At 68.3% G+C, this 54,777-nt stretch carries 43 protein-coding genes, 1 tRNA gene and 1 pseudogene (1 of these 45 cut by a window edge); 21 read left to right on the top strand and 24 right to left on the bottom strand.

The window, feature by feature from the left end:
* Positions 1-712: pseudogene (locus MB1_RS19545) on the bottom strand (hypothetical protein); the annotation flags it as partial.
* Positions 713-835: 123 nt separating this feature from the next.
* On the opposite strand from MB1_RS19545, the gene MB1_RS19540 reads away from it, so the two are divergent.
* A complete protein-coding gene (locus tag MB1_RS19540) occupies positions 836-1,252 on the top strand; it encodes a DUF3151 domain-containing protein (protein ID WP_066911337.1) in 417 nt (138 codons plus the stop codon).
* A gap of 115 nt (positions 1,253-1,367) precedes the next feature.
* A complete protein-coding gene (locus MB1_RS19535; RefSeq protein ID WP_066911334.1) occupies positions 1,368-2,285 on the top strand; it encodes a cation diffusion facilitator family transporter in 918 nt (305 codons plus the stop codon).
* An 83-nt stretch (positions 2,286-2,368) separates the two neighbouring features.
* Here MB1_RS19535 and MB1_RS19530 read toward each other — a convergent pair whose 3' ends face one another.
* Complete coding sequence (locus MB1_RS19530) at positions 2,369-3,076, bottom strand: hypothetical protein (RefSeq protein WP_066911331.1); 708 nt, start codon at positions 3,074-3,076, stop codon at positions 2,369-2,371.
* 357 nt (positions 3,077-3,433) lie between these two features.
* On the opposite strand from MB1_RS19530, the gene MB1_RS19525 reads away from it, so the two are divergent.
* Complete coding sequence (locus tag MB1_RS19525; protein ID WP_066911404.1) at positions 3,434-4,723, top strand: adenylosuccinate synthase; 1,290 nt, start codon at positions 3,434-3,436, stop codon at positions 4,721-4,723.
* Positions 4,724-4,852: 129 nt separating this feature from the next.
* On the opposite strand, the gene MB1_RS25760 is transcribed toward MB1_RS19525, so the two are convergent.
* A complete protein-coding gene (locus MB1_RS25760; protein ID WP_157084171.1) occupies positions 4,853-5,008 on the bottom strand; it encodes a hypothetical protein in 156 nt (51 codons plus the stop codon).
* A 738-nt stretch (positions 5,009-5,746) separates the two neighbouring features.
* Here MB1_RS25760 and MB1_RS19520 point away from each other — a divergent pair.
* The gene (locus MB1_RS19520; RefSeq protein ID WP_066911401.1) at positions 5,747-8,014 is read left to right on the top strand and encodes a carbon starvation CstA family protein; all 2,268 of its coding nucleotides are present in this window, start codon (positions 5,747-5,749) and stop codon (positions 8,012-8,014) included.
* Complete coding sequence (locus MB1_RS19515) at positions 8,011-8,202, top strand: YbdD/YjiX family protein (protein ID WP_066911328.1); 192 nt, start codon at positions 8,011-8,013, stop codon at positions 8,200-8,202. The genes MB1_RS19520 and MB1_RS19515 overlap by 4 nt, the downstream gene beginning before the upstream one ends.
* A 61-nt stretch (positions 8,203-8,263) precedes the next feature.
* On the opposite strand, the gene MB1_RS26650 is transcribed toward MB1_RS19515, so the two are convergent.
* Positions 8,264-8,731 (bottom strand): PASTA domain-containing protein, encoded by a 468-nt coding sequence (locus tag MB1_RS26650; RefSeq protein ID WP_084352227.1) that lies wholly within the window; start codon positions 8,729-8,731, stop codon positions 8,264-8,266.
* Positions 8,732-8,780: 49 nt separating this feature from the next.
* Positions 8,781-8,854, bottom strand: a tRNA-Gly gene (locus tag MB1_RS19505).
* Positions 8,855-9,115: 261 nt separating this feature from the next.
* Here MB1_RS19505 and MB1_RS19500 point away from each other — a divergent pair.
* From MB1_RS19500 to MB1_RS19445, 12 genes are all read left to right on the top strand, one after another.
* Positions 9,116-10,915 (top strand): Hsp70 family protein, encoded by a 1,800-nt coding sequence (locus MB1_RS19500; RefSeq protein ID WP_066911325.1) that lies wholly within the window; start codon positions 9,116-9,118, stop codon positions 10,913-10,915.
* Between the two features lie 31 nt (positions 10,916-10,946).
* Positions 10,947-11,513 (top strand): dCTP deaminase, encoded by a 567-nt coding sequence (gene dcd / locus MB1_RS19495; RefSeq protein ID WP_066911395.1) that lies wholly within the window; start codon positions 10,947-10,949, stop codon positions 11,511-11,513.
* 102 nt (positions 11,514-11,615) lie between these two features.
* Positions 11,616-13,079 carry an Hsp70 family protein gene (locus MB1_RS19490; protein ID WP_066911323.1) on the top strand — a complete coding sequence of 488 codons (1,464 nt, stop codon included), beginning with the start codon at positions 11,616-11,618 and terminating at the stop codon, positions 13,077-13,079.
* A gap of 140 nt (positions 13,080-13,219) precedes the next feature.
* The gene (locus MB1_RS19485) at positions 13,220-14,314 is read left to right on the top strand and encodes a hypothetical protein (RefSeq protein ID WP_066911320.1); all 1,095 of its coding nucleotides are present in this window, start codon (positions 13,220-13,222) and stop codon (positions 14,312-14,314) included.
* 173 nt (positions 14,315-14,487) lie between these two features.
* Positions 14,488-15,615: an Hsp70 family protein gene (locus MB1_RS19480; RefSeq protein WP_157084170.1), complete on the top strand. Its 1,128-nt coding sequence runs from the start codon at positions 14,488-14,490 to the stop codon at positions 15,613-15,615.
* Positions 15,616-15,939: 324 nt separating this feature from the next.
* The gene (locus MB1_RS19475; RefSeq protein ID WP_066911315.1) at positions 15,940-17,337 is read left to right on the top strand and encodes a sugar transferase; all 1,398 of its coding nucleotides are present in this window, start codon (positions 15,940-15,942) and stop codon (positions 17,335-17,337) included.
* 1 nt (position 17,338) lies between these two features.
* Entirely contained in the window at positions 17,339-18,619 is a 1,281-nt protein-coding gene (locus tag MB1_RS19470; RefSeq protein WP_066911312.1) for a glycosyltransferase family 4 protein, read from the top strand.
* Between the two features lie 96 nt (positions 18,620-18,715).
* Positions 18,716-19,468, top strand: a complete 753-nt coding sequence (locus tag MB1_RS19465; protein WP_084352223.1) for a DsbA family protein — start codon at positions 18,716-18,718, stop codon at positions 19,466-19,468.
* Positions 19,465-20,094, top strand: a complete 630-nt coding sequence (locus tag MB1_RS19460; RefSeq protein ID WP_084352221.1) for a vitamin K epoxide reductase family protein — start codon at positions 19,465-19,467, stop codon at positions 20,092-20,094. Before MB1_RS19465 ends, MB1_RS19460 begins: the two co-directional genes overlap by 4 nt.
* 137 nt (positions 20,095-20,231) lie before the next feature.
* Positions 20,232-21,551, top strand: a complete 1,320-nt coding sequence (locus MB1_RS19455) for a UDP-glucose dehydrogenase family protein (RefSeq protein ID WP_066911306.1) — start codon at positions 20,232-20,234, stop codon at positions 21,549-21,551.
* An 85-nt stretch (positions 21,552-21,636) separates the two neighbouring features.
* Positions 21,637-23,193 carry a sugar transferase gene (locus MB1_RS19450; protein ID WP_084352219.1) on the top strand — a complete coding sequence of 519 codons (1,557 nt, stop codon included), beginning with the start codon at positions 21,637-21,639 and terminating at the stop codon, positions 23,191-23,193.
* A gap of 122 nt (positions 23,194-23,315) precedes the next feature.
* A complete protein-coding gene (locus MB1_RS19445; protein ID WP_066911303.1) occupies positions 23,316-24,824 on the top strand; it encodes a tyrosine-protein kinase domain-containing protein in 1,509 nt (502 codons plus the stop codon).
* 60 nt (positions 24,825-24,884) lie between these two features.
* Here the strand turns inward: MB1_RS19445 and MB1_RS19440 are convergent, their stop codons facing one another.
* The 11 genes from MB1_RS19440 to MB1_RS25750 all read right to left on the bottom strand — a co-directional run bounded on the left by MB1_RS19440 (position 24,885) and on the right by MB1_RS25750 (position 36,526).
* Complete coding sequence (locus tag MB1_RS19440; RefSeq protein WP_066911300.1) at positions 24,885-26,624, bottom strand: sigma-54-dependent Fis family transcriptional regulator; 1,740 nt, start codon at positions 26,622-26,624, stop codon at positions 24,885-24,887.
* Between the two features lie 150 nt (positions 26,625-26,774).
* Entirely contained in the window at positions 26,775-27,098 is a 324-nt protein-coding gene (locus MB1_RS19435) for a putative quinol monooxygenase (protein ID WP_066911298.1), read from the bottom strand.
* 66 nt (positions 27,099-27,164) lie between these two features.
* Positions 27,165-28,814: a chaperonin GroEL gene (gene groL, locus MB1_RS19430; RefSeq protein ID WP_066911295.1), complete on the bottom strand. Its 1,650-nt coding sequence runs from the start codon at positions 28,812-28,814 to the stop codon at positions 27,165-27,167.
* A gap of 46 nt (positions 28,815-28,860) precedes the next feature.
* Complete coding sequence (locus MB1_RS19425; RefSeq protein WP_066911292.1) at positions 28,861-29,886, bottom strand: NAD(P)-dependent alcohol dehydrogenase; 1,026 nt, start codon at positions 29,884-29,886, stop codon at positions 28,861-28,863.
* Complete coding sequence (locus tag MB1_RS19420) at positions 29,883-30,641, bottom strand: iron-sulfur cluster assembly protein (protein ID WP_066911289.1); 759 nt, start codon at positions 30,639-30,641, stop codon at positions 29,883-29,885. The genes MB1_RS19425 and MB1_RS19420 overlap by 4 nt, the downstream gene beginning before the upstream one ends.
* Positions 30,638-31,696: an amidohydrolase family protein gene (locus MB1_RS19415; protein ID WP_066911286.1), complete on the bottom strand. Its 1,059-nt coding sequence runs from the start codon at positions 31,694-31,696 to the stop codon at positions 30,638-30,640. Before MB1_RS19415 ends, MB1_RS19420 begins: the two co-directional genes overlap by 4 nt.
* Positions 31,697-31,833: 137 nt before the next feature.
* Complete coding sequence (mimD, locus tag MB1_RS19410; RefSeq protein ID WP_066911283.1) at positions 31,834-32,175, bottom strand: propane 2-monooxygenase effector subunit MimD; 342 nt, start codon at positions 32,173-32,175, stop codon at positions 31,834-31,836.
* On the bottom strand, positions 32,172-33,278 hold the full coding sequence (locus MB1_RS19405) for an aromatic/alkene monooxygenase hydroxylase subunit beta (protein ID WP_066911280.1): 1,107 nt from the start codon (positions 33,276-33,278) through the stop codon (positions 32,172-32,174). The genes mimD and MB1_RS19405 overlap by 4 nt, the downstream gene beginning before the upstream one ends.
* Positions 33,279-33,365: 87 nt before the next feature.
* Entirely contained in the window at positions 33,366-34,424 is a 1,059-nt protein-coding gene (locus MB1_RS19400) for a 2Fe-2S iron-sulfur cluster-binding protein (protein ID WP_066911277.1), read from the bottom strand.
* A 95-nt stretch (positions 34,425-34,519) separates the two neighbouring features.
* Positions 34,520-36,148 carry an aromatic/alkene/methane monooxygenase hydroxylase/oxygenase subunit alpha gene (locus tag MB1_RS19395; protein ID WP_066911274.1) on the bottom strand — a complete coding sequence of 543 codons (1,629 nt, stop codon included), beginning with the start codon at positions 36,146-36,148 and terminating at the stop codon, positions 34,520-34,522.
* A 222-nt stretch (positions 36,149-36,370) separates the two neighbouring features.
* Complete coding sequence (locus MB1_RS25750; RefSeq protein ID WP_157084169.1) at positions 36,371-36,526, bottom strand: hypothetical protein; 156 nt, start codon at positions 36,524-36,526, stop codon at positions 36,371-36,373.
* A gap of 595 nt (positions 36,527-37,121) precedes the next feature.
* Here MB1_RS25750 and rpoB point away from each other — a divergent pair.
* The 3 genes from rpoB (at position 37,122) to MB1_RS19380 (ending at position 45,902) form a co-directional block, all read left to right on the top strand.
* Positions 37,122-40,604 (top strand): DNA-directed RNA polymerase subunit beta, encoded by a 3,483-nt coding sequence (rpoB, locus tag MB1_RS19390; protein ID WP_066911389.1) that lies wholly within the window; start codon positions 37,122-37,124, stop codon positions 40,602-40,604.
* Positions 40,605-40,725: 121 nt separating this feature from the next.
* Entirely contained in the window at positions 40,726-44,682 is a 3,957-nt protein-coding gene (locus MB1_RS19385) for a DNA-directed RNA polymerase subunit beta' (protein ID WP_066911271.1), read from the top strand.
* A 176-nt stretch (positions 44,683-44,858) separates the two neighbouring features.
* Positions 44,859-45,902 (top strand): zinc-dependent alcohol dehydrogenase family protein, encoded by a 1,044-nt coding sequence (locus MB1_RS19380; protein ID WP_245650266.1) that lies wholly within the window; start codon positions 44,859-44,861, stop codon positions 45,900-45,902.
* Here MB1_RS19380 and MB1_RS19375 read toward each other — a convergent pair.
* The 3 genes from MB1_RS19375 to MB1_RS19365 all read right to left on the bottom strand — a co-directional run bounded on the left by MB1_RS19375 (position 45,881) and on the right by MB1_RS19365 (position 50,881).
* Positions 45,881-47,638: a hypothetical protein gene (locus MB1_RS19375; protein ID WP_157084168.1), complete on the bottom strand. Its 1,758-nt coding sequence runs from the start codon at positions 47,636-47,638 to the stop codon at positions 45,881-45,883. The two genes, MB1_RS19380 and MB1_RS19375, sit on opposite strands and share 22 nt — an antisense overlap.
* Positions 47,639-47,820: 182 nt before the next feature.
* Positions 47,821-48,435 (bottom strand): hypothetical protein, encoded by a 615-nt coding sequence (locus MB1_RS19370; RefSeq protein WP_157084167.1) that lies wholly within the window; start codon positions 48,433-48,435, stop codon positions 47,821-47,823.
* 178 nt (positions 48,436-48,613) lie between these two features.
* Positions 48,614-50,881 carry an ABC-2 transporter permease gene (locus tag MB1_RS19365; protein ID WP_066911262.1) on the bottom strand — a complete coding sequence of 756 codons (2,268 nt, stop codon included), beginning with the start codon at positions 50,879-50,881 and terminating at the stop codon, positions 48,614-48,616.
* Positions 50,882-51,057: 176 nt separating this feature from the next.
* On the opposite strand from MB1_RS19365, the gene MB1_RS19360 reads away from it, so the two are divergent.
* Positions 51,058-51,672, top strand: coding sequence for a TetR/AcrR family transcriptional regulator (locus MB1_RS19360; protein ID WP_066911259.1), 615 nt, complete (start codon positions 51,058-51,060; stop codon positions 51,670-51,672).
* Here MB1_RS19360 and MB1_RS27045 read toward each other — a convergent pair.
* From MB1_RS27045 to MB1_RS19340, 5 genes are all read right to left on the bottom strand, one after another.
* Positions 51,635-51,973, bottom strand: a complete 339-nt coding sequence (locus tag MB1_RS27045) for a response regulator transcription factor (protein WP_084352217.1) — start codon at positions 51,971-51,973, stop codon at positions 51,635-51,637. The genes MB1_RS19360 and MB1_RS27045 overlap by 38 nt on opposite strands.
* Positions 51,974-52,003: 30 nt before the next feature.
* Positions 52,004-52,684, bottom strand: coding sequence for a 3-oxoacid CoA-transferase subunit B (locus tag MB1_RS19355; RefSeq protein ID WP_066911256.1), 681 nt, complete (start codon positions 52,682-52,684; stop codon positions 52,004-52,006).
* The gene (locus tag MB1_RS19350) at positions 52,681-53,376 is read right to left on the bottom strand and encodes a 3-oxoacid CoA-transferase subunit A (protein ID WP_066911253.1); all 696 of its coding nucleotides are present in this window, start codon (positions 53,374-53,376) and stop codon (positions 52,681-52,683) included. The genes MB1_RS19355 and MB1_RS19350 overlap by 4 nt, the downstream gene beginning before the upstream one ends.
* On the bottom strand, positions 53,373-54,620 hold the full coding sequence (locus MB1_RS19345) for a thiolase family protein (RefSeq protein ID WP_066911250.1): 1,248 nt from the start codon (positions 54,618-54,620) through the stop codon (positions 53,373-53,375). The genes MB1_RS19350 and MB1_RS19345 overlap by 4 nt, the downstream gene beginning before the upstream one ends.
* A gap of 115 nt (positions 54,621-54,735) precedes the next feature.
* A protein-coding gene (locus tag MB1_RS19340) for an IclR family transcriptional regulator domain-containing protein (RefSeq protein ID WP_066911247.1) crosses the window boundary here: on the bottom strand, positions 54,736-54,777 show its 3' portion. Its footprint extends 750 nt past the window's final position; 42 of the gene's 792 nt are visible here — the last part of the coding sequence; its start codon lies off the right edge, out of view; its stop codon occupies positions 54,736-54,738.

Raw genomic sequence — 54,777 nt, 5'->3', positions numbered from 1 at the left:
CCGCGCCGGCGGCATCGGCCCCGCCGGCGACCGGTGGCGGCGCGGCGGCGGCCGGCGTCGGGCGCGGGGTGGCCGAAGCGGGGGGAGTGGGCTGAGGGGAACCGTGCAGGGGGGAACCGTGCTGGGGGGAACCGTGTAGGGGGGACGCGGGCAGGGGAGGAACGGATCCCGCCGGACCGGCCGGCGCCGCACTTTCGGATTCGGGCGCGCCCGCGACCGGCGCGGACGTGCGCGGCAGGCTCGGCAACGGCACCCGCTCGGTGACCGCGTCCAGGGATCGGGCGGTCGGCTGATCGGGGAAGTCGCCGCGAGGGGCCGATCCGGCGGACGGCAGCACCGGCAGAACCGTGGTCGGCGCGGCCGGGTCGACCTCCCGATCGACCCCCGCCTCGTCAGATGCCGTCTGGTCGAGCCCCGCCTCGTCGAGCTCCGCCTGGTCGAGCTCCGCCTGGTCGAGCTCCGCCTGGTCGGGCTCCGCCTGGTCGGCCGCCCGATCGACCGTCCGGTCGTCCGCCGAGTCGTGGGCGGTCCCCGCGGCCGGGTGCTCGTCCGCGGACGGGAGGTCCGGATCGGTGTCGGTGGCCTCGATCTCGGTGCGGGCCGTGGCGATCGCCTCCGTCACGCCGTTGTCGGGCGCCGGTTCGACATCGGAGCCGGGTGCCCCGGCCTCGGGATCGAGTGGATCGCGATGCCTGTCGTTGGTCTGCTCCACCGACTGCGCCTCCCTTTCGTCGGCCCGTCCCGCCGACCCTCGTGATCGCCGAATCCGATCGTCCCGAACGAACTGTCGGAGGATAGCGCTCGACCCCGTGAGCCCGGTGTGCAGAATGGCCGCATGAGTTCTTTCGGTGACTTGCTCGGACCGCCCCCCGTTCGTCTCCCCGCCTTCGAGGAGGCCGAGGACGCCCTCGACGCCGGCGCCGACGCGGCGACCGTTGCCGCCGACCACCCCACATCGTCGCTGGCCTGGGCGATCCTGGCCGAGAACGCGCTGACCGCGGATCAGCCGGTCACCGCCTACGCCTACGCCCGTACCGGCTATCACCGCGGCCTCGACCAATTGCGGCGCAACGGGTGGAAGGGCTTCGGGCCGGTGCCCTACGACCACGAGCCGAATCAGGGTTTCCTGCGGGCGGTGGCGGCGCTGGCGCGCGCGGCGGCGGCGATCGGCGAGACCGACGAGGTCGCCCGGTGCCGGGATCTGCTCGAGGACTGCGATCCGGTCGCGCTGCGGGAACTGCTCGACGCCTGACCCGCCCGGGTGAGGTTCCCCTCACTCGGTGGCGGCAAACCCTTGCAGATATGCGCACCCCTGCATATATTCCGGGGGCCGGGCGACGTCTGCCCGGTAGAACGGCGGGTTTGTCATGGGACACGACCACGGGCACGGGCACGATCACATACCGCGCACGGGTGATCCGAACGCTCGCATCCGGCGGATGCGGTGGGCGCTGCTGATCCTGGTGACGTTCCTGATCCTGGAACTCACCGTCGGATTGATGATCAACTCGCTCGCGCTGCTGGCCGACGCGGGGCACATGCTGACCGACGTCGTCGGCATGAGCATGGGTCTGGTGGCCCTGCTGCTCGCGCGGCGCGGCAGTAACGATCCGGCGCGCACCTTCGGGTGGCATCGGGTCGAGGTGCTCTCGGCGATCGCGAACGCGGTCCTGCTGCTCGGTGTCGCCGCCTGGATCATGTACGAGGCGATCGGGCGGATCGGCGAGGCGCCCGACCTGCCGGGCGGCGTGCTGATCGGCACCGCGCTCGCCGGCCTGGCGGCCAATGTGGTCGTGATGCTGATGCTGCGCGGCGACGTCGAGGACAGCATCGCGGTGCGCGGCGCCTACCTGGAGGTTCTGGCCGACGCGGTCGGCAGCGTCGGGGTCCTGCTGGCCGGCGTGGTCACGCTGCTGTTCGGCTGGAGTTTCGCCGACATCGTGGTCGGTGTCGCGATCTCGCTGTGGGTCGTCCCGCGAGCGGTGGGCCTGGCCCTCAGCGCGTTGCGCATCCTGACGCAGACCGGCCCCGCTCATATCGATGTCGATTCGGTCCGGCGCGACCTGCGGGCGCTGCCGTTGGTGGCGGACGTCCACGACCTGCACATCTGGACGCTGACCACCGGCAAGGACGTCGCGACCGTGCACCTGACGGTCACCGAGTGGCGCCGCGACACCCTGGTCGACGCCCGCGCGGTGCTCGCCGGACACGGCCTGGAGCATGCGACGGTCCAATTGGAGCCGCGCGAGCAGGGTGGTCCCTGCAAGGAGCAGATGTCCTGGTGACAGATGTCCTGGTGACGGAGGTCCTGGTGACGATGGTCCTGTCCCGGTGACAGCGGTTTCGTATCGCCGGCCGCCGGTGCGGATCAGCGAACGAGCAGCCAGTCCTCGTTGTGCCGGTAGATCGAGCCGCGGGTCGACGGGGCCGGATCGACCACCCCGTCGCGGGTGAGCACGACCGCTTCGGCGCCGATCTGCGCGGCGCGGCCGGGCACCCACTTGCCGCGGCGGCGGCGACCGAAACGGCGGGGCCGGAGCACCCGGGCGCGCAGTCCGGGATGTTCGGGTGTCGGGACGATCTCGAGCCCGGGAATGATGCCGGTGAACAGGCGGTTGTTGTCGACGTACGCCTCACCGGTGATCGCGCCGCTCTCGGCGCCGCAGGCATGTACCTCGCCGACGATCGCGCGCCCGGTGTCGTCACGGATCAGCGGGACCGACTCGGCGGCTCCGAACAGTGCGATCTTGGCGGCGCTGGAACCGGAGGCGAGGTCATAGGCCTTCGCCGCGGCGCTGCCCGGATTCGGGACGAAGGCCAGTTCGATGTGCAGCCGCTCGGTGCGCATCAACCGGGTCAGGGCGGCGGCGAGAGCCTTGTCGTCGCCGACGACGATCAGGCGTGGATGTGCCGCGCTGTCGAGCGTGGCAAAAACCTCGTCGAAGTCCGAGCGCCTCGGGGTGGTCGGAACCGCGGTCACGGGCAGCGACGCCAGCGTGATCGGAACCAGCGAGTCACCGCACTGGATGACCAGTGGCGTGATCGCCGATCGTTTGGTTGACACTGTCCAAGCCATGGGCCGGCCGACTCCTCCTGTCAGGTCCATCGCCTTCAACGATATCGGTCGATAGGCATCGTGGCGCCGTGCCGGGCGACGGTCCGGTCTCGATTTGAGGACGAACAGGCCGCATGCCGTGACCCGGCCGCGCAACTCGCGGAAGGGATCCGGGGATGCTCGTACCGGCTCCGGGAACACCTCCGCAGGGCCGTTCCGGACGGGAGGAAGCGCTGGAATCGGACACGGGGATGCGGTGTGGTAGCGGTCGACTAAACTCACCCTTCGGCCACCGACTCGGTGGTGCATTCGAGGTGCTGGCGGTCGACCGATCGACGATGGGTCACGGTGGACCGCGCCACGACGGGAGTTGACGAGATGCCGGCGATCGTGCTCATCGGAGCTCAATGGGGCGACGAGGGCAAGGGCAAGGCGACCGACCTATTGGGAGGGCGACTGCAATGGGTCGTCCGCTATCAGGGCGGCAACAACGCCGGCCACACCGTGGTTCTCCCGAACGGTGAGTCCTTCGCCCTGCACCTCATCCCCTCCGGAATTCTGACCCCCGGGGTCAACAACGTGATCGGCAACGGTGTCGTGGTCGACCCGGGAGTGCTGATCCAGGAGCTCGAGGGCCTCGAGAAGCGGGACGTCGACACCTCCGGCCTGCGGGTCAGCGCCGACGCGCACGTGATCATGCCGTACCACGTCGCCATCGACAAGGTGACCGAGCGCTTCCTCGGCGCCCGCAAGATCGGCACGACCGGACGTGGCATCGGCCCCTGCTACCAGGACAAAGTCGCCCGCGTCGGCGTGCGGATGGCCGACCTGCTCGACGAGAAGATCCTCGCCCAGAAGGTCGAGGCCGCACTCGAGTTCAAGAATCAGGTCCTCTCCAAGATCTACAACCGCCGCGCGCTCGATCCGGCGCAGGTGGTCGACGAGGTCCTCGAGCGCGCCCAGCGCTTCTCGAGCCGGATCTCCGATACCCGCCTCGACCTCAATCTCGCCCTCGACCGCGGTGAGACCATCCTGCTGGAGGGCTCGCAGGGCACCCTGCTGGATGTCGACCACGGCACCTATCCCTATGTGACGTCCTCGAACCCGACCGCCGGCGGCGCCGCGGTCGGCTCCGGGATCGGGCCGGGACGAATCACCACCGTCCTGGGCATCCTGAAGGCGTACACCACGCGCGTCGGGTCGGGCCCGTTCCCGACCGAGCTGTTCGACAGCTACGGCGAGTACCTGGCCAAGCAGGGCGGCGAGGTCGGCGTCACGACCGGTCGCGCGCGGCGTACCGGCTGGTTCGACGCGGTGATCGCCCGCTACGCGACCCGGGTCAACGGGATCACCGACTACTTCCTCACCAAGCTCGACGTGTTGTCGAGCCTCGAGACCGTGCCGATCTGCGTGGCCTACGAGATCGACGGCGTGCGGTTCGACGAGATGCCGATGACCCAGACCGATTTCCATCACGCCAAGCCGATCTACGAAGAGATGCCCGGATGGTGGGAGGACATCTCCGGAGCGCGCAGCTTCGAGGACCTGCCGCTCAACGCCCAGCGGTACGTCGACCGGCTCGAGGAACTGTCCGGTGCACGGATCTCGTGTGTCGGTGTGGGGCCGGGCCGCAATCAGACCATCGTCCGGCACGACATCCTGGCCTGAGGCCTCCGCCGGCTACGACACAGAGCGGCGCCGCCCCGATCGGGGCGGCGCCGCTCTAGTTGTATGGGGCCCTGTTTCAGGCGTCCGGAGGACGGGACACGGCAGCCGGCGGACGCGGCGGCCGGGCGATCAGCGATCGGTGACGGGCTCGAGGCTGCGCGTATCCCACGGGATACCGAGCGTGCTCTCTTCACGGTCGGCACGACGGACGGTGCGGCCGATCGCCAACGCGGTGACGACGGCGGCAACCAACCAAACTGCCAGTGCCGTGATCAGCAGGATCATGCGTACTTTTTAGCACTCTTCACCCGGCAATGGGAAATAGTTGCCGTAAAGCGTGGCGCATCTCGCCGAATCGTGTCCGGCCTTCGGAGAATCGCGCCGATCACGGCCCGATTACGACGGCTCGGTGCTTCCCGGTGGTGTTGCGTCGAACTAAACAGGTGGTCACGAAACGCAATGGAGACCGTCGAGTTTCTTTCTATTGCTTTCCTATGTTTCGATTGGGTGAATTCGGCAAACGTGCAGGTGGATTAGGGTGTCGGGGGATCGTTCCGGGATGGGGGAGCGCGCGAAGGTGCTCGATCCGGCGCATCGCCGGCCGCCGCCGAGTGGCTTGTGGATCAGAAAACCGACCATTACCCGGCGGATGACCCTGTCGCTCCGTGATAGGTCCGTGACCTGGCGGCGTCGCCTCCGCTCTCCGTTGGCGTGGTCCGGAGTAAACGGGGCTCCCGGTCGGCTACCGACCTGGAGTCCACTCCAATGTATGGATTCGCAATATGGATCGGCGCCGGCCAATCCCGAGGATGCGATATTCGCCCAATAGAAGACGTTGGAAAAGGGTAGATCGCCATTTATTGGTGTTCGGGTACGCAAACCCGGCTCAAAACAGGCGACAGGTTGGTTGTGGTTGGTCGCGACGCCGCGATCAGCTCGCACGAAATCGGCTCCGACGTGGTGTGGGCGGGCTTACACTCCCGTCTGGGTTCGATCAGTGGCGGCGACGTGAGGAGCGCGATCGTGACGATCCGCGAGCATCCCGATGTGGAATTGGTGAGCACCGACCCGACGCGCCCCCCGGTCGCGGTCATCGATCGCCGACCGTTACCCCCCGCCAAACGCGCATTGTTTGCGCTGATCGGTCTGATCGGCGGAATCGGCTGGGTGATGGTCGCCTTCGTGCGCGGGGAGAACGTCAACGCGGTCTGGTTCGTCCTGGCCGCATTGGGTACCTACGTCATCGCCTACCGGTTCTACGCGCGGCTCATCGAGTACAGGATCGTCGAACCCCGCGACGATCGGGCCACGCCGGCCGAGGTCTACGAGAACGGCACCGACTACGTGCCGACCGACCGGAGGGTACTCTTCGGCCACCATTTCGCCGCCATCGCGGGCGCCGGACCGCTGGTCGGCCCGGTCCTGGCCGCCCAGATGGGCTACCTACCCGGCACGATCTGGATCATCGTCGGCGTCGTCTTCGCCGGAGCGGTCCAGGACTATCTGGTCCTGTGGATCTCCACCCGCCGGCGCGGCCGCAGCCTCGGCCAGATGGCCCGCGACGAATTGGGTGTCACCGGAGGCATCGCGGCGCTGCTCGGTGTCTTCGTCATCATGATCATCATCATCGCGGTGCTCGCCCTGGTGGTGGTCAACGCGCTGGCGGAGAGCCCGTGGGGCGTCTTCTCGATCGCGATGACGATCCCGATCGCCCTCTTCATGGGTGTCTATCTGCGGTTCCTGCGGCCGGGCCGGGTCTCGGAGGTCTCGCTGATCGGCGTGGTACTGCTGCTGCTGGCGATCATCGCCGGGGGCTGGGTCGCCGGTACCGATTGGGGGACCGATTGGTTCACCCTGTCCAAGGTCACGATCGCCTGGCTGATCATCGCCTACGGCCTCGCCGCGTCGGTACTGCCGGTGTGGCTGCTGCTCGCGCCGCGCGACTATCTGTCGACCTTCATGAAGGTCGGCACGATCGCCCTGCTCGCGGTGGGTATTCTGCTCGCCCGCCCGGTGATGGAGATGCCCGCGCTGACGTCCTTCGCCACCGAGGGCAACGGCCCGGCCTTCGCCGGCTCGCTGTTCCCCTTCCTGTTCGTCACGATCGCCTGCGGCGCCCTGTCCGGTTTCCACGCGCTGATCTCCTCGGGCACCACGCCCAAGCTGCTGGAGAAGGAGTCGCAGATGCGGCTCATCGGCTACGGCGGCATGCTGACCGAGTCGTTTGTCGCGATCATGGCGCTGATCACCGCCTGCGTGATCGACCAGCACACCTACTTCGTGCTCAACGCCCCCGCGACGCTGACCGGCGGCACCCCGGAGACCGCCGCGGCCTGGGTCAACGGGATCGGCCTCGGCGGTACCGATATCACCGCCGCCGAACTGCACGCCTCGGCGCAGGCGGTCGGCGAGGAATCGATCGTCTCGCGGACCGGCGGCGCGCCGACCCTGGCTTTCGGTATGTCGCAGATCATCTCGGACGTCTTCGGCGGCGACGACCTGAAGTCCTTCTGGTACCACTTCGCGATCATGTTCGAGGCGCTGTTCATCCTGACCACCGTCGACGCCGGCACCCGGGTCGCGCGGTTCATGCTGTCGGACTCGCTCGGCAACTTCGGCGGAGCGGCGCGCAAGTTCAAGGATCCGTCCTGGCGGGTCGGCGCCTGGGTCTGCTCGCTGATCGTCGTGGCGCTCTGGGGCGCGATCCTGCTGATGGGCGTCACCGATCCGCTCGGCGGGATCAACACCCTCTTCCCGCTCTTCGGCATCGCCAACCAGCTGTTGGCCGCCATCGCGCTGACGGTCGTACTGACCGTCGTGGTCAAGAAGGGCCTGCTCAAGTGGGCGTGGATCCCCGGGCTGCCGTTGCTCTGGGACGTGATCGTCACGATGACCGCGTCCTATCAGAAGATCTTCTCGAGCGTTCCGGCGATCGGATACTGGGCCCAGCACAACGCCTTCCGGGACGCGAAGGCGGCGGGAGCGACCGAATTCGGCTCGGCCCGCACGCCCGAGGCGATCGACGCGGTGATCCGCAATACCTTCATCCAGGGCACGCTGTCGATCATCTTCCCGACATTGGTCCTGATCGTCGTGGCGGCCGGGGTGGTGTCCTGTGTGCGGACGATCCGCAGCGGCCGCAGCGTCGACAGCGAGGAACCCGCGGTCGAGTCGACGCTGTTCGCGCCGAGCGGCATGATCCCGACCGATATCGAGAAACAGATCCAACAGGAATGGGACGCCGTCGAACCCGCGCACGCCGGTGAACGCCGACACCGGGGGCACGGGTGAGCGCCCGGTCGGCGGTGCGCGACGGACTCGCCGGCGCGCTGTGGTGGTGGCGCTCGTTCATGGGTGACAACGACTACAGCCGGTACCTGACCTCGATGGCCCGCGCCCACCCCGGTGAGCCGGTGATGACCGAACGCGAGTTCTGGCGACAGAAACACGGCGAGCAGGTCACCCCGCGCTGGTGCTGAACGAGGTGGACGGCCCCGGCTCGCGACCGTCGGGGTCGCGCCGGGGTGATCAACAGAGGGGTCAGCAGGTGTTCGGCTCGGTGTCGCGAACCACCGACAGCACCGCCTCGCCCTCGCCGACCTCGACACCGGGCGCCGGCTGCTGGGATACGACGATCCAGTTGCGGTCGATCACCTGCATCCGGTCGGCGCCGGTCGCGTCGACCGATCGGGAGAAGAAGACCCCCGCGGCCTGGATGGTGTCCTGCGCCAACTGCAGGTTCATGCACACGACGTCCGGCATCGGCACCGATCGGCCGATCTCGATCGTGGGGCTTCCGCCCGTCGCCGGAGGGATCGCCGCGGGCGGTGACTGCGGGGCCTGCGGGGTGGTCGTGGCGGGCGCGGCCGTCGTGGTCGGCACGACCGATGGGGTGGTCGGGTCCGCGGACACCGTGACGGTGACCACCTCGGGATTGGTCTCGATGGTGCAAGCGGCCAGAGACCACGCCGCCACGGGTACCGCCACCAACATGAGCGCTCTGCGCATCGCCGTCTCCCTCCGACCGGGGTCGACCCTAGCGATGTCGAGGAGACTGTGGAGCCGATGACGGGAATCGAACCCGCGTATTCAGCTTGGGAAGCTGATGTTCTGCCATTGAACTACATCGGCGTACGGCTTCCGCCGCGCCGCTCACGATAGCAAGAACGCCTCCGAAGGACACCCGGGGGCCGGTCGACGGGCGTTGTCACCGTCCCGTGTGAGTCCTGTTGGCGGATCGTTACCCCCGGGTGCCGCTCCCCTGCGCCGCTCTGCCGACTGACCAGTACAGTAAAGTCCGGTAAACCAGGATTTCGGTTGGTCGAAACGACAGCAATGCAACCATCAAGCCGAATCAACCGGCGATTCGGGAACGACACGAGGTGCTGTTAGGTGACGAGCGAGGACGCGAGCTGGCTCTTTGGAGCCGTGGTCTCCGACCGCGATATTCACACGGTCATGGTCGGCCGCGAGACCGGTGAACTCGTCCGTACCGAACATTCCGAAGAAGTGCCGATCGACGAGGTCGTCGCGCCGTTGATCGCGGTCCACGAAATGGCCGAGCTGTTCGGTGACGACCTGATCGCGGTGTCCGTACCCGACGAGGTCGTCGGCGACACCCTCGACAACGACCTGTTCGCCTTCGACACCGAACTCGACGGGGTTCTGCTCGTCCCGGCCACGGCCGCGCTGTTGATCGGCGCCGCCCTCGACGGCACGATCGGCGACGCCCGGACCGTCGCGATCGTCGACATCGGCGCTCACGGCACCGCGGTGACCGTCGTCGACATGTCGGACGGTGAGGTCCTCAGCCGCACCGAGATCGACTCCTTCGGTGGCAACATCTGCGACGAGACCCTGGCCGCCTACCTGGAGAACCGCTACGGCGAGATCGCGCTGCCGCGGGAGGACAAGCTCGCCTCGGTGCGCACCGCGCGCCGCGAGCTCGGCACCCACTGGGCGGCGACCGTGCCCGGCCCGTTCGGCCGCGCGACGACCGCCGACGGCCAGGTGCGGCTGCATCGCAGTACCGCCGACCTCGCGCTGCAGCCGCTGCTCGGCGACTTCTCCGAAGAGGTCTCCGCCGTGCTGAGCGCCGCGCACCCCGATCTGGTGGTCGGCGCCGGCGATGCGATGGGGCTCAACGCGATCCGCCGTGCGGTCGCGGGCAGTTCACCGACGACCTTCCTGACGCCCGCCGCCCAGCCGGACGCCCGCGGCGTCGCCTGGGTGGTCGGTTCGCGCACGATCGACGACTTCGACACCGGAGCGGTCCTGCCGCCGATGCAGCGCCCGGTGCTCGCCGCCGCGCAGATCGCGAACGCCGCCGAGGCGATCGTGCACAGCGGCCTGGTGACGACCGCCCCGGCCGCCTCGTCGACCGTCGGTGCCGGCGCCGCCGCATCCGCCGGCCCCGCGTCGAGTTCGCCGCCGGGCTGGGCCAACCCCGCCAACTGGGGTGTCGGGGGAGCGGTGGGAGCCGCGGCCTCGGTGGTCGCCGCCCTGTGTGTGGCCGCATTGGTACTGGTCAACGCGAGCAGCGGTGGCAGCCAGATGGCGGCCGCGGACTCGTTGGCGGCCGCCGGCAGCGACAACTCCACCGTTCCGGGTCCGACCGGCCCGGCGGGTCTGCCGGGTGCCGTGCTGCCGGCCGTCCCCGGCGCGCCCGCCCCGACCCTCGACCTGGTGACCGAGATGGCCGCCGCCCTGACCTCGCGGGCCGAGGATCTGCACGGGACCGCGGTCCTGGCGATCCCGGCGCCGATCCTTCCGGAGCTCACCGCGCCGGAGAGCCTGGCCGCGGCGCCCACCCGCACGGCGACGAGCGCGGCCACGCGGGCCGATACGTCGCAGCCGACCGTCCCGAGCACCTCCGTCCCCGGCGGTGGCGGATCGGGCGGTGGTACCGGCACCACCACCACGGTGCAGCCGCCGGTGACGACCACGGATGTGGTGGTCACCACGACGACGGACCCGCCGGTGACCACGACGGATGTGGTGGTCACCACGACGACCGAACCGCCGGTCACCACCACGGACCCGCCGACCACCACCGACCCGCCGACCACGACGACCGACGAACCGACGGTGACCGACCCGCCCGAGGACACCGAATCGTCGTCGCCGTCCACGCGGAATCCGCAGGACGACGACGATGACGACGACCGGGGTTCCGGGTCCGACCGGCCCTGACCGACGGACGCCGCGCGGCTACCCTCTCGATGTGCTGCTTTCCGATCGCGACATCAGGGCCGCGTTGGCGGCCGGGCAACTGGGCATCGACCCGTTCGATCCCAAGCTCGTCCAACCGTCCAGCGTCGACGTTCGGCTCGACCGTTACTTCCGGGTGTTCAACAACTCCCGGTACACCCACATCGATCCGGCCCAGCAGCAGGACGAGCTGACCACCCTGGTCGAGGCGCAGGACGGTCAGCCGTTCGTGCTGCACCCGGGGGAGTTCGTGCTCGGTTCGACCCTGGAGCGGTGCGATCTGCCGGACGACCTCGCCGGTCGGCTCGAGGGGAAGAGCTCCCTCGGTCGGCTCGGCCTGCTCACCCATTCGACGGCCGGCTTCATCGATCCCGGCTTCACCGGTCACATCACGCTGGAGTTGTCGAACGTCGCCAATCTGCCGATCACGCTGTGGCCGGGAATGAAGATCGGCCAGCTGTGCCTGTTCCGGCTGTCGAGCCCGGCCGAACATCCCTACGGCAGTGCGGCGGTGGCGTCGAAGTACCAGGGGCAGCGGGGCCCGACGCCGTCGCGGGCGTATCTCAACTTCATCACGTAGGGCGTATGGTCTCAGGGAGATCTCAGGTATCGGTTCGGGGCGATCGCAGACCGGTCCACCGAAACGATGCGGCATCTCGGGCGCAGAGGAGGTGAACACGTGATGGACGGCAACCCCGCGACGGCGGACGCCGATCGCACGCCGGTCTTCGGGGCCGCGATCTCGTCCGACCGTGTCACCGGGGCGGTGATCGATCGCGACTCCGCGGAGGTGATCTCCACCGAGTCCCGCGACCTGCCGCCGGACGCGGAGCGCTGGCAGGCCGCCGCGATCATTCGGGGGATGAGCGGCGCCGCCGCCGACCACCGCGTGGTGGCCGCCGCGCCGGACGACGTCTTCGACTGGATCGAAGTCAACGGACTGTTCGCCTCCGACGAGGTCGTCGACGGGGTGCGCTTCATCCCCGCCACCTCGGCGGTGCTGTCCGCCGCCTGGATCGACGGCTATCTCGACGACGCCTCCGTCGTCGCCCTGGTCGATATCGGGGCGGCAGGGGTCGACACGGCGATCGTCGACATCGACAACGGGCGCATCCTGCGCCGATCGACCATCGACGCCTTCGGTGGGGACGTCGCGGACGACCTGGTCACCCAGCATCTGATCGACACCTACGGCGCGGCGGAGTTGCTCGACGACGAGGTGATCGAGCAGCTGCGCAGCGATGTGCGCGTCGCCCGCGAGTGGCTCTCCGAGGATCAGATGGTCGACCTGGACGGCCCCTTCGTCAACAGTCCGGTCCGGCTGCGGCGCACGATGCTCGAGGACATCCTCGCGCCCGGCCTGCACGCCCTGACCGGCGGTATCCGCAATGAGCTCTACGGCCGATCGCTCGACGCGGTCGTGCTGGTCGGCGGCCTGGCCGCGATGCCGGCGGTCGTCGACGCGGTCGCCGCCGGGGTCGACGCGCCGACGGTGGTCCCCGGGCCGCACGCGCGCGAACGGGGTGCGGCCTGGATCGCCGCGCAGGACGACGCGGCGATCGAACCGGCGATGCTCGCCAGCGGCGCGATCCCGGTCGCCTCCCGCAGCGGTCTGGACACCGATCGGTTTGCCGCGGTGGCGGCCGCCCCGGCCGCGGCGTCGGCCGAATCCGGACGGTCGGGCGGGCGCCGGCTGCGGGGGATCGCCCTGGTCGGCGCGTTGGCCGTGGCGGCCTGCGCGGTGCTGGCCGGTGCGGCATGGGGGCTCTTCGACCGCGAGGCGGTCGACACCCAACTCGATCAGAGCGATCCGGTGTCCTCGGTCCTCGAGGCGTCGGTCGGGTCGACGGCCCCGGCCGCCCCGGTGGTGACCACCGAGGAGACCACCACGCCGCCACCCCCGCCGCCGGTGACCACCGTCGAGGTGCCGGTGACGACGGCCTACGTGCCGGTGGTCCCGGTCGAGCCGACCACCACCACCCGCGAGCGGCGGACGACCACCGTCGAGCCGACCACCACGGTCGAGCCGACGACGTCGACCCTCGAGCCGACCACCACCACCCGCCGCACCCGCGACCGGGATCGGGACACGACGGCGTCGTCGCCTCCGGTCGAGGAACCCGAGGACCCCGAAACCTCTCCCTGATCGGCTGGGGTGGATCGCGGCGATGCCATAGCACAACCGGGGATCGTTGTGGAGGCCGTTGTCCGATATATTCGAGACTTCACGCCGGCCCGTGTGCATGGGTGGTCGGCGGCCTTCATCGATGAAGACGGGGTTGGGGAATGCACAGTGCTCTTGGGCTCTCGGCGACCGAGGACACCATCAGCGCGGTATTGCTGGATGTCGATGTCGACGCCGGTTCGGTGTCGCCGATCGAGGAACGTTCGGTCCAACTGGCCGCCACCGGTTCGGGGGCGGTCGGCGACGCGGTGGCCGCCGCCATCGGTGTGATGAAGTTGCGGGCGGCCCGCAGCGAGCAGCCCGTCGGCGTCGTCGGTGTGGCCTACGAGTCCGAACTGCAGCGCTCCGCGATCGAACATGCGATCTCCAGCCAGGGCATCAACGGGGTCCGGCTGGTGTGGTCGGAAAGCCCGGTTCTCGACCGCGGCCTCGACGTCGCCACCGCCGCGGCGATCTGGGCCGCCGATGAGGCGCGCGCCGCGGGCGGCTTCACCGACGCGGGCGCCGCGCTCGTCGTGCCGGTCCCGATCGTGGTGCCGCCCTTCGCATCCCGTTGGCGCAACCTCCCGACCTCGCTGGTGGTCGCGACCGTGGCCGCCACCGTGTTGGGCGGCTCGGTGGCCTCGGCGATCGCCCTCGGCGCGCTCGGTGGTCAGCAGGAGCCGGTCGTACAGGTCGGTGCCGCGTCCACCGCAGCGACCGCGAATGCGTCGCCGGCGGCGAGCACCGTCGCCTCCTCGGCGCGGGCCTCGGTGACCGAAGCGCCGCAGCTGGACGAGACCACCGTCGCCTACGTGCCTCCGGCTCGGCCCGAGTCGCAGGCGGAGCCGATCCCGCCGGCCCCCGCCGTCGTACCCGAACCGCCCGCGACCGTCGCGGCCCCGCCGCCGGCGTCCGCAGCGGAGGCGCCCGCCGGAACGTCGAGCGCCACCCGCGTACCGGCGGTCACACCGCCGGACGGGAACTCCTCCGGATCGGGCGGATCGGGCGGCTCCGGCCCGCGCGCCACCACCACGACGCCGATCCCGACGACCACCACGTCGACGACGACCACGACCGTCGAGCCGACCACCACCACCTCCGACAGCGGTGAACCGCCCGGGCCGACGTTCGACAACGGCGGCGGCACCGGGGGCGGGGACACCGGCGGGGGAGACAACGGCGGCGACAATCACGACGGTCACGACCACCCCTGACGACGCTCCGCAACCGTTGCCCAACCCGCCGATTCCATTCGTGACGCCTTTGTTGCCCATTCTTGGCGGGATTCTGTCGCTCTATCGGGACATTTAACGGGGTATTGGTACGTTTAGAACGGTATAATCAGCCCCGGGGATCACCGAGCAGGAGGCGAAACCGGGGTGCAGGTATGTTGGCAGTTGTAGGCGCCGCTGTGGGTTCGTGGTCGGTCCGGGCCGCCGTCGTCGACGCGGAGGGCCGCGCTCTGCTGGGGTTCGAGGTGGTCGAGGGCACCGATCCCGACGAGCGCACCACGGTCGCCCTCGATTTGATCGGCTCGCTCGGGACGCGGTACGGCGCCACCGCGCGCGATTCCGTCCTGGTGGTACCGGACGAGCCGTCCTCCCGTATCGGGACCGATATGTTCGCCATTCACGACGCCGATCACGTGCATCTGGCATCGGAGCTCGGCGCCCAGGTGACCTATCTTCAGGCGCGCGGTCTGATCGAGGAATGCCGCCATATCGCGATCGTCGACGCCGGGCGCAGCGGGGTCGGGGTCTCGGTGGTCGATGTCGTCGGCGGCGAGGTCCTCGGATCCGGTCACTGCCGCCTCTTCGGCGGCGACTACTGCGCGGACATGGTCTACCAATATCTGCTCGACGCGGTCGGGCCGGAGCTGGAATCCGCCGACCCCGCCGAGGTCCTGCCGCTGGAGTTCGGCTCGGAGTGGGCGGTCGAGATGTTGGCGGCGCACCGTTCGGTGCGCGTCCCCGGTCCCTTCGCCGGCGGCACCGCCCGCCTCTGGCGCCAGACCCTCGACGACCTGATCACGCCCGGTCTGCAGCGGGCGATCCGCTGGGCCCGAGAGGGCCTCGTCGAATGCCCGGTGCGGATCGACGCGGTGGCGCTGCTCGGCGGCTGCGCGAACCTGCCGACCGTGCGCGCCCGCTTCTCGGACGCGCTCGGTCATCGGATCATCGCCCCGACCGCCCCGGAGACCGCCTCGGCCAAGGGGGCGGCGCTGCTGGCGGCCCGCACCGCCGGCGGCGACTGGCCCGGCTCGGCCGGTGCGGGCCCCGGCCCCGTCCCCGGCTCCGTCGGCCCCGTCCCCGGCTCCGCCGGCGATGCCCGGCCGGGGCGGCGTCGGGAGCCCGCGCCGGCCGCCGGTCCGGGGCACGCGACCGGTTCGCATCGCCATCGTGACGCGTCTCGCGATCCGCAGGCTTCCGTGGCCGCCGCCACACCGCGCGGCGGCGGAGCGTCCTTCGATCCCCGTTCGGCGCCCCGCGGGCGGGATTTGCGCCCGCTTCGATGAAACTCCGGGACCGCCTGCGCCATTTGATACAAAATCTTGCACATCACTCGATGTGCGATAGTCCTCGGTAACGAAACTTCGGTCTGTTTCGACGTAGTCAAACGGTGGTATCAGTATGCTTCGGACGCGGATGCTGTTCGGTCGGGGCAGTTAACCAACGAAAGAGCGCACATGGTGGCTAAGGCAACGCGACCTTTCAGTCGCAGTGGTGGTATTCGTCGGCCGGGGGCCGATGCGCAGACGGCTACCTCGCTTCTGCCGGACAGCCCGCATTCCGCCAAGGATCGCCGCGCGGCGTGGCTGCGCAAATACCATCGCGGTCTCGTGGTCACCGATCTGGTCATCGTGGTCCTCGCCGTCATGGGCGCCCAGTTCCTTCGCTTCGGTGTCCCCGACACCGATACCGCCGCCGACCTGTCCTGGACCTACATCAACTTCATCTGGTCGGCCACGTTGATCATCGGCTGGATGGTGGTCCTCGCGGTCTGGCAGAGCCGTTCGACCGATGCGATCGGCACCGGCATCGAGGAGTACCGCCGGATCGTCACCGCCACCTGCTGGCTCTTCGGTGCCGTCGCGGTCGGCTGCCTGGTCTCGCAGGCGCCGTCGGTGCGCGGCTACTTCGCGATCGCCTTCCCCGCCGGCCTCTTCGGCCTGCTGTTGGGCCGCCGGATCTGGCGGGCGCATCTGGTGCGTCAGCACCGCTCCGGTCGCCTGCTCAACCGGGTGATCGTCATCGGCAGTCGGCCCGCCGTCTGCGAGGTCACCGATTCGTTCGGTCGCGCCGAGCGGGAGGGCTACACCGTCATCGGCGCACTCGTGCCGGGCCTGCCGGCCGGGGCGAACGAGGATATCGAGACGCCCGCCGGGCCGATTCCCGTGCTGGGAGACGAGAACTCGGTCAAGGCCGCGGTCACGCTGACCGATGCCGATACCGTTCTGGTCGCCGCCGACCGCCTCGGCCACGACCGCATGCGCATGCTGGCCTGGAGCCTCGAGAGCCTCGGCGTGGAGTTGTTGGTGTCGCCGGGCGTCGCCGACGTCGCGCTGCCGCGGCTGCGGATCCGGGCCGTCGACACCCTGCCGCTGCTGTCGCTGTCCAAGCCGCGGGCCGACGGCGTCGCGCTGACCGGCAAGCGCGCGCTCGACCTCGCGGTGGCGCTCGGCGCCCTGCTGACCACCCTGCCGGTCATCGTGATGGCCGCGATCGCGATCAAGGTCGAGGACCGCGGACCGGTCTTCTTCCGACAGAAGCGCGTCGGCCTGCACGGTGAGGTCTTCCGGATCTGGAAGCTGCGCACCATGTACGTCGACGCCGAATCGCGGGTCTCGGACGCGCGGGCGCGCGCCGGTCAGAACGACTCGGTCTTCTACAAGTCCGCCGACGACGCCCGGATCACCCGGGTGGGCCGCTTCCTGCGGCGGACCAGCATCGACGAGCTGCCCCAGCTGTTCAACGTGATCTCCGGCGAGATGAGCGTCGTCGGGCCGCGCCCCCTCGTCGAGGGAGAGGGCGCCGGCGTCGCGAACTTCGTCGAGCGACGCGGGCTGGTCAAGCCGGGCATCACCGGACTCTGGCAGGTCTCGGGCCGGTCGGACGCCTCCGAGCAGGAGCGCATCCGGCTCGACCACTACTACGTCGACAACTGGTCGCCCGTGCAGGACGCGGTGATCGTCTGGCGGACCGTCCGCGCCGTCCTCAAGTCCGAAGGTGCCTACTGATATGGGTCTACCGGTTCCCGATTCCGGTATCGACGTCGCCGCGAGCACCCCGCGCAGCCTCTCCGGGCTGACCGTGTGCGCGGTGGCCTGCCACTTCCAGCCCGAGACCAGCGGCAGCGCGCCGTACAACACCGAGATGGTGCGGGCCCTGGTCGCCGCGGGCGCGGCGGTCGAGTTGATCACCGGCGTTCCGCACTATCCGCAGTGGAAGGTGACCGATCCGCGCTATCGGCGGGGGCTGCGGTGGCGGGAGAGCTACGAGGGCGTCGAGGTCACCCGGCTGCGCCACCTGGTCCCGGCCCGCGCGGGCCTGTCCGGTCGCGCCCGGCTCGAGGGCAGCTTCCTGTCCCTGGCCACCCCGCACGTCCTCGCCTCGAAGGCCGACGTGATCGTCGCGGTGACGCCGCTGCTGGCCGCGTTGACCGCGGCGCGCGCCGGGTCCCGCGGCCGCCCGGTCGGCGCGATCGTGCACGACCTGACCGGCAACGGCGCCGCCCAGTCCGGCACGACCGGTGGTCGGGTCGGCGCGGCGTTGGCGGCCGGCGAATACCGGCTGCTCGCCGGCTCCGATCGGGTCGCGGTCATCACACCGCGCTTCCGCGACGTCCTGCAGGCCGGTGGCGTTCCGGCCGAGAAGATCGTCGACCTGCCGTTGTTCACCCACGTCGAGCGGGTGGATGTCGACCGGCACGAGGCGCGCCGCCGACTGGGCTGGCCCGAGCGGTCGGTCGTGGCGGTGCATACCGGCAATATGGGCATGAAGCAGGGCCTCGAGACGATCGTCGACGCCGCCGCGCTCGCCGATCGTCGGGGCGACGACGTCGAGTTCGTGATCGTCGGCGACGGCAACCGCCGGGCGGCGCTGGTCGAGCGCGGTATCGGGATCGAGCGGCTGCGGTTCGTCGATCCGGTCGGCGAGGACGACTATCCCTACGTCCTCGCCGCGGCCGACGTGCTGCTGCTCAACGAGAAGCCCGGCGTTCTCGAGATGTCCCTGCCGAGCAAGTTGACCTCCTATTCGTCCGCCGGGCGCCCGATCGTCGCCTCGGTCGAAGCGGGCGGCATCACCCATTCGCTGTTGGCTGCCCACGACGCGGCGGCGCTGGTCGCCTGCGGTGACCCGGCGGCCCTGCTCGCCGAGGTGCTGCGGGTCGCGGCGGACCCGGTGGCGACGGATCGCCTGGTCGGCGCGGCCGCGGATCTGCAGCGATCGCAGTTCGACCGGTCGGTCGGCGTGCGCGCCTTCGCGGACTTCGTCGGCTCGCTGGCCGACTCCCGCTGACGCCGGCCGCGTTCCGGACCGCGGACGTTACGCCCGGGGAGCCGGCGTAGGCTCGGACCGTATCGGCGATGACGGCGACAAACGAGGTGTACAGGCATGGCAGCGGCGAAAGACTCGTCGAATCGGGGGACGGCGAAGGCTCGCTCGGGCGCGAGTTTCGTCGCGGAGCAGAAGCGCCGCCAGGCCCGTCAGTCGATGTGGTGGCGGATCGGCATCACCGCGGTGGTCGCCCTGCTCGCGGTGGGTATCGGTGTCGGCCTGCTGGTCGGTCGGGGTGGCGATGACGCCCCGGTCGCCGCGCCGAGCGCCTTCACCTCCGACGGCGCCCTGGTCTTCGACGCGCAGAACGTTCCGACGGTGTCGATCACCGAGGACTTCCAGTGTCCGGCCTGCAAGCAGTTCGAGCAGATCTTCGGCTCGACGGTCGACGGCCTGATCGACAACGGCCAGGCCCGCGTCGAGTTCCGCCCGGTGGCCATCCTCAACCGGATGACCAGTGACGACTACTCCTCACGGTCGGCCTCCGCGTCGGCCTGCGTCGCGGACGAGTCGACCACCGCGTGGCGCGCCTTCAAGACCGAGTTGTTCGACAACCAGCCCGCCGAGGGCGGCGGCCCCGGTCTGAGCAACGACCGCCTGGCCGAGTTGGCCGTGTCGGCCGGCGCGACCTCGCCGGATACCGCCTCGTGCATCACCGAGGAGCGGTATGTCCCCTGGGTGGATCAGATGACCAGCGACGCGACCGGCAACGGTCTGCGCGGCACCCCCACCGTCACCGTCAACGGTGAACAGCTCTCGGATATGACTCCGGCGGGCCTGCTCGCCGCCATCGCGGCCGCCGGACAATGAGCGAAACGATCGATCGGGCCGACGTCGAGCATCCGGGGCAGGGCCCCGACGACGGCCGCGCCTCGACCGCGACCGGGATCGCCCTGACCGTTCTCGGCGTCGTCGCCCTGATCGCATCGTTCGCATTGATCGTCGAACGGGTTCGTCTTCTTATCGACCCGTCCTATGTGCCGAGTTGCTCGCTCAATCCGGTGTTGTCCTGCGGCTCGGTGATGACGTCCTGGCAGGCATCGTTGTTCGGATTTCCGAATCCGTTGATCGGTTTGATGTCGTTCGCTGTTGTCGTCACGATCGGTGTTTTGGCCGCCGCGCGGGTATCCCTACCGCGCTGGATCTGGGGCGGCCTGGCGATCGGCACATTACTCGGTGCAATCTTTGTGCACTGGCTGATCTTTCAGAGCCTCTATCGAATCGGCGCCCTCTGCCCGTACTGCATGGTCGTCTGGGCCTGTGTCATGCCGATCCTCGTAATCGCTTGTGATCGGGCGCTTTTGGCGGGCTCGGACAATCAATTCTTTTATTGGATTCGACAGTGGCGTTGGTCACTGTTAACCCTCTGGTACGTCGCGGTCGTAATACTGGCACTGGCCAGATTCTGGGACTATTGGTCCTCGCTTCTGCCCTGATCTGCGAATTATGGTGTAAGTCGCGTCACCGTGACCCGTCATGCGAGCGGACGTGGCGGAGTGCATACTGTTCCCGAATCGAGCCGACGAAATTCAAAAAGCCATAACCTGGCGGTTGGTACCAATTGGGGAGCGGTATGCGACTATGTGTCTTCGGTGTCGGGTATTTGGGGGCCACCCACGCCGCTTGTATGGCCGAACTTGGTCACGAGGTTCTCGGAGTCGACATCGACAAGGCCAAGTTGGCCTCGCTCGAGGCCGGCACCGTGCCGTTCTACGAACCGGGCCTCGAGGAAATCCTCGTCCGTAACCAGGAAGCCGGTCGGTTGCGGTTCACCGACTCCTACGCCGAGGCGGCGGAATTCGGTGAGGCGCACTTCCTCGGCGTCGGGACGCCACAGAAGCGCGGCGAGTACGCGGCCGACCTGAGCTATGTGGACTCGGTCGTCGAGAATCTCGCGCCCCTGTTGACGGGCCCGACCGTGATCTTCGGAAAATCGACCGTTCCGGTCGGTACCGCGGCGCGCCTGGGTGCCCGGCTGCGGGAGATCGCCCCGGCCGGCGCGGAGGTCGAACTGGCCTGGAATCCCGAATTCCTTCGGGAGGGATTCGCGATCGAGGACACGCTGCATCCCGACCGGGTGGTACTGGGCGTCGCCGACGACTCGACCCGATCCGAGCAGGTCGCCCGTGAGATCTACGCGGACATCCTCGCCGAGGGCATGCCCTTCCTGGTGACCGATCTGGCGACCTCCGAGATGGTCAAGACGGCGGCCAACGCCTTCCTGGCGACCAAGATCTCGTTCATCAATGCGATGGCCGAGCTGTGCGAGGCCGCCGGCGCCGACGTGACCGTGCTGGCCGACGCGATCGGCCAGGACGCCCGCATCGGTCGCAAGTTCCTCAATGCCGGTCTCGGCTTCGGCGGCGGCTGTCTGCCCAAGGACATCCGCGCCTTCATGGCCCGCGCCGGTGAGCTGGGCGCCGACCAGGCGCTGACCTTCCTGCGGGAGGTCGACAACATCAACATGCGGCGCCGCACGCGCATGGTCGAACTGGCCCGCGAGGCGGTCGGCAACTCGCTGCTCGGCGCTCGCGTCGCGGTCCTCGGTGCGGCTTTCAAGCCCAATTCCGACGACGTCCGCGATTCTCCGGCCCTGAATGTGGCCGGTCAGATTCAGTTGCAGGGCGCCGCGGTGACCGTCTTCGACCCGAAGGCGATGGAGAATTCCCGGCGGTTGTTCCCCACGCTGACCTACGCCGAATCGGTTGTGGACGCATGCCAGGGTGCGGACGTGGTATTACTTTTAACGGAGTGGGCGGAGTTCCGGCAGTTGACGCCCGCCGATTTGGATTCGGTCGTTCGAGAGAAGTACATCATCGACGGTCGAAACTGTTTGACGCCATCGCAGTGGCGCGATGCGGGCTGGAAATATCGGGGACTGGGGCGTCCCTGATAGACGAATTCGCCGGTCGAGCGAGGGGCTGACCGGGCGAAGGGCTGCGTGACGTACTGCGGGGGAATACGTACAGCGGGGGGACATGTCGTTAGCAGATCGACGTCGCACGGCCTCCGGTCGGGGCGACGAGTTATCCGCCGCTGCACAATTCGACCTGTTGGCGGAATCGTTGGATGACGATGACGCAATAGCGGGTCGACGCAGGTGGCAGCAGAGTTACATCGACGGATTGCGCATCACGGATACGGCGGCGGTCGTCGCCGCCGTGTTCGTGGCGCATATGGTGCGGTTCGGCGCGGAGGACATGGGGGTCGCCTTCGACCCGCTGACCTTCACCTACAACTACGAATTCGTCTCTCTCGTGCTCGCGATGGGTTGGCTGGCACTGCTGGCGATCTTCCGCACGCGCTCGCCGCGGGTGATCGGAACCGGAGTCGAGGAATATCGACGTATCGTTTCCGCCACATTCAAACTGTTCGGTGCGGTTGCTATTCTGGCGCTCGGACTTCAATTGGACCTGGCGCGCGGTTACTTCGCTATCGCATTACCGCTCGGTCTGGTTCTTTTATTGGTCGGCCGCTGGGTATGGCGCGTACGGCTGGCCCGTATTCGCTCGACCGGGGGCGGCTATCGGACCTCGGTTCTGGTGATCGGCAGTCGGGATTCCTCGGCGGCCCTGGTCAAGTCGTTCCAGGACTGCCCGAGTGCCGGCTACGCGGTTGTCGGCGTCTGCCATCCGGGCGCTCCCGGCGGCATCGGCGGCCGACTTCAGGTCGACGACACCACCGTGCCGGTCTACGGCAACGAGACCGACGTGCTCAAGGCGATCGAGTTCAGCGGCGCCGATACCGTCGCGGTGACGGCGACCGAACATCTCGGCCACCGGGGACTGCGAAACCTGGTGTGGGACTTGGAGAGCAAGCAGATCGACCTGGTGGTGGCGCCGGGTGTCGTCGACGTCGCCGGACCTCGTCTGCATATGCGCCCGGTCGCGGGGCTGCCGCTGATCCACGTCGAGAAGCCGCAATACAACGGGGCCAACCGGTTTGCCAAGCGCGGCTTCGATATCGCCTTCTCCGCGGCCGCGTTGTTGTTCATCGCGCCGGTCTTCCTGTTCATCGCAGCGGCGATCAAGACGACCTCATCCGGACCGGTCTTTTTCCGGCAGGAGCGAATCGGTCTGGACGGCAAGCCCTTCCAGATGATCAAGTTCCGGACGATGGTCGACGGCGCCGATCGGATGCTGGCAGGTCTGCTCGACAGCAACGAGAGCGACGGCGGCGTCCTGTTCAAGATGAAGGACGATCCGCGCATCACCAGCGTCGGCAAGTACCTGCGCAAGTTCTCCCTCGACGAATTGCCGCAGTTCCTCAATGTGCTCAAGCGGGATATGAGCGTCGTCGGTCCCCGGCCGCCACTGCGCCGCGAGGTCGAGCAATACGACGGCGAGGTGGCCCGCCGCATGCTGGTCAAGCCGGGAATCACCGGATTGTGGCAGGTCAGTGGACGTTCGGATTTGTCGTGGGATGAATCGGTGCGGCTGGATTTGTCGTACGTCGAAAACTGGTCGTTGGTGGGCGACGTCCTTATCATTCTGAAGACGGTGCGCGCGGTCGGGGTCGGATCCGGCGCATATTGATCGCTTGACCCGAATCATTCGGTCGATCGACGGCCGGGAATCCGGCCGACTGCACGATCAGGAATCAATACGGACTTCTTCGCCGGCTGCACGCCGAACGGGGAAGAGGGCGGGGAACGGTAATGGAGATCTCGGACTATGTGCGCGTCCTTCGAACGCGGTGGCTGCTCGTTGTGGCGTGCACCGCGATCGTCGGTGCGGCCGCGCTCGCGATCTCGCTGCTGACCACACCGATCTACCAGTCCACCGCTCGGCTGTTCGTGTCGATCGCGGGCACCGAGACCGCCAACGAGCAATACCAGGCCGGTATGGCCTCCCAGCAGAAGGTCACCTCCTATGTGCGGCTGCTGACCGGCGAGACGGTCGCCCAGCGGGCGATCGAGGCGACCGGGGTGGATCTGACCCCGGCGGAGCTGGCGGCGAAGGTCGAAGCGGTCACCCAGCCGGACACCGTCCTGATCGACGTGACCGTCTCCGATCCGTCGCCGACGGTCGCCCGCGATCTGGCCACCGCGGTCTCCGAGCAGTTCGTCGACTTCAGCGCCGAGATCGAGGGCGGCACCGGCGGCGGCGATGCGCCGGTCACCGTGGTGGTCGTCGAACCGGCCCAGCCGGCCGATGCGCCGGTATCGCCGAATATCCCGCGCAATATCGTGCTCGGCCTGGTGATCGGTCTGCTGCTCGGTATCGTCGGCGCCGTCCTGCGCGATCGGCTCGACCGGACGGTCAAGGACCGCGAGGTCCTCGCGGAGGTCGTGGGCGCCCCGGTCGTGGGCGTGATCCCGTTCGACAAGGCCCTCGACGGCAGCCCGACGCTCGACTTCGGGGAGTCGACCTCGACCAGCGCCGAGGCGCTGCGGCAGCTGCGTACGAATCTGCAATTCCTCGATGTCGACAATCCGCCGCGCGTGCTGGTGATCACCTCGGCGGTGCCGAGTGAGGGCAAGTCGACCACCGCGGTCAACCTGGCGCTCGCGCTCGCGGAAGCCGGTCACTCGGTGGTGGTGGTCGAGGGCGATCTGCGCCGGCCGCGGGTCGGGAAGTACCTCGGCGTGATCGGCAGCGTCGGGGTCAGCACCGTCCTGGTCGGGCAGGCCCGGGTGGAGGAGGTCGTCCAGCCGACCAGCCACATCGGTGTCGACGCGATCGCCGCCGGACCGATCCCGCCGAACCCGAGCGAGTTGCTCGGCTCGGAGGCGGCCCGGTACCTGGTCGACGAGCTGCGCAACCGCTACGACTACATCATCATCGACGCGCCGCCGCTGCTACCGGTCACCGACGCCGCAGTGCTGTCGGTCCAGGCGGACGGGGCGCTGATCATCAGCCGGTACGGCCACGCCAAGCGCGAGGAGGTCGCCCGCGCGGTCGAGAACCTCACCAAGATCTCCGGCCGCGTGCTGGGCGCGGTGCTGACGATGGTGCCGGGTGGCAAGGGCGGCAGCGCCTACGAGTACAGCTACTACTACGAGGCCGATCCGACCGCGCCGCGGATGGCGGCGACCCCGCCGACGCCCGAGGTCGCCGTCGACAAGCCGGTCAAGCAGCCTGCGTCCCGGCCGCGCCGCACCGGGCTGCGCCGCCCGGACGGTGACTCGCGCAATGGACACGAACGGCGCCGCGTCCTGTCCTGATCCGCGTCCCGGCCCGATCCGCGGCCGGCCCCGGACCGCCCGCGGGCGCCGGGCAACCGGTCAGGCGTCGATGCCGAACTTGCGGATCTTGCGGTAGATCGTGGCGCGGGAGATCCCCAGAGAGGCGGCGGCGGCGTTCTTGTCGCCCCCGTTCTCGGCGAGGCAGCGGACGATGGCGTCGCGCTCGAGCGCCTCGATACGGCTGAGGGTGTAGCGGGTGAGCGCGCGGCATTCCGGTGGGAGCCGTTCGACCTCGATGATGCCGGATCGCTGCTGGCGCAACACATCCCGCAGGATCTGTCGCAGCTGCTCGACATTGCCGGGCCAGCTGTAGGTCGACAGTCGGCGCATCGCCTCCGGCGACATGATCGGCTCCCCGCCGCGGCCGAGTTGGCGCAGCAACAGCGGGACCAGAACCTGGAGGTCCTCGATGCGGTGCCGCAGCGGCGGCACCGCGACGGTGTGTTCGAAGAACGGCAGGATCAGCCGGCGGGCGGGCGCCTCGTGGTCGCCGGCGCCGAGCGTGACCCCGAGCCAGCCGTCCTGCTCGCGCCCCTGGATCAACTCGGCGATCGCGGACTGGCGGGTCTCGTCGAGCATGTCGATATCCCGCAGGACCACGGCGAAGTTCTCTTCGTCCAGTTCCGCGGCGAGCGCCTCGAGTCCCGCGGCGCCGGCCAGGTCGGTGGCGTCGAAGACCCGGACCGTCGCGTTGAGGTGGTGTCGGGCGGCGTGGTCGAGGGCGTGGGTGCGCCCGACGCCGCTCTCCCCCGAGACCGCGACCCAATGCCCCATGCGGACCGACTGCGCGATCCGGTCACAACATCGCCGCCAGGACGAACTGGTGCCGGCGGGGGTCCGAATGCCCACGCCGGGTGGATCGGCGGCCGCGACCGTGTGGTCGACGACGTGCACGTGCAGCAGGGCGACGCCCTCGAAGGTGTCGGCGAACTCGTCGGTGACGTGGGACAGCCGCGCCGTGCGCCCGCTGGGCAGCGTCGCGACCAGGCTGGTCGACGACGGGCGGCGGCGGCAGTCGTGGCCGAGTTCGAGCAGCGCGGCCTGATCGCGGGCGTCGAGGGTGCGAGGGAGGCGCTGATTCATCAGGACCAGGTCGTCGCCGAGCGCGAGGATGCCGGACTGCGGGAAGCGTCGGCAGGCGCGCATATAGGCGTTCATCAGGGCGGTCTGCGAGGCGCCCGCCTGGGCGAGCAGGCGGCCCTCGATCTGGGTGCCGGCGGTGCGGGCGAGCGTCGCCAGCAGCGCGCCGCCTTCGGCGATCCAGCCGGTCAGGTCGAGGGCGCCGACGACCTTGCCCGACATCGGGTGCACGATCGGCACGCCCGCGCAGGCCAATCGGCCCAGGCATTCCGAATAGTGCTCCGACCCGGAGATCAGGGTCGGGCGGCGGGTTTCCAGGGCGGTGCCGATGCCGTTGGTGCCGGCGAACTCTTCGGAGTAGCTGTAGCCGGGGGCGAGGTAGACCCGGTCGAGGGTGGCGATCAGCTGGCGATTGGCGGTGATGCGGTCGAGGACCACGCCGTCGGCGGAGGTCAGGATGACCCCGACCGGCTCGTCGGTCAGGCCTTCCGCCAGTTGCCGCAGGACCGGTTCGGCGGCGGCGATCAGCGGGCTGTCGGGGTTCGGTTCGCGCACGAACGGTAGCGCCAACCGTTCGGTGGGGACGTTGAAGTCGATCGAACGTCGCCACGATGCCGAGATGGTGTCCCGGACTGTCTCATCGAGGTGACGGTCGACCAAAAAGCGTTCACGTGCCCGGGTCAGGGAGGTGATCGGCATCGTCGTTGTCTCCAGCGCCCCTCGTTCTGGCCTCACGATACGCCCGGGGCTGAGGCGATCGGAGCGGAATCGTCGATTGGGCAGCGCGGAACGGTGGTCGGGATCGTCCCGACCACCGTCCGCGCCGCCCGTTGTCACCCGGTCCCGGCCTCAGGCGATCTCGAGTTCGCCCATCAGCGACCACTCGGTACCGGGGATCTCGGTGTTGAGGATCCGCGGCGTGCGCTGCAGCGCCGGTCGCATCGCCTCGAGCCCGGCACGGAAATGGTCGGACCGGACGTGCTCGACGCCGGCGTCCTGGTCACGGAACGCCTCGACCAGCACGAACCTGTTGGGATGTTCGACGCTGGTGTTCCAGTCGAACCACAGATTGCCCGGTTCCGCCCGAGTGGCCTCGGTGAACTCCTTGGTGAGCGCGAGCCACTCGTCGCGGCGCTCGTCGAGGACGTCGAACTGCACAACGATGAAGATCATGGGATGTCGTCTCCTTTCGGGGGGGACGGCCTGCGGCGATACCGCCGCGCGATCGGGTGTGGGCCGTCAGTAGATATTGGACGGACGGACCATCCCCTCGGCGAGGTCCCCGAAGCCGGGGGCCATGATCGCGCCGGGGTTGCCGATGACCTCCTCGACGATCGCGGTCTCGGTGGTGATCACCAGGGCCGCGATCGAGGCGGCGCTCTCGAGCGCCGTCGCGGTGACCGTCAGCGGATCGATCACCCCGGCGTCGGCCATCGAGCCGTACTGCCCCGTGAGGGCGTCGAATCCCTCGCCGACCGGCAGCTGCGCGACATTGGCGACCACCTCGTCGCCCTCGTAGCCGGCGTTGATCGCGATCCACCGCAGCGGCTCGGTGAGGGCGTTGTGGATCACGTCCCGGCCGACCGCCTCGTCGCCGGTCAGCTCCAGCGCGGCGAGCGCCGGACGGACCTGGGTCAGCGCGGTACCGCCGCCGGCGACGACGCCGGCGGCCAGGGCGGCGCGCGCCGCGGCCAGCGAGTCCTCGACCCGCAGCATCCGTTCCTTCTGCTCGACGCTGGTCGCGCCGCCGACCTTGACCACGGCGACCCGTCCGGTGAGCCGGGCGATCCGCAGTTCGAGGGTGTCGCGGTCGGCGTCGATGCGGGCCCGCTCGAGCTGGGCCTCGAGCTGGCCGACGCGGGTCTCGAGGTTGTGCTGCTCGCCGTGGCCGCCGACGATCGTCGTCGAGTTCTCGGTGACGGTGATCCGATCACAGGAGCCCAGGAGTTCCCCGGTCACCTCCGCCAGCTCCAGGCCGGTGTCCTTGGCGATCACCTGGCCGCCGAGCGCGATCGCCAGGTCCTGCAGTTCGGCGACCCGCCGATGTCCGAAGCCGGGCGCCCGCACGACGACCGACTGCATCGTCTTGTGCATATTGCCGCCGACCAGCAGCTGCAGGGCGGGGCCGTCGACGTCCTCGGCCAGCACGACCAGCGGCCGATCGGCGCGCTTGGCCGCCTCGACCGTCGGCATGATGTCCTGGACGGCGGTGATCTTCTTGTTGGTCAGCAGGATGACCGGCCGATCGAGGACCGCCTCCATCCGCTCGGGGTCGGTGACCATGTAGCCCGAGGTGTAACCGTGGTCGAACTCGATCCCGTCGACGATGTCGACCGAGATGCCGAGCCCGTCGCTCTCCTCGGTGGTCACCACTCCCGACCGACCGACGTAGTCGACCGCGGAGGCGACCGCGGCGCCGATCGCCTCGTCGTCGCCCGCCGCGAGGGTGGCGATCCGCCGGATCGAGTCGATCCCCGAGACCTCCTGCGCCCGCGCCCGCAGCGCGTCGACGGCGACCGGCACGGTCCGCTCGATGCCGCGGCGCACCCGCATCGGGTTGGCCCCGGCGTCGACCGCCCGCAGACCCTCCCGCACCATCGCCTGCGCGAGCACGGTGGCGGTGGTCGTCCCGTCCCCGACCGCGCCGTTGGTCTTCATCGCCACTTCCTTGACCAGCTGGGCGCCCATATTCGCGAAGGGTTCGCGCAGCTGGATCTCGCGGGCGATCGTCACGCCGTCGTTGGTGATCGTCGGGGGACCGGTCAGCTTCTCGAGGACGGCGTTGCGCCCCTTCGGTCCGAGGGTGATGCGCACCGCGTCGGCCAGGGCGTTGACACCCTGCTCGAGACGGGCCCGCGCATCCGCGTTGTACCGCAGCTCCTTTGCCATGGTCTGTCGCCTTTCTTCGTCGGGGATTGTTCGGGACTGCGGGAAATCAGGGCACGAGGATCGCGCGACCGCGGACGCGGCCCGCGTCGAGATCGTCGAGGGCGGTCTGGAAGTCGTCGAGCGCGTACTTCGCGGTGTGCAGGCTGACCTTGCCCTGCGCCGCCAGGGCCATCAGCTCCTGCAGATCGTTGTAGGAGCCGACCAGGTTGCCGATGAAGTTGATCTCGGTCGAGATGATGTCGATCGTCGGCACGTTGATGTTCTCGCCGTAGCCGACGACGTAGTAGCTGCCGGCGCGGCGCAGCATCGCGACACCGTCGGCGGTCGCGCCGCCCTCACCGACGAAGTCGAGCACCGCCTCGGCGCCGTTGCCGCCGGTCAGGTCGAGGACCTGCTGGACCTGGGTGCCGTCCGCGACGATCCCGTGGTCGGCGCCGACGGACTCGGCGAGCTTGACCGCCTCGGCGTTGCGGTCGACCACCACGATCGTCACTCCGGAGATCGCGGCGAGGACCTGGATGCCGATGTGTCCCAGGCCGCCCGCGCCGATCACCACGCAGACGTCGCCGGGACGGGTGGTCCGGGCGATCTTGGCCGCCGCGTGGTACGCGGTGAGGCCGGCGTCGGCGAGCGCGGCGACATCGGCCGGCTCGAGCGAATCGTCGATGCGCACGACGCTGCGGGCGGTGGTGCGCAGGTACTCCGCGTAGCCTCCGTCGGTGTCGATGCCGGGGAAGGCGCTGTTGACGCAGTGCACGTCGTCGCCGGCCCGGCAGGCGCGGCAGAGGCCGCAGGTGATCAGCGGGTGCAGGATCACCTTGTCGCCGACCGACACATTGGAGACCTCGTCACCGATCGCGTGCACCCAGCCGGCGTTCTCGTGGCCGATCGTATAAGGCAGCGCGACACCGGTTTTCGGTTCCCACTGGCCTTCGAGGATGTGCAGGTCGGTCCGGCAGACGCCGGCGCCGCCGATCTTGACGATCACGTCGAGCGGCCCGTTGATGGTCGGATCGGGGATCTCGGTCAATTGCAGTTTGGTGTGGTAGCCCACCACCCGGACGGCTTTCATCGATTGCTCCCGTGGGTTCGACGGTCGGTGACGTGGGGCTCCGCGGAGACGTCGTCGTCCGCGTAGCGGGTGGCCAGCAGGCCGCGGCAGAAGTGGGCGTTGCCCTCCATCGAGATCCGCACCGACCGCGCGAAGCGCAGCCGCAGCGGGATCTCGTCGGCCGGCAGCGGCCGACCGGTCTCGTCGACCAGCACCCGGCAGGCGGGGCAGGCGTCGAGGCCGATCGCCACCCGGCGGCGCAGCAGCGCCGCCTTGAGCGGACCGCGCACCAGATCGTGCAGGGTCAGCCGGTAGAGATCCTCGGGTCCGGTTCCGGTGCGGCGCATGTGGTCGGAGACCGCGCGTTCCATCGCCGCCGAGTGGGCCTTGCGCAGGAAGGTGCGGCGCAGGCCGTCGAGGTCGCTGTCGGCCTCGACCCCGAAGGTGCCCAGATAGCCGGCGTCGGCGGCCAGCCCCGAGTTGATCTTGTCGCTGTCGTGATGGTCGTCGAGCATCACCCGCACCCGCCCGATCCCCTCGACGTCCCGCAGGGCGTCGAGGGAATCGGCTGCCATCAGGTAGGCGAAATTGGGCGAGCAGAACGCCGTCGGCAGGCGCAGGTGCACCGTGACCCCGTCGTCGTCGAGCTCGATCGTGCGGACGAACCCGAGCTCGGTGATCGGCTGATCGAGCTCGGGGTCGGTCACCTCCGACAGCGCCTGCTGGACGCGCTGCGCCAGCAGAATGCGGTCGGGGGCGACCTCGACAGTGGTCACGACGTCACCCCGGCCGGCTGCGGCTGCGCCGCACCCGCCGCGACCTCGACACCCTCGGCGCCGGCGTTCGGCAACCGCAGCTCGGCCGGCACGTCGATCGAGTCGTACAGCGCGGCCGCGTTGAGCCCGAGGATCTTCTTCTTCTGCTCGGTGGTGATCGGGGCGTACTCGCCCTGCATATCCTCCGGGATCTGGAAGTCGACGAACTTCTCGATCAGCCACTTCGGCGTCCACAGCGCGTAGTCGCTGGAGAAGAGGATCTTGTCCTCGCCGATCCAGTAGAGCAGCTCGCCGATGATCTGCGCGAAGTAGCGCGGACGGGTGTGGATGAACGGGATCGCCACGGCCAGACCGCCGTAGACGTTCGACTCCTGCGTGGCGATCCAGCAGAAGTCCTCGAGCCGCGGCAGGCCGACGTGCTCGATGACGAACCGCAGATCCAGGTAGTCGGTCGCGACCTTGTCGACATCGGAGACGTCGAAGGAGTCGCGGTCGAGCGGCCGGATCGTCGGGCCCTTGTGCACGTGAATGTTCTTGATGCCCAGGTCGATGCATTCCTCGAGGTACCGGCGCGACCAGTGATCGTCGAGCTTGTACCCGCGCGAATCGCCGTACCACTCGGCGGTGTACAGCTTCACGCCCTGCAGGTTCATCCGCTCGGCGTCGCGGCGCAGCCGCTCGAGGCCGGCCTCGCCGTGGCGCGGATCGTAGGCGTGGTTGTAGGTCAGCTTGTCCGGGTGCTTGCTCGCCAGGGCGAACGAGGCTTCGGTCTGGCCGAAGCTGGTGTTGTAGAACTCGGTGAGCAGGGTGGCCTGGAAGATCGCGTGGTCGACGTAGCCGTCGACGAACAGATCGCGCATCAGGCGGTCCTCGCCGTAGTAGGTGTAGGTGTCGTAGTCCCACACCTCCTCCGCCGGGCTGAGGTTCTTGTGATAGTCGTAGAAGCAATCGATGAACTGCTTGCCGTGGATATTCCGCTGATTCGATTCGCGACCGTCCCACAGGTGAATGTGGCCGTCGACGATGAAGTACTTTTCTCCGTCTTTCTGGTACATCGGGGTCCTCGCTGATCCATCTGGCGATGGTGGTCACCCGGGATCGCTGCGGATCCCGGGTGACCGCCGTGGGCTGTGCGGCTGTCGGGGTGCCGGGGCTGGCGGCACCCCTGAATGTGACTGGTCGAGCTGGTGGGTCAGCTGCGGGGCAGATCGAAGCCGATGTACTCCGCCGCGTCCTCCGGATTGGCGAACAGCAGGGTGCGCTCGTCGAGGTGCACCATGCGTCCGTAGTGGGTCGAGCTGATCTCCTCGAAGACGGTGCCGTCGAACTCCTCGCCGAGCGCATCGCTCAGTTCGGCATAGTCGAAGTCCAGCAGGCGCTTTCCGTCCACCCGGATCATCGACGGATATTCGGTGAGTTCGATGCCGTCCTTCGCGCCCATCACCTCGGCGACCACCCGTCCGATCGGGGTGTTCATCAGGGTGACTCCGCACATATTGGAGATCTCCGTGGATGATCCGAATTGCATGGTCATTCTGCCACCTCCGCGGGAGCTTCGAGCCCGATTTCATTCAGTAGGGAACGGAACTTCTGCTGTGCCGCATCGAAACTGGTCGAGAACGTGATCGTCCGTTCGGACGGCTGCGACCAGATCGGTTGCAGCGCACGGGCTGCCCGCTCGCAGCGCGGTACCCACACCTGCAGCCAGGTGTCGAAGAGCTCCTTGTTGGAGGCTCCGTACTCGCTGTCGTTGGCCAACAGTCGGTAGAGCGCGCGGGTATACGACAGGTCGCGCGCGTAGTCGTACTCGCCGGTTCCGACGATGGTCGGCGTGATGTAATCGCCGTTGCGAGCGGCGATCTGCATGGTCAGCTCGCTGCGGAAGAGCGATCCGACCAGCTGCTCGAAGACGATGTTCGCCGCGAACAGCAGCTCGCACCAGTCGCCGACGGCGGTGAGCTGTTCGACGACCTCGCGCAGCGGCTGCCACTCGGGGGCCGACTGCCAGACCTCCTTGTGCACCGCCCCGTCGAACTCCGGGTTCGCCTCGGACAGATCGAGATTGAACAGGGCGAGGTCCTGAGCGAAGCGCAGCTTGTGCGCGGCGTTCACCGCGACGGCGGTGTTGATCATGTTGGTCGGGCAGGACCGCTGGATCGAGGTGAAGACGTGCAGCGCCAGACCGTTCTCCGCGTGCATCCAGGCCCCGAGGTTGCGGGCCAGGAAGGTCAGCCACGGGGTATTCCAGGATTCGTAGACCCCGGCCCGCTTGGCATTCGACAGACACAACTCGACCTGGTGGACGACCTTCGAGTTGTTCCGGTAGATCGTCTGGTTCCACTCCTCGTTGGGGTCGCGGAAGACGTGCCAGTCGGACGACCGGGCGACCGTCCACTCCTTCGGGTAGCCGCCGGGGCCGTCGCCGAAGCCGTAGATCCAGCCCTGGGTCAGGTGCCGATCGGGGTCGGGCTGAACGTCGACGGTGACGTCCTCGTAGTTGGTCGCCCGCAGCTTCGCGGGCTTGTAGTAGCTGTAACTGCGACTGCGGGAACTCGGAAATTCGAGTGCGCCGGCTTCGGAGTCGGTGAATTCGATTTTCGGGAAACTCCGCTGCCCGGCGGAGGTGGTTGCGGTCATCGTTGACTTCCTTCTCGTTCGGTCGGGCCGTACTGGGCTGCCGGCCCGGCGCTCCGCACGATGGCGGGGGATGTCGGCGGGAATGTCCTAGTCGAAGATGGGGCTGGTGAAGCTGTCGTAGAAGATCTGGTCCTTGGGGGTGCCGCGGACCTCGAGCAGGGCGAGCGCCGCGTCGACCATCGGCGGCGGTCCGCACATGTAGACCTCGGTCTTCGCCAGTTGCTCCTCCCGACGATCGACGACGTCGGTGACATTGCCCGCCTCGACCACGTGGCCGGGATCATCGAGCCCCTCGGTCGACTCGGAGAGGCACGCGACGAACGTGAAGTCCGCCAGTTGCTCTCCGAGCCTGAGGATCTCGTCGACGTAGAAGAGATCACCCGGGGTGCGAACGCCGTAGTAGAACCGCACCGGCCGGGTCGAACCCGACGCGCTGAGGTGGCGCAGCAGCGCCAGGATCGGCGCCATCCCCGCCCCGCCGGCGACGCAGACGACCGGTAGGACGTGGCCGTCCTTGATCGTGCAGGTGCCGTAGGGGCCGTTGAGGGTGATCTCGTCGCCGACGGAGATTCCCCCGTCCGTTCCGGCCTTGTCGAGCAGTCCGGAGAACTTGCCGCCGGGGTACTTCTTGATGAGGAATTCGATCGGACCGTCGGTCGCCGGCGTGGTCGCCATCGAGAACGACCGGGTCTCTTCCGATCCGGGGATCGTCAGGTCGGCGTACTGGCCGGCCTTGAACTCGTAGGCCTCCGGTTCGATCGGCTGCAGCCGCAGCGAGACGATGTCGCGGGTGACGGGGTCGAGTCCGACCACCCGGGTGCGAATCGTCTGGATCGGAATGCCGCCGAGCAGTTCGTCCTCGTCGAAGTTGAGCAGTTCGATCGTGCAGTCGCTGAAGGCGTGTGCCTTGCAGAGCAGGACGTAGCCCTCCTCCACCTCGGCGTCGTTGCAGGCGAAGGTGGAGTAGTCCTCCATCTGCACCTCGCCGTCGAGCATGTACGACTTGCAGGCCGAGCAGCGTCCCTCGCGGCATCCGTGCATCAGGTGGATGCCCTGTCGGAACGCGGCGTCGAGGATCTTCTCGTCCTCGGCGACCTCCATCTCGAGGTTCACCGGTTCGAATGTGATGCGGTGTATGTCGGCCACTGTGGGCTCCCGTGGTCTCGAAGGGGTGGCGGCGCAACGCCGATGCGATCGGTGCGGCCGATCGGCGCGGGCCGCGCCGCCACCCGGAGCTGGTGTCAGGCGGGAACGCCACCGGCGCGGTAGGCCGCCACATGTGCCTCGCGCTCGGCGTCCGACATCTCGTTCAGCAGCACATTCGGGCTGTTGAACACGTTGCCGCGGACATCGTCGAGGGTCCACATCTTCTTCGGGTCGAGATCGAGATGCGGCTGCGGGATCAGCGTCTTTCCGTCATCCCGGACGTAGCCGAGATCGGAGATGATGTCGGCGAGATCCTTGCCGTGGTGCAGGGTCTCCCATTCGCGGAAACCGGTGAGCCGACCCATGTTCGGGGTATCCCGGCCTTCGTACTCGCCGCGGAAGGCCGTCGTGTCGGTCCAGTGGCAGGTCTCCGAGCAGTAGGTGCGCCACTGGCCGTCGACCTTGTCGACCACCATGTCCTCGCGCACGAGCGCGGGCACCATGCAGGTCCAGCACCGGTGCGGGTACTGGTAGCCGACCTCCTCGAACGCGATCGGCTTGTTGCGGCCGGGGTAGGCGAGCCGGTTGTAGGCCTCCCACCACTTGCCGAACTTGCTGTACCAGCCGGGGTACTTCTCCTCGAACCACTCGAAGTCGGTGTCGGTCATCGCGTCGATCCGCCAGTAGTTGACCGGCCAGCCGGTGGCGAAGAACTGCGCGACGTTGTGCACGTAGTGCTTCTCGGTGATCCGCTTCCAAGCCTCCTCGACCAGGTCGTGCGGGATCGTCAGGCCGTACTTCTCGAGCGGCAGCAGGTAGCTGCGGTAGTAGTCGTCGTAGATCCACCGCCGCCACATCTCCGCGTAGCTCTCGCGGTCCTTGCGGCGGTCCTTGGTGCCGTACTCGATGAAGGTGCCGATCGCGGCGTCGACGACGCAGTGGTTGTTCCACCACGCGTAGCGCAGGTCGCGCTCGAGCAGCGGGCGGTTGCGCTCGTCCGCGAGGGCCATCAACAGGATCGAGTACCCGTTGGAGATATGCCGCGACTCGTCGGACTGCACCGAGTGGAAGACCGTCGGCAGCAGGTAGTCGCCGTTGGCGGCCGCCTCGTCCGGCATCGCGACGAAGAGCGTATTGGTGAAGGCGGTCTCCGCGACAACCGTGAGGTAGATATTCGCGGCGGTGATCGCGTCACCGGTGATGAACCCCTCGCCGAACTGCCGGCCGATGGTGCCGGCGTAGTTGTTGGCGAACGCCTTCTCGGTGATGTCGAAGCCGGCGGGGTCGATGTAGTTGTTCATGTACAGCTTCTTGAGGTTCATCTGAATCGTCGAATGACGAACCTCGTCGATCATCTGCACGGCCAGGCCGTTGTGGATCTCGGGGTTGGGCACCGCGTCGATGGCCATCGGCATCGCGCGCGCTGCGGAGATCTCGGGGAACGGGATGATCGACAGGAACAGCTTCTGCCATTCCAGCCAGCGCTGCTGGACCTGGCGGAACATGTTGCCGCGGATCGCGCCGTCCATGGCGCCGTATACGCGGTTGTCCTTCTCTTCCTCCATCGGGAAGTAGGACCGCATGATCTGCTTGAGGGGATCCTTCTTCGGCGCCCTTTCGAAGGTGTAGTCGGTGCCGAATCGGGTCGCCGGCGTCGCGAACGTGGGTTCCCACGACAGCTCGGTGATCTTGTTATGGGCCTTTGTCAGGCTCTGCCTGCTCATGGTGCAACTCCTGAATCGGCAAGCGGAGGGCTGCTGCCGGTAGGGGGTGTGTGCCCTCCGATTGGAACCTGTGATTCAGGTCATTTACGTCTCAATGTGAGACGTGGCTCACAAACATGGCTTGACCAGTGCGAATGCGGAAATGAGAAGGCGCCGACCGGCGTGGAACGCGTCGGCGCCGGAATGCGACCCGGCGACTCGGCGACTCGGGGGAGTGGGGGGTCAGCTCGAACGCGTGGTCTCGAGGTGGTCGTCGCGGTCCTGCGAGGTCCCCTCGATGCGGTCGGCGGTCGAGATGACCCGCCCGGCGCACAGCGCGAAGGCGACCGCGGCCACCATCCAGGCCACGAGCAGCAGAATCACTATCGACACGGTCACGCGCCCAATTCTGTCGACCGATCCTGAGAGTGTGATGAAAGGAAGGGAGGGATTGGCTGTCGGTCGGCCCGGATCGGGGCGCGGGAGCCGATCTCGGCGGCGAATCGGGGCGTTATCCCGCATTCGGGTCGCGGTGCCGACGTGGACCCCGGTCGGCCGCCGCATCGCCTCGAGCAGGGGCGATCCGGCGGCATGCGCCGATCGCTGCGCGCGTGGGCAAAGATTAGGAATTCGCTGAGTAAGCGAACGAAACATCCGTGTTCGTCTTGACGAAGGTCGGTCTCGGGGTTCACCCTGATGGCACGCACGTCGTATCGCTAAGCGGACCGGCGGCAGTGTTGCGCATATGGAGGCGGCGACACGAACCGCGCGGGTGCTTGCGTAGTGCCGCAACTTCGTGGTTGCATTCCTCCCTCTATGGGGGTAGTCTTGGAATTTGCGCTGGCTGCCTCCTGTTCTCTCATCGACCGTCGTGTTCGGACCTATTGGTCTGTTCTGTCGTCGGCACGTTGTCTGTTTCGGGTTGAAGCCGGCCGGTAGCCGATAAGCAGATACAGCGGCGGTCGTGACCCGGCGGGTTCACGAGTCGCATGAGGTGCTGGAAGGACGCATCTTGGCAGTCTCCACCCAGTCCACGGCAGTCGGAATCCCCGGAGCTCCCCGGCGGGTTTCTTTCGCGAAGATTCGAGAGCCGCTCGAGGTTCCCGGACTGCTCGACCTTCAGACCGATTCCTTCGAATGGTTGATCGGATCCGAGAACTGGCGCCAGCGCGCAGCCCAGCGCGGCGATGCCAATCCGACCGGAGGTTTGGAAGACATCCTTACGGAGTTGTCCCCGATCGAGGACTTCTCCGGCGCGATGTCGCTGTCTTTCTCCGACCCGCGCTTCGACGAGGTCAAGGCCTCGATCGAGGAGTGCAAGGACAAGGACATGACCTACGCGGCGCCGTTGTTCGTCACCGCGGAGTTCATCAACAACAACACCGGTGAGATCAAGAGCCAGACGGTCTTCATGGGCGATTTCCCGATGATGACCGACAAGGGCACGTTCATCATCAACGGAACCGAGCGCGTCGTCGTTTCGCAGCTGGTTCGTTCGCCCGGTGTCTACTTCGACCAGAACGTCGACAAGGGCACCGAGAAGGACCTGCACAGCGTCAAGGTCATCCCCGGCCGCGGCGCCTGGCTTGAGTTCGACGTCGACAAGCGCGACACCGTCGGTGTGCGTATCGACCGCAAGCGCCGCCAGCCGGTCACCGTGCTGCTCAAGGCGCTCGGTTGGACCACCGAGCAGATCGTCGACCGGTTCGGCTTCTCCGAGATCATGATGGCGACCCTCGAGAAGGACAACACCGCGGGTCCCGACGAGGCGCTGCTCGATATCTACCGCAAGCTGCGCCCGGGCGAGCCCCCGACCAAGGAGTCGGCGCAGACGCTGCTCGAGAACCTCTTCTTCAAGGAGAAGCGGTACGACCTCGCGCGCGTCGGCCGGTACAAGGTCAACAAGAAGCTCGGCCTGAACACCGACATCTCCGCGTCGACCCTCACCGAGGACGACATCGTCGCCACGATCGAGTACCTCGTGCGCCTGCACGCGGGCGATCAGATGATGACCGTCCCCGGCGGTGTCGAGGTTCCCGTCGAGGTCGACGACATCGACCACTTCGGCAACCGTCGTCTGCGCACGGTCGGCGAGCTGATCCAGAACCAGATCCGCGTGGGCCTGTCCCGCATGGAGCGCGTGGTCCGCGAACGGATGACCACCCAGGACGTCGAGGCGATCACGCCGCAGACCCTGATCAACATCCGCCCGGTCGTCGCCGCGATCCGCGAGTTCTTCGGCACCAGCCAGCTCTCGCAGTTCATGGACCAGAACAACCCGCTGTCGGGGCTGACCCACAAGCGTCGTCTGTCGGCGCTCGGTCCCGGCGGTCTGTCGCGTGAGCGCGCCGGCCTCGAGGTGCGCGACGTGCACCCCAGCCACTACGGCCGCATGTGCCCGATCGAGACCCCGGAAGGCCCGAACATCGGCCTGATCGGATCGCTGTCGGTGTACGCGCGGGTCAACCCGTTCGGCTTCATCGAGACCCCGTACCGCAAGGTCGCGGACGGCCGGGTGACCGACCAGGTCGATTACCTGACCGCCGATGAGGAGGACCGCCACATCGTCGCCCAGGCGAACTCGCCGGTCGACGCCGACGGAGCCTTCACCGAGGACCGTATTCTCGTGCGCCGCAAGGGTGGCGAGGTCGAGTACGCGGCCCCCGATGTGGTCGATTACATGGACGTCTCGCCGCGCCAGATGGTGTCGGTCGCGACCGCGATGATCCCGTTCCTCGAGCACGACGACGCCAACCGCGCCCTGATGGGTGCGAACATGCAGCGCCAGGCGGTCCCGCTGGTGCGCAGCGAGTCGCCGATCGTCGGTACCGGCATGGAGTTGCGTGCCGCGGTCGACGCCGGTGACGTCATCGTCTCGGAGAAGCCGGGTGTGGTCGAGGAGGTCTCGGCCGACTACGTCACCGTGATGGCCGACGACGGCTCGCGCCGCAGCTACCGGTTGCGCAAGTTCGCCCGTTCCAACCAGGGCACCTGCAGCAACCAGCGGCCGATCGTCGACGAGGGACAGCGCGTCGAGACCGGACAGGTCCTCGCCGACGGCCCCTGCACCGAGAACGGTGAGATGGCCCTGGGCAAGAACCTGCTCGTGGCGATCATGCCGTGGGAGGGCCACAACTACGAGGACGCGATCATCCTGAGCCAGCGGCTCGTGGAGGAGGACGTGCTCACCTCGATTCACATCGAGGAGCACGAGATCGACGCCCGCGACACCAAGCTCGGTGCCGAGGAGATCACCCGGGATATCCCGAACGTCTCCGATGAGGTGCTCGCCGATCTCGACGAGCGCGGCATCGTGCGCATCGGTGCCGAGGTTCGCGACGGCGACATCCTGGTCGGCAAGGTCACCCCGAAGGGCGAGACCGAGCTGACCCCCGAGGAGCGGCTGCTGCGCGCGATCTTCGGCGAGAAGGCGCGCGAGGTGCGCGATACCTCGCTGAAGGTGCCGCACGGCGAGTCCGGCAAGGTCATCGGCATCCGGGTGTTCTCCCGCGAGGACGACGACGATCTGCCTCCGGGCGTCAACGAGTTGGTCCGCGTCTACGTCGCCCAGAAGCGCAAGATTCAGGACGGCGACAAGCTGGCCGGTCGACACGGCAACAAGGGCGTCATCGGCAAGATCCTCCCGCAGGAGGACATGCCGTTCCTGCCCGACGGCACCCCGATCGACATCATCCTCAATACCCACGGCGTGCCGCGGCGTATGAATATCGGCCAGATCCTGGAAACCCATCTCGGGTGGGTGGGCAAGGCCGGTTGGAAGATCGAGGGCACCCCGGACTGGGCGAAGAACCTGCCCGAGGACATGCGCGAGCAGCCGGCGGACACCAAGATCGCCACCCCGGTCTTCGACGGTGCCCGCGACGAGGAGCTCGCCGGCCTGCTGGCGACGACGCTGCCGAACCGCGACGGTGACGTGATGGTCAACGCCGACGGCAAGGCGACGCTGTTCGACGGCCGTTCGGGTGAGCCGTTCCCGTACCCGGTGGCGGTCGGCTACATGTACATCATCAAGCTCCACCACCTGGTCGACGACAAGATCCACGCTCGCTCGACCGGTCCGTACTCGATGATCACCCAGCAGCCGCTCGGCGGTAAGGCCCAGTTCGGTGGCCAGCGCTTCGGTGAGATGGAGTGCTGGGCCATGCAGGCCTACGGCGCCGCCTACACCCTGCAGGAGCTGCTGACGATCAAGTCGGACGACGTGGTCGGTCGCGTGAAGGTGTACGAGGCGATCGTCAAGGGCGAGAACATCCCCGAGCCGGGTATCCCGGAGTCGTTCAAGGTGTTGTTGAAGGAGCTGCAGTCGCTCTGCCTCAACGTCGAGGTGCTCTCGAGTGATGGCTCCGCCATCGAGATGCGCGATACCGACGACGAGGACCTGGAGCGGGCCGCGGCGAACCTGGGGATCAATCTGTCGCGGAACGAGTCCGCGACGGTCGACGACCTTGCTCAGTAGGTACGACCGGGCTCGGTGAGCCGAGGGTCACCGGGAGCACCGTTTGCTCCCGGTGACCCGATACAACGGATTGTGACTAGGTAGATAACCATCCCTCGGAAGAGGGGAAAGGAAGTACGACGTGCTGGACGTCAACTTCTTCGATGAACTCCGCATCGGCCTGGCAACCGCGGACGACATCCGGAATTGGTCCTTCGGTGAGGTGAAGAAGCCGGAGACCATCAACTACCGCACGCTCAAGCCCGAGAAGGACGGCTTGTTCTGCGAGAAGATCTTCGGTCCCACCCGGGACTGGGAGTGCTACTGCGGCAAGTACAAGCGCGTGCGCTTCAAGGGCATCATCTGTGAGCGCTGTGGCGTCGAGGTCACCCGCGCCAAGGTGCGCCGTGAGCGCATGGGCCACATCGAGCTCGCCGCGCCGGTCACCCACATCTGGTACTTCAAGGGTGTGCCGAGCCGGTTGGGCTACCTGCTCGACCTGGCGCCGAAGGATCTCGAGAAGATCATCTACTTCGCCGCCTACGTGATCACCTCGGTCGACACCGAGCTGCGCCACAGCGAGCTCTCGACGCTCGAGGCCGAGATGGAGGTCGAGAAGAAGGCGGTCGCCGATCAGCGCGACGCCGATCTCGAGGAGCGCGCCCAGAAGCTCGAGCAGGATTTGGCCGTGCTCGAGGCCGAGGGGGCGAAGTCCGATCAGCGCCGCAAGGTCAAGGACGGCGGCGAGCGGGAGATGCGCCAGATGCGCGACCGCGCGCAGCGCGAACTCGACCGGCTCGACGAGATCTGGACCACCTTCACCAAGCTCGCGCCGAAGCAGCTGATCATCGACGAGATGATCTACCGCGAGCTGATCGACCGCTACGGCGAGTACTTCACCGGCGCCATGGGTGCCGAGTCGATCAAGAAGCTGATCGAGCTGTTCGACATCGACGCCGAGGCCGAGAACCTGCGGGAGACCATCCGCAGCGGCAAGGGCCAGAAGAAGCTGCGTGCGCTCAAGCGCCTCAAGGTGGTTGCCGCGTTCCAGCAGTCCGGCAACTCGCCGATGGGCATGGTCCTCGACGCCGTTCCGGTGATCCCGCCGGAGCTGCGCCCGATGGTCCAGCTCGACGGTGGCCGCTTCGCCACCTCGGACCTCAACGATCTGTACCGACGTGTGATCAACCGCAACAACCGCCTCAAGCGACTGATCGATCTCGGCGCGCCCGAGATCATCGTCAACAACGAGAAGCGGATGCTGCAGGAGTCGGTCGACGCCCTGTTCGACAACGGCCGCCGCGGCCGTCCGGTCACCGGACCGGGCAACCGCCCGCTCAAGTCGCTGTCGGATCTGCTGAAGGGCAAGCAGGGCCGGTTCCGCCAGAACCTGCTCGGCAAGCGTGTCGACTACTCCGGCCGCTCGGTCATCGTCGTCGGCCCGCAGCTCGAACTGCACCAGTGCGGTCTGCCCAAGCTGATGGCGCTCGAGCTGTTCAAGCCGTTCGTGATGAAGCGTCTGGTCGATCTCAACCACGCGCAGAACATCAAGTCCGCCAAGCGGATGGTCGAGCGGCAGCGGCCGCAGGTGTGGGATGTCCTCGAAGAGGTCATCGGCGAGCACCCCGTGCTGCTCAACCGCGCACCGACGCTGCACCGCCTCGGTATCCAGGCCTTCGAGCCGCAGCTGGTGGAAGGCAAGGCCATCCAGCTGCACCCGCTGGTCTGCGAGGCGTTCAACGCCGACTTCGACGGTGACCAGATGGCCGTGCACCTGCCGCTGTCCGCGGAGGCGCAGGCCGAGGCCCGCATCCTGATGCTGTCCTCGAACAACATCCTGTCGCCGGCCTCGGGTCGCCCGCTGGCCATGCCGCGTCTGGACATGGTCACCGGTCTGTACCACCTGACCCGTCTCGACGAGTCCGAGACCCCGGGCTCGTACAAGGCGGCGACGTCGGAGCGTCCCGAGGAGGGTGTCTACTCGTCGCCCGCCGAGGCGCAGATGGCCGTCGACCGCGGTGTGCTGACGGTGCAGTCCCCGATCAAGGTGCGGCTCGAGCGGCAGCGTCCGTCGGCCGAGACCGAGGCGGAGCTGTTCCCCGAGGGCTGGACCTACGGCGACAGCTGGGTCACCGAGACCACGCTGGGCCGGGTGCTGTTCAACGAGCTGCTGCCGACGGACTACCCGTACATCAACGAGCAGATGCCGAAGAAGCGGCAGGCGACGATCATCAACGATCTGGCCGAGCGCTACCCGATGATCGTGGTGGCGCAGACCGTCGACAAGATGAAGGACGCCGGCTTCTACTGGGCGACCCGCTCGGGCGTGACGGTGTCGATGTCGGACGTGCTGGTTCCGCCGGAGAAGAGCGAGATCCTCGCGCGGTACGAGGCGCAGGCCGATCAGATCGAGCGCAAGTACCAGCGCGGTGCGCTGGATCGGACCGAGCGCAACAGCGCCCTGGTCAAGATCTGGCAGGACGCGACCGAAGAGGTCGGTCGGGCGATGGAGGCTCATTACCCGGATACGAACCCGATCCCGACGATCGTCAAGTCGGGTGCGGCGGGCAACATGACCCAGATTCGCTCGCTCGCGGGCATGAAGGGTCTGGTGACCAACCCGAAGGGTGAGTTCATCCCGCGGCCGATCAAGTCCTCGTTCCGCGAGGGCCTGACCGTCGTCGAGTACTTCATCAACACCCACGGTGCTCGTAAGGGTCTGGCCGATACCGCGCTGCGTACCGCCGACTCGGGCTACCTGACCCGTCGTCTGGTCGACGTGTCGCAGGACGTCATCGTTCGCGAGACCGACTGCGCCACCGAGCGCGGCATCATCACCACGATCGCGGAGAAGCAGCCCGACGGCACGCTGATCCGGGATGCGCACGTCGAGACCTCGACGTACGCGCGGACCCTGGCCGCCGACGCGGTCGACGAGAACGGCAACGTGATCGTCGAGCGTGGACACGACCTGGGCGATCCGGCGATCGATGCGCTGCTCGCGGCGGGCATCACGCAGGTCAAGGTGCGGTCGGTGCTCACCTGCGCCACCGGCACCGGCGTCTGCGCGACCTGCTACGGCCGCTCGATGGCCACCGGCAAGCTCGTCGACATCGGCGAGGCTGTCGGTATCGTCGCCGCGCAGTCGATCGGTGAGCCCGGTACCCAGCTGACGATGCGTACCTTCCACCAGGGTGGTGTCGGTGACGACATCACCGGCGGTCTGCCCCGTGTCCAGGAGCTGTTCGAGGCGCGCGTGCCCAAGGGTGTCGCGCCGATCGCGGACGTCTCCGGACGGGTGCGGCTCGAGGAGTCGGAGCGCTTCTACAAGATCACGATCGTCCCGGACGATGGTGGCGAAGAGGTCGTCTACGACAAGCTCTCGAAGCGTCAGCGCCTGCGCGTGTTCAAGCACGACGACGGCACCGAGCGGCTGCTGTCCGATGGTGACCACGTCGAGGTCGGTCAGCAGCTCATGGAGGGTTCGGCGAACCCGCACGAGGTGCTGCGCGTCATGGGCCCGCGTCAGGTGCAGATCCACCTGGTGAACGAGGTCCAGGAGGTCTACCGCAGCCAGGGTGTGTCGATCCACGACAAGCACATCGAGGTCATCGTCCGGCAGATGCTGCGCCGGGTGACGATCATCGATTCGGGCGCCACCGAGTTCCTGCCCGGTTCGCTCACCGAGCGGGCCGAGTTCGAGGCGGCGAACCGTCGCGTCGTGGCCGAGGGCTCCGAGCCCGCGGCCGGACGTCCGGTGCTGATGGGTATCACGAAGGCGTCGCTCGCGACCGATTCGTGGCTGTCGGCGGCGTCGTTCCAGGAGACCACTCGTGTCCTGACCGATGCGGCGATCAACGGTCGTTCCGACAAGCTGGTCGGCTTGAAGGAGAACGTGATCATCGGCAAGCTGATCCCGGCCGGTACGGGTATCAACAAGTACCGGAACATCCAGGTGCAGCCGACCGAGGAAGCGCGTGCCGCCGCGTACGCGGTGCCGACGTACGACGATCAGTACTACAGCCCGGACGGCTTCGGCCAGAACACCGGTGCTGCGGTTCCGCTCGACGACTACGGCTTCTCCGCGGACTACCGCTAGTCCGATCGGGGAGACCTACCCGCGCCTGGCGCGGGTAAGCTTCCCGGATCGCAGCTTCGAAAGCCCGGTGCACTTCGGTGCACCGGGCTTTCGGCGTTTGTGGGCGGGCTTGGGGGGATTTCGATGCTGCGATACTTCGTGATTTCGGCGGGGTGAGGGGGACTATCGTCGAAGCGATGGACGAGCCGACGATGACGGCATGGACGACCTCGGCCGGGCAGCACACCGTCGAGTGCACGACGCTCCCTCGACCACGGCCCGGACCGGCGCAGCTATTGGTCCGGGTGATCGTCTGCGGGGTATGCCGCACCGACCTGCACGTCATCGACGAGGACATCCCACCGCACGCCGACCGGGTGGTGCCGGGCCACCAGATCGTCGGTGAGGTCATCGCGACCGGGGCCGACGTGACCGGCTACGACATCGGCGACCGGGTGGGGATCGCCTGGTTGCGCCATACCTGTGGGATGTGCGAGTACTGCCGGTCCGGGCGCGAGAATCTCTGCCCGCGTACCCGTTTCACCGGCTGGGACGAGGACGGGGGATGCGCGCAGTACGCGGTGGTCGACGCCGGATATGCCTACCGGCTGCCCGCGGACGTCGACCCGTTCGCGATCGCGCCGTTGCTGTGCGCCGGGATCATCGGCTATCGGGCGCTGCGGCGGGCCAATCTGCCGCCCGGCGGACTGCTCGGCATCTACGGCTTCGGATCGAGTGCCCACATCGCGGCACAGTTGGCGATGGCGTCCGGCGCCCGGGTCGCGGCGATCACCCGCGGCGAGGGGAATCGGCAACTGGCCCGCGACCTCGGCGTCGCCTTCGTCGGCGATAGTGACGACGTTCCCCCGGAACCGTTGGACGCCGCGATCGTCTTCGCCCCGGTCGGAGCGATCATGCCGCAGGCCCTCGCCGCGACCGCGCCGGGTGGCACCGTCGTCAGCGCCGGAATCCACATGTCGCCCATCCCGGAATTCAGCTACGACGAGCTGCTCTTCGGGGAACGGGACCTGCGCAGTGTCACCGCCAACACCCGCGCCGACGGCGACCAATTCCTCCGCCTGGCCCGGCAATTGGGCATCACGCCGCATGTGACGGTCTACCCGTTCGGCCGGGTCGACACCGCCCTGGAGGACCTGCGCGCCGGACGCGCCGAGGGCAGCCTGGTCATCGCGGTCGCGGACGACGCCGGACCGGCGGATCAGGGCGACGCGGCGAAATAGGCCCGGACGACTCCGAGTTCCGTCGGCGGCGGGAAGGACTGCCCGGGGCTGCCCAGATCGCCCACCTTGACCGTCCACGTCGGTTCCGACGAGTCGATCAGCACGTCGTTGGCGACGTCGTGCAGGACCAGATAGTCCGCGTCACCGCAGGCGTAGCCGACACCGAAGCCGTCGGTTCGGGCGCCCCAGGATCCGCCGTGGGCCAGGGTGCAGTGCGCGCCGTCCTCCAGTTCGATCCACTCCGGAATCGGCGCGTCGGCAGGGGGAGACGGCGCGAGCGGTTCGGTGGAGCGGTAGCCGACGTAGGTCTGATCCCAGACATTCATCGCACAGGTCAACGTCATTCGATCGGAATGAACCCAGCAGGTGTTGGCACTGTCTGCGGTCGAGCCGCAGCCGCGGATGATGTCCGAACCCACCGCCGAGGCTGCCGGTTGGCTGTAGGTGCAGTCGAGCGAGATCGGGTTGGCCGCCTGCGTCCCCGATGCTTGCCAGCCGGGTAGTGGGTCCCCGCGGCCGTCCACGGCGGTGACGTTGACGACCTGCGTGGGCCTGGTGATGACGATGCGGTAGCCGGACGGATCGAACGCCGTCTCGACGCCCGCCAGCAAGCCCATCGCCGCGGTGCGCACACCGCCGACCGTCCAGATGATCGGCTGCACCCAGTCCGCAAGGATCGGACCGAGATCGGCTTCCTTGACGGCGAGGTCCGCACAGCCCAGCGCCACATCGAGTGCGGCGCGGAAGAGGTCGAATCCGGCGTCGGAACCGGCCTTCTCGGTCACGGCCAGGCCGGTCATCGAGGACAGACATCCCTGCCCGACCAGTGCGGTTCGCAGCGCGCTCTCGGCGGCCTCCCCGCCAACCGGCTTCAGGACCATCGCATAGGTGCTCGCCGCGAACTCCGCCGCGGTCAGCAGGTACGCGCCGGGATCCGGTTGGATCATCACGCCGTCCGACGCTCGCCCGCTCTCCGCGACGGTGAACTCGATCCGATTGCCGGCGGCCAGCAGCTCGACATCGTTCGCCCGCGTCGAGGGCGGAGACTTCAGAAGCTGCGCGAGCGTCGCGATGAAGTCTTCCCGGTCGGAGGTGGCCACGGTCAACCCCGGGGTGTACTCGGCGGATACGCCGTACCCGCGGGCATTGACCACCTTCAGGACCGGCTCACCGTTTTCCCGGCCGAGACACCAATAGACCCGTTGACCGGAGTCGCTGGTGATCGAGAATCCATCGTCGCGAATGGTCGCCTCGCCGGCGCATTCGGGTGGGCTTCCGTTGCCCGCTGCGGCAAGCGCGTCGAGGTTTCTCTTCATGTCGTCGATCGCCCGGCTCCCGATGTCCCGCCATCGGGTCAGGAACCAGTTCGAGAAATGGGTGGTCGTGACGACCACCCGGTTCCCGTCGAGCACGACGTCGGACACCGGCGTGCGCGGGCCGCCGGATTCCGCCGCGTAGGTGATCAGCGGAATGGGCTCACCTTCTTCGAGATCATCGATCGTGAACCGGATGGTGGCGGTGCCGGTCAGGTCGGCGCCGTCGAGGGTGATCGACCATCCTTCGGCACCATCCGCGGGATCGGTGACCGGCTCGACGGCGAGGACACCGTCACCGTTCACCGCATCGGCGGGTACCTCGATCGTGACCCGGCCGTCGTCGGAGCGAACCACCGTGTCGTCGGACGGGCCGACCGAGCCCTCCGGACCGACAACGCTCTGCGAGCAACCGGACATCACCAGAACAACCGTGACGACAAGTGCGAACGGGACGCACAAAGAACGGCGAAAAAGGGGCACCGAAAGAGAATATCCTTGCATTGATCCGCATTTGCGGCGTCGCCGGTGAGGTGGAAATCAATCTCATCGACGCGGAATCCCTGCGTGCCGAGCCGGATCTCGGCCGTTCGCAATAGTTTCCGTCAACCGCCGCAGCCGAGTTGGGCGGCCACCTCGGGCGGGACGCCCTGGCTGACGCAGTCGATAGCGGAGCCGAGGGTGACCGGAGTCCACGCGCCGGCGGAATAGCGGAAGAGGACCCGGGCGGGCTGCACATTGCGGCTGGGATCGGCGATGGCCCACTGCGGGGTCTGCGCGATGGCCCAGTCGCCGGCGCAGGTCGGCGCGCCGAAATCGATCGGTGGGGTGAGGCTTGCGCTGATCGCGTCCGCCTCGGCGGCCCGCCGCAGGTCGTCCGCGCCGGGACAGGGCGCCGAAGCCGCGGGGGTGTCGGCGGTGGGGGACTCGGCCTCGGATGCGGCGGCGCTCTCGGAAGCGGCTGGGGTATCGGAAGCGGCAGGGGTATCCGATCCGGGAGACAGCTCGGAGCCGGAGGAGCCGGAGGAGCCGGCGGCGGGCGGAACGGCGTCGCCGGTGGTCGGTAGGGACGTCGATGCTTCGGATGCCGTCGTGGAGGGGGTGGTGGTCGACGTGGCCGCGGTGTCGGTCGAACCGCAGCCGGTCAGGACCAGTCCCGCCACGGCCAGGCCGCCCAGCATCGCCGGCAGAGAACCATGAAATCGCTTGTGGGTCACCATCATGTCTCCTCGGTATCTCGTTGGAGCGCTGATACCGAGTAGTCGCGCGCGGAGCTCGCGGTGTTACATCCGACTCCAGGTGGGCGCCGGGCGTGAGGTGCCGGTGAGGCAGGCGGCGAGGCCGGGACCGGGCGCCCGTGGGCGTTCGGTCGACCGGTCCCGCCGCGGGGGAGAGGGTCTACGTCGGGTCGGTGGTGCGCCCTTCGGCGGCCTTCGCCTCGGTGGTGGGCGCGGTATCACCCTCGGCCGTCCGATCGGGAGCGGTCGGGACCAATACCGCCGGCTCCGACTCCGCCCCCGACTCGGTCCCCGATCCCGCCGACGACCCCGGCCCCGCCGACGACCCCGGCCCCGCCGACGACTCCAACGACGACTGCGATGCGATCCGCGTGGCGCCGACCCGGCGGCCCTGCATCCGGTCGATCACCCGGTTGAGGGCGAGTCCGATCGCGCCCCACACCGCGATCACCAACACATTGGTCCAGACGCCATCGCCGTCGAAGTAGACCAGCGAGCGGGCCGAGTCGACCGCCGCCGGCAGCGGCAGCACGTTCTGCAGGGGTCGGAAGAACTCCGGAACCATGTAGATCGACAGGCCGCCGCCCGACGCGGGCACACCGGCCAACATCAGGATCACCATCACCGGCACGATCGCGGCCAGACCCAACGTTCGGGTGAAAACGGCGGTCACCGCCGACATCGAGAAGATCGTCAGCGCGCCGAGCCCGATCATCGCGAACGGGTTGATGCTCACCGCGCCGATGATCACGTCGATCAGCAACCACAGCCAGACCGACATGCCGATCGCCCACCCGGCGAGCAGCGGCAGGAACTGGCGGAACCGGGTCAGCTCCGGCGCCCCGCCGCGCAGCACGGCGAGCATCAGGAAGCCGGCCATCACCCAGGACATGCCCACGTACAGGCTGTTGCTGCCCATCGTGTCGTTCGGGGTCAGCGGCGTCAGGTCGGTCAACTGGACGGAGGTGCCCTGCTGGGCGGCGATCCGATTGAAGATCGCCTGGACGGCGGACTGCTGGCTGACCCCGGCGCCGGCGGAGGTGTACAGCGTCGCCGGCGCATCGGCCGCCATCGGAAGCTCGTAGATGGCGACGATCTGCTGGGTCTGCACCAACTGGATCGCCTCGTCCATCGACGACACCGGTTGCAGATCGAGCACCCCGGCCATCGCCGGCGCCATCGCATCGACGGTCTGTTCGGCCTGTGCGGGGCTTGCGGCCACCACCGCGACCGGCAGATCGTGGACCTCGGGGCGATGCAGCGAGAAGCCCATCACCCCGACGACCATCACCACGATCGACAGCGGGAACGCCGCCACCACAACCATGCGGAATCGCTTGGAACGCAGCGGTCCACCGGCCAACGCGGGCAGTGGGACGTCGGGGTCGGAGTCGTCCGGGGCGGTCGGGATCGCGGTACCGGAGAGCCGCTCCTTCACCGCGCACAGCACGGCCGCGGCGACCGCCCAGATGACCAGGACCCAGATATGACGTCCGGCGCCCACACCGTCGAAGTAGAGGAACGAGCGCAGGGCCTCACCCGCCGCCGGCAGCGGCAGCACGCCGTGCAGGAACCGGAAGAAGCCCGGCATCACGTGAATCGACAGCGCCAGGTTGGACGCGGGCATCCCGAAGACGACGTACAGCAACATGCCGAGCAGGACGGCCAGCGGACCCATCAGCTTGGTGAACAGCAGTTGGGTCAGACCCACGGATACGACGGCGAGGGTGCCGACGCCGAGGAAGGTCACGAAGTGGCCGTCGACCGCCCCGACGATCGGACCGAGGATCAGCCAGATCAGCGAGCCGACGCCCGCGCCCCAGGCGGCGGCGAGCGGGAGGAACCGGCGCAGGGTCAGCAGGTGCGGCAACGACATCATCAGCAGGCTCAGCGGCACGTACCCGGCCAGCATCATGCCCATCGCGCCGAACAATGCCGCCGTTCCGGAGGTGTCACCCTCCGGCAGCGGAGCGACGTCGTGCAGATCCGTCGACCAGCCGCTGCCCAGTACGACGGGGGCCAACAGTTGTTGGACCGTCGTGGCCTGCGACGCACCGCTCGCCGACGCGGTCCAGATCGTCGCGACCCCCGCATCGGTGGCGGGCACCTCGAGCGCGCCGGCGATGTCCTGGCTGCGCAGCAGATTCTCGACCTCACCGGTCGTCGCGACCATCCGCACATCGACGGCGTCGCCGGCGGCCGCGGCCAGGCCGTCGGCGGTCGCTTGCGCGGCGGGTCCGACCCCGACGACCGCGATCGGCAGGTCGTGCGGTTGCGGCGAGTGCATCGTGCCGACGTACGTCGCGAACATCATGGTGACCATGAGGAAGGGCATGACGAACAGGGCGACGTAGCGGGCGATGCGGGCCTTGCGGTCCTCCTGCGGCGGGGCCGCCGGCTGATCGGTGGACGGCGGGGCGGTCTGCATGGGTATGTCCTTGCGGTAAGGAGGTGATTCGCGACGACGGTCGGGACGGTCCTGCTGACGAGGGGTGGCGTCGATGCCGCGGAGATCCCCGTCCGAATCCACTGTAAGGCACATGCCTTAATTGGGCCTCGGTCGATCGGAGTTGGAAGAATCACCTCCGAGTGGGAAGGGTGAGGATGGTCGCCACACGGTCGCAGGGTGCGCAGGCGCTGTTGGATACCGCCGAGCGGCTCTTTTCGCAGGACGGGATCGCCCGCGTCTCCGATCGGCGGATCGCCGAGGAGGCAGGCAATGCCAACAACTCCGCGGTGCGGTACCACTTCGGCGGTCGGGAAGGCCTGCTGCGGGCGCTGTTACAGCGGCAACTGGTCGACGTCGACGAGATGCGCAGCGCACGTCACGAGCGCTCGGAGTCCCTGCTCGACGACGTTCGGAGTCTGGTGGTGCCGGTGACGGACCAATTGGCGCAGCAGCCGGTACCGAGTTGGCGCGCCCGGTTCATGGATCTGGCGGTCCACGATCCGGCGACCGCGCGGCTGCTGCTCGACATGGGCGACGCGGCACCGGCGGCGACGCGGATCGTCTACTCGGTGCGAGATCGGCTCACCGATCTCCCGGTGTGGGTGGTGCGGGCCCGCGCCGGCCTGATGGTCAAGATCATCACGTCGACCTGCGCGGAGGTGGAGGCCCGGATGGAACTCGGGACCACCGATGCCACCTGGCCGAGGGTGGCCGACTTTCTCTGCGATGCGATCACCGGCATGTTGCTCGCCCCGGTCTCCACGCCGTGACGCCCGCGCGCGGCCCGGGCTTAGCAGCGCCGTTCGGCTGCCGCAGGGCCGTCGCGAGGGCCGTCGCGGACCGCCGGATCCACGACGGGCCGGATCCGCCACGAAGAAAGGCGGCCAACGCCCGACGATCGCTGACGCCCAGCTTGAGGCAGGCGTGCAGGACGTGCCCCTCGGCGGTGCGCACCGAGATCACCAGGCGTTCGGCGATCTTCCTGTTGCTCAGCCCGGCGGCGACCAGGGGGGCGACCTCGCGCTCCCATTCGACCGCCCACGGCAACGAGTGGACCGGTGACCAGGGCATGTGAACGCCCCGGCCCTGGTCGGGTCGGGTTCAGATCGTCGTCAACTCGACCTCGACCCGTCCGCGCAATTCGTCGACGGAGATGCCGAAGGTCTCGAGCACGGTGGCGCCGTTCGGCCCGACCGAGAAGACGGCGTAGTCGGTGTAGATCCGGCTGACGCAGCCGCGGCCGGTCAGCGGATAGGTGCACGCCGGGGTCAGCTTGGCGGTGCCGTCCTTGGTGAACAGGGTCATCATCACGAAGACGTCCTTGGCGCCGATCGCCAGATCCATCGCGCCGCCGACGGCGGGGATCGCGTCGGGCTTGCCGGTATGCCAATTGGCCAGGTCACCGTTCTGGGAGACCTGATAGGCGCCGAGGACGCAGACGTCGAGATGGCCGCCGCGCATCATGGCGAACGAATCGGCGTGGTGGAAGTAGGAGGCCCCCGGCAACTCGGTTACCGGGATCTTTCCCGCGTTCGTCAGATCCGGGTCGATATCGTCACCGACCGCGGCCGGGCCCATGTTGAGCATGCCGTTCTCGGTGTGCAGGATGACGCCGTGCTCGGCGGTCAGGTGATCGGCGACCAGCGTGGGCTGGCCGATACCGAGATTGACGAACGATCCGTGCGGGATGTGGCCGGCGATCAGCGCGGCGATCTCGTGCTTGTCGAGCGGTCCGCGATCGGTGTGCTCGACGGTGGAATCGGGGCGGACGAGAGTGGTCACGACGCGACCTCCGTAACGGTGCGGGCGGGCTGGGCGGACAGATCGAGGACGTGATCGACGTAGATGCACGGTGTCACCACGGACTCCGGATCGAGCGAGCCGGTGGGGACCACCTCGGTCACCTCGACGATCGTCGTGGTCGCCGCGGTGGCCATCACCGGCCCGAAATTGCGGGCGGTCTTGTGGTACACGAGATTTCCCAGGCCATCGGAGGCGTGGGCGCCGATCAGGGCCACGTCGCCGCGGATCGGGTACTCGAGCACGTACGTCCGCCCGTCGATCTCGCGCTCCTCCTTGCCCTCGGTCAGCAGGGTGCCGACGCCGGTGGGGCAGAAGAAGGCGCCGATCCCGGCACCGGCCGCGCGCATCCGCTCGGCGAGGTTGCCCTGCGGGACGACCTCGAGCTCGATCCGGCCCTCCCGGTAGAGCCGGTCGAAGACCCAGGAATCGTGCTGGCGGGGAAAGGAACAGATCACCTTGCGGACGCGGCCGGCGTCGAGCAGGGCGGCCAGACCGGTGTCGCCGTTGCCGGCGTTGTTCGACACGATCGTCAGATCGGTTGCGCCGTGGTCGATCAGCGCGTCGATCAGCGTGACGGGCATCCCCGCCATGCCGAATCCGCCGACCAGGACGGTGGCGCCGTCGGCGATCGACGCGACCGCGTCGCGCGGGTCGGAGTGGAAGGTGGTCATGCCGCTGCTCCCTCGAGGTCGGTGTTCTCCAGAACGATGGCGAGGGCCTGGCCGACGCCGATGCAGATGGCGGCCACTCCCCAGCGCTCCCCGCGCTCGCGCAGGACGGCGGCCAGGGTGCCGATGATGCGGGTACCCGATGCGCCCAGGGGGTGGCCCAGGGCGATCGCGCCGCCGCGGGTGTTGACGATCTCCGGGTCCCGCAGGCCCAGCTGCGACCACGCGTCGACGCAGGCGAGGGACTGGACGGCGAAGGCCTCGTTGACCTCGACCGCGCCGACGTCCGACCAGGAGATACCGGCCTGCGCCAGCGCGCGATTGGCCGCCTCGACCGGCGCGAAGCCGAAGGACTGCGGTTCGAGGGCGGAGGCCGCGCGGCCGGCGATCCGGGCGAGCGGGTCGGTGCCGATGCGACCGGCGGCGGCCGCGGTGCCCACCAGCAGGGCGCCGGCGCCGTCGGAGAGCGGGGAGGCGTTGCCGGCGGTGATCGTGCCGTCCGGGCGAAAGGCGGGCCGCAGGCCGGCGAGGGTGTCGACCGTCGTATCCGGGCGGATGCCCTCGTCCCGATCGACCACGGTGCTCGCCTTGCGGGTCGCCACCTTGACCGGGGTGACCATAGCGTCGTAGAAGCCGTCCTCCCAGGCCGCGGCGGCGAGCCGGTGGGAGCGGGCGGCGAACTCGTCCTGGCGCTCCCGCGAGATCGAGAACCGCTCCTGCAGTTGCTCGTTGGCCTCGCCGAGGGAGACGGTCCACTCCGCGGGCATCTTCGGGTTGACCAGCCGCCAGCCCAGGGTGGTCGACACGGCGGTCACGTCGCCGGCGGGGAAGGGGCGGTCGGACTTCGGCAGCACCCAGGGGGCGCGGGTCATCGACTCGACACCGCCGGCGACCGCGATGCCGTCGGCGCCCAGGTCGCCGGAGGCGAGGGCGCGGGACGCCTGGATCGTCGCGTCGAGGCTCGAGCCGCAGAGCCGGTTGATCGACGTCGCCGGGGTCTCGACGGGGTAGCCCGCCAGCAGCCAGGCCATGCGACCGACATTGCGGTTGTCCTCGCCCGCACCGTTGGCGTTGCCCAGGTAGACCTCGCCGACCGCGGCGGGATCGAGCTGCGGGACGCGTTCGAGCAGCGCCTGCAGCACGTGGGCGGCGAGGTCGTCCGGCCGCACCGAGGCGAGGCTGCCGTTGAACTTCCCGAAGGGAGTGCGGACGGCGGCGTAGAGGTAGGTGTCGAGCGAATCCGACATATCAACTCCTAGTGTTCGCTATGCGAACGTAGGTTCGCTATACGAACCAAGTTTACGGCGTGCGGATGCCCGCCGACAAGAGGCAAAGCCGCGGTGGTCTCGCGGATGAACGGGGTCAGGCGCCCCGTGGGGGAGCGGAGGCGGGCACCGGCAGGTC

This window comes from Millisia brevis NBRC 105863, from assembly GCF_001552615.1.
GTDB lineage: Bacteria > Actinomycetota > Actinomycetes > Mycobacteriales > Mycobacteriaceae > Millisia > Millisia brevis.
This window is presented reverse-complemented; position numbering and strand designations above follow the sequence as displayed.

Coding starts and splice junctions, on each gene's coding strand:
- MB1_RS19465 (WP_084352223.1), top strand. CDS start 18,716: ATGGCAGCGGCGAAAGACTCGTCGAATCGGGGGACGGCGAAGGCTCGC.
- MB1_RS19525 (WP_066911404.1), top strand. CDS start 3,434: ATGCCGGCGATCGTGCTCATCGGAGCTCAATGGGGCGACGAGGGCAAG.
- MB1_RS19395 (WP_066911274.1), bottom strand. CDS start 36,148: ATGAGCAGGCAGAGCCTGACAAAGGCCCATAACAAGATCACCGAGCTG.
- MB1_RS19425 (WP_066911292.1), bottom strand. CDS start 29,886: ATGAAAGCCGTCCGGGTGGTGGGCTACCACACCAAACTGCAATTGACC.
- MB1_RS19350 (WP_066911253.1), bottom strand. CDS start 53,376: ATGACCACCTTCCACTCCGACCCGCGCGACGCGGTCGCGTCGATCGCC.
- MB1_RS19405 (WP_066911280.1), bottom strand. CDS start 33,278: ATGACCGCAACCACCTCCGCCGGGCAGCGGAGTTTCCCGAAAATCGAA.
- mimD (WP_066911283.1), bottom strand. CDS start 32,175: ATGACCATGCAATTCGGATCATCCACGGAGATCTCCAATATGTGCGGA.
- MB1_RS19380 (WP_245650266.1), top strand. CDS start 44,859: ATGGACGAGCCGACGATGACGGCATGGACGACCTCGGCCGGGCAGCAC.
- MB1_RS19370 (WP_157084167.1), bottom strand. CDS start 48,435: ATGGTGACCCACAAGCGATTTCATGGTTCTCTGCCGGCGATGCTGGGC.
- MB1_RS19360 (WP_066911259.1), top strand. CDS start 51,058: ATGGTCGCCACACGGTCGCAGGGTGCGCAGGCGCTGTTGGATACCGCC.
- MB1_RS19530 (WP_066911331.1), bottom strand. CDS start 3,076: ATGGCTTGGACAGTGTCAACCAAACGATCGGCGATCACGCCACTGGTC.
- MB1_RS19440 (WP_066911300.1), bottom strand. CDS start 26,624: ATGCCGATCACCTCCCTGACCCGGGCACGTGAACGCTTTTTGGTCGAC.
- MB1_RS27045 (WP_084352217.1), bottom strand. CDS start 51,973: ATGCCCTGGTCACCGGTCCACTCGTTGCCGTGGGCGGTCGAATGGGAG.
- MB1_RS19480 (WP_157084170.1), top strand. CDS start 14,488: ATGTTGGCAGTTGTAGGCGCCGCTGTGGGTTCGTGGTCGGTCCGGGCC.
- MB1_RS19365 (WP_066911262.1), bottom strand. CDS start 50,881: ATGCAGACCGCCCCGCCGTCCACCGATCAGCCGGCGGCCCCGCCGCAG.
- MB1_RS19470 (WP_066911312.1), top strand. CDS start 17,339: ATGGGTCTACCGGTTCCCGATTCCGGTATCGACGTCGCCGCGAGCACC.
- MB1_RS19450 (WP_084352219.1), top strand. CDS start 21,637: ATGTCGTTAGCAGATCGACGTCGCACGGCCTCCGGTCGGGGCGACGAG.
- groL (WP_066911295.1), bottom strand. CDS start 28,814: ATGGCAAAGGAGCTGCGGTACAACGCGGATGCGCGGGCCCGTCTCGAG.
- MB1_RS19415 (WP_066911286.1), bottom strand. CDS start 31,696: ATGTACCAGAAAGACGGAGAAAAGTACTTCATCGTCGACGGCCACATT.
- MB1_RS26650 (WP_084352227.1), bottom strand. CDS start 8,731: ATGCGCAGAGCGCTCATGTTGGTGGCGGTACCCGTGGCGGCGTGGTCT.
- MB1_RS25760 (WP_157084171.1), bottom strand. CDS start 5,008: ATGATCCTGCTGATCACGGCACTGGCAGTTTGGTTGGTTGCCGCCGTC.
- MB1_RS19485 (WP_066911320.1), top strand. CDS start 13,220: ATGCACAGTGCTCTTGGGCTCTCGGCGACCGAGGACACCATCAGCGCG.
- MB1_RS19455 (WP_066911306.1), top strand. CDS start 20,232: ATGCGACTATGTGTCTTCGGTGTCGGGTATTTGGGGGCCACCCACGCC.
- MB1_RS19445 (WP_066911303.1), top strand. CDS start 23,316: ATGGAGATCTCGGACTATGTGCGCGTCCTTCGAACGCGGTGGCTGCTC.
- MB1_RS19435 (WP_066911298.1), bottom strand. CDS start 27,098: ATGATCTTCATCGTTGTGCAGTTCGACGTCCTCGACGAGCGCCGCGAC.
- MB1_RS19345 (WP_066911250.1), bottom strand. CDS start 54,620: ATGTCGGATTCGCTCGACACCTACCTCTACGCCGCCGTCCGCACTCCC.
- MB1_RS19540 (WP_066911337.1), top strand. CDS start 836: ATGAGTTCTTTCGGTGACTTGCTCGGACCGCCCCCCGTTCGTCTCCCC.
- MB1_RS19490 (WP_066911323.1), top strand. CDS start 11,616: ATGGACGGCAACCCCGCGACGGCGGACGCCGATCGCACGCCGGTCTTC.
- MB1_RS19535 (WP_066911334.1), top strand. CDS start 1,368: ATGGGACACGACCACGGGCACGGGCACGATCACATACCGCGCACGGGT.
- MB1_RS19460 (WP_084352221.1), top strand. CDS start 19,465: ATGAGCGAAACGATCGATCGGGCCGACGTCGAGCATCCGGGGCAGGGC.